The following is a 55,704-nucleotide window of genomic DNA, read 5'->3' as shown; positions in this document are numbered from 1 at the left end:
GATGGGCCAGGCGTGCCGCGACCGACCCGGTGAAGAACTCCCGGATCGACTCCCCCAGGCCGCGCTTGCGCGTACCCACCACGATCAGCTGCGCATCGAGCCGCTCCGCGAGCTGCTTGATCGCCAGGGCCGGGTCACCCACCAGCTGGCGTGCGGTCCAGACGATATCGGCCTTCTTCAACAGCTGCTCGGCGGCCTGCTGCACCTCTTCGAACTCGGCGATGCCCGAGTCGATGTTCAGGTCGATAGGCGCCGAATGCACATAGCCGTCGGGGTCTTCATACGTCACGAACCGCGTGACGTCGACGTGCACGACAACGAGCGGCGAACCGAGCAGCTTCGCGTACTTCACTGCCTCATCGAGAACGTGCCCGGGTTGGCCGGGTTGCAGGCCGACGATGACCGCCTTCTGCAGGGCGGCGTTCTGTGCTGCCTCGTCGGATGCTGCGGGCGTGGAATCCGTCATGTCGATCCTTCCGCTCGAAGGCCGCAGGACGGCCTGGTGGTCTGGCGTGCGTGCTATCCTGAATGCTACTCTTACCGGCCTCGAGCCGGTGCCGTGAATATCATCGGGCATGCACCGCCCGCTGCTGAACTCGTAAAAGGGGGTCTCGCGCATGGGCCGTGGCCGTCAGAAGGCGAAGCACACAAAGATTGCTCGCGAACTCAAGTCGTACAGTCCGGATGTGAATTTCTCCGCCTTGGAGAGTGAACTCGGGCATCCCTCGTCCGAGGACCAGTACGTCGACAAGTGGGCCGACATGTACGAAGACGAAGACGAGGACGAGCTCGAGCGAGCCTGATCCGCTTCTCCGCACGACAGACACCCTGGCGACCAGCATCCGCTGAGTCGACCAGGGTTTCGTCGTTGCCACTCGGTGGAATTCAGAGGCCTGCCTGCCGCGCACGAGAACAGGACGGTTGACGAGAACAGGCTGAATCGCTCCGAATCATCCTGTGCTGGGTAAAGAGCCTGTTGCGGATGACGTCTGCGCGCCCAGGTCTGACCCTGCCCGCATCGCCCTCACCACTTCCCGTGCCGGCGCTCCCATTCGTCCTCGACCGTGACACGCCTGCCGGCGATCATCCCCGCCGGGAACGTCACGACGAGCACACCGGCCACGATCAGCAGCGGCACCGTCCACGCATGCGTCAGGTCGTGCAGCACGCCGATCAGCAGCGGAAAGACCGCGGCGAACGTGTAGCCGACGCTCTGCACGAAACTCGACAGCACGACGGCGCTCTCGGGCGTGCGCGACCGGATGCTGATGAGCACCAGCGACAACGGGAACAGCACACCGACCAGGCCGAACAGCACCATCCACAGCGGCAGCAGCCCCGGCAGCGGGGCCAGGAGCAGTCCGATCAGACCGATCAGACCCCCGATCGACCCGAACGCGAACAACGGACGCGTCGCCTGGAACCGCACCACGAGCACCGGCACCAGCAGGGATGCCGGTAACGACACGGTGGCGAACAGCGACAGCAGGAACCCGGCGGTCGCCGCGCTCACTCCCGCCAGATCGACGAGGATCACCGGCATCCACGCGAAGGTGACGTACGCCATCGTCGATGACGTACCGAAGGTGAACGCCAGCGCCCACACCAGCGGAATCCGCCGCAGCCGCCCGAAGATGCGCCGTGTCGCCGGCGCCGTCGCGATCGGGCCGGTCAGCGCCGGCTCGTCGCCGCCCGAGGACGGCCGGGTCACCGGCGCCGTGCGCGGCGCCTCCTGCGGCGCGGAGTGGCGGATGCTGTCATCCGCCGGGCGCAGCAGCATCAGCATCCACGGAATGGCCCCGGCCAGAGCGAACGCACCCCACATCGCCAACGAGAACCGCCAGTCGGTCGCCTCGGCCACCGGCACAGCCACCATCGGCGGCAGGAACGTCGAGAACGACATCGCCGTGGTGTACAACGTCATCATCAGCCCGATGCGATCGGGGAAGTACTTCTTCACCAACGGGGGCAGCAGAATGTTGCCCATCCCGACGCCGGCGAACGTCAGTGCCGTCGCCGCGAGCAGCCCGACCGAGTCGCCCACCAGCCCACGCGAGACGATACCGGCCGTGATCGTCAGCAGAGCGATGACGGCGACCCGTTCGATGCCCAAGCGCTGCTCGAGCATCGGAGTGATCAGACCGAACAGCGCGAAACAGACCGGCGGAATCGTGCCGATGATGCCGAGCACCGTGGGCGACACGGTGAAGTCGGCACCGATCAGTTCGATGACCGGCGACAGCGATGCCACGGCCGAGCGCAGAGAGAACGCGCACAGCACAATGCCCAGCATGGCGAGCGCGCGGCCCCGCCAGAGCGGGCGCGCACTCGCCCGGGTCATGACGTCTGGGACTTCTCGACCCAGTCGAGGTACTCGTCGGTGACGGTTCCGGTGACGTAGCGCCCGTCGAAGCAGCTGAGGTCGAGGTCGGTCAGATCGGTGCCCTCGATGATCGCCGCCTTGAGGTCTTCGACCTCTTGGTAGACCATGCGATCGGCACCGAGTTCCTCGGCGATCTCGGGGATGGTGCGCCCGTGAGCAATCAGCTCGTGCTTGGAGGGCATGTTGATGCCGTACACGTGCGGGTAGCGCACCGGCGGCGCGGCCGAGGCGAAGATCACCGACTTGGCGCCGGCGTCGCGCGCCATCTGGATGATCTGCTGGCTGGTGGTGCCGCGCACGATCGAGTCGTCGATGAGCAGCACGTTCTTGCCGCGGAACTCGGTCGACATCGCGTTCAGCTTCTGCCGCACGCTCTTCTTGCGCACCGCTTGCCCGGGCATGATGAAGGTGCGACCGACGTAGCGGTTCTTGTAGAAGCCCTCGCGGTACTCCTTGCCGAGCTTGCGGGCCACCTCCATCGCCGCGGGACGCGACGAGTCGGGGATCGGCATGACCACGTCGATCTCGTCGAGCGGCACGTGCTTGGCGATCGTGTCGGCCAGCTTGTCGCCCATCCGCAGGCGCGACTCGTAGACCGAGACGCCGTTCATGACCGAGTCGGGACGGGCGAGATAGACGTACTCGAACGCGCACGGCGTGAGCTGCGTCTGCTTCGCGCACTGGCGGGTCGACAGCTCACCGTCGTTCGAGATGAACACGGCCTCGCCGGGGGCGACCTCGCGCACGATCTCGTAGTCGGCATTCTCGAGCACCAGCGACTCGCTGGTGACGACCCACTCATCGGCATCGCCCGGTGCCGCGCTCGTGCGGCGGCCGAGGATGAGCGGGCGGATGCCGAACGGATCGCGGAACGCGAGCAGACCGTAGCCGGCGATGATCGCGATGACCGCGTACGCGCCCTCGATGCGCGCGTGCGTGCGCTCGACGGCGTCGAAGATGCGATCCGGGTCGAGGTCGACGGTCGAGGTCGAGGTCTGCAGTTCGCCGGCGAGCACGTTCAGCAGCAGCTCGGTGTCGCTGGACGAATTCAGGTGCCGACGGTCGCGGTAGGCCATGTCGGCGGTCAGCTCACGCGTGTTCGTGAGGTTGCCGTTGTGGATGAGCACGATGCCGTACGGCGCGTTCACGTAGAACGGCTGCATCTCTTCTTCGTTGGAGGCCGTGCCCTTGGTGGCATAGCGCACGTGCCCGAGGCCGACGTTACCGAGCAGCGCGCGCATATCGCGCGTGCGGAAGGCCTCGCGCACCATGCCCGAGGCCTTCGCCATGTGCATGACGCCGCTCGACTCGACGGTCGCGATGCCGGTGGCGTCCTGACCGCGATGCTGCAGTAGCAGCAGGGCGTCGTAGATGTCCTGGTTGACGGGGCCGTTTCCGACCATTCCGACGATGCCGCACATGGAGTGTTACTTCATCCGTTCTGTCAGTGAGCGGTCTCGGCGTATGCACCCACGAGGCGCACCGCTCCACCGTCGACGCCCTTGGCGCCTTCTTCGTACTCGCCCTCGGGGCGCGCGCCGGTGTGCACCGTCGCGACCTGCCAGGCGGGGATGCCCTGGGCCTCGATGTTCGCGATCGCGGCGTCCTTGTGCTCAGCCGCGACGACGGCGAGGAACCCGATGCCCAGGTTCCAGGTGCCCTCGGTGTCGACGATCGGCGTGCCGGCGATGTCGGCGAGCACGCGGAACACCGGGCTCGGCGACCAGGTCGACCGGTCGACGTCGGCCCAGCTGCCCTGCGGGAGCACACGGGCGAGGTTGGCCGCGATGCCGCCGCCGGTCACGTGGCTCAGCGAGTGGATGCTACCCGCCGGAAGGTTCTCGATGAGCTTCAGCAGCGGTGTCGTGTACAGGCGCGTCGGCTCGAGCAGGGCCTCGCCCCAGGTCGTGCCGAAGTCGGCGGCGGTGTCGCCGTAACCGATGCCGGCGTTCGCGACGATGTGACGCACCAGCGAGTACCCGTTGGAGTGCAGACCGCTCGAGGCGAGCGCGATGACGGCGTCACCGTCGCGCACCAGGTCGGCCCCGAGCACAGCATCCGCCTCGACGACTCCCGTCGCGGCGCCCGCGACGTCGTAGTCGCGCGGTCCGAGCAGACCCGGGTGCTCTGCCGTCTCTCCCCCGACCAACGCGGTACCGGTCGCCGAGCAGGCCTCGGCGATACCGCGGACGATGTCGGCGATGCGCTCGGGCACGACCTTGCCGCACGCGATGTAGTCGGTCATGAACAGCGGCTTCGCACCCACCACGACGATGTCGTCGACGACCATGCCGACCAGGTCTTGCCCGATCGTGTCGTGCTTGTCGATGGCCTGCGCGATCGCGACCTTCGTGCCGACACCGTCGGTGCTGGATGCCAGCAGCGGGCGGCGGTAGCCGAGCAGGGCGCTGGCGTCGAACATGCCGGCGAAGCCGCCGACACCACCGAGCACCTCGGGCCCGTGGGTGGCGCGCACCGAGGCCTTCATGAGTTCGACGGCGAGGTCACCGGCAGCGGTGTCGACACCGGCTTGGGCGTAGGGATTGGTGGAGGATTCTGCCACGGCAACAGCCTACCGGCCCGCAGGGACATCTCAGGTCGGAAGTCACCCGGCGTTCACCGGCAGCATCCGACGCCGCGCCGAGATCTGCTAAAGTAGACGGTTGCGCAATGTTTCGCCGAATCTCACCGGCGCAGCGCACACCCCGGCCAGGGCCGTGAAGGCCGGAACCGCACCGAAGCGGATCCGCTCGCCCAGGCCGCATGACGGTGGCAAGCTGCCGCCCGCACACGAATCAAGAGACATGAGCAGTACCGACACTTCCGCGCGCTCCGGCGCGCCCATCGAAAGCAACCCCATCCCCGCATCCGCAGAACTGGCATGGCGCCAGGCAGACCACGACGTGTTCGTGGCGACGAACAGCGGCGAGTTCGCCGGCTTCGTCACCGTCGACAACAGCACCCACGTGGTGCACGACCGTCACAGCCGCCGCATCGGCAGCTACCCGACGCTCGCCGCCGCCCGGCAGGCGCTGGTGGATGCCACCCGTCCGCCATCGCGCGGCAGAGAGCGTCTGCGCCGCCGCATCCTCTCCCGTCGCCGCTGACCCGCACCCCTGACGAGTCGTTCTGCGAGCCCTTTGACCGATCGACCCCCATATGCGAGGGGTGATCACCCTACGATGGGGCCATGGTGGACAAGCCGCAGTGGCTGATTCGCGAAGACGCCGGCACATCGGTGCTCGTCGCGCTCGCACTGCGCCAGCTGATCGGCATCCGCGAACCGTCCGACCTACCGGCCCTGCGCGGACTCGCCGTACGCCCTCCCGAGGCCGCTGACGTCGACGATGCGCTCGAGGCGCAGTGGCGCGACTACTGGGATATGACCGTCGAACCGCGCGCACATCGATCCGAGGTGCCGCTCGACCTCGTCGACGGTTTCGACACACTCGTCGCGCTGCCCACCACCGGAGCCGAAGAACTGCGCCGCGCCATCGCCCCGCACGCCGACACGGCCCTGCGGTACGCGCAGAGCACCCACAACCGGTATGTCGACTCAGTGAGCTCCTCGGGCGGCGCCTACCGCGCCTACGCCAGTGCGATCGCAGAGTTCGAACGCGAAGTCGGGCGCCGCGCCCACTCGTTCGAACTGAACGTGCAGGTGCTGCCGTTCACGCAGCGCGGGATCTGGTGGATCGGCGCTCTGAGCGTGGCCGTCACCGACGGGCTGCGACGCGACGTGGTCGCATTCGACGCGGCGATGCGCCCGGTGATCAGCGAGCTTGCCTGACCGGTGGGTCAGGCCGCGTCGTCGTCCACTTCGGCGATCCGCTCGTGCTCGACCCGCACGACACGGGCGTGACGACGCGCAACCCGATCCAGGATGAGGGCGACGGCCCCGCCGAGAGCGATACCGATCGGCACCATCCACAGCAGCGCGAACCCGAAGACCTGACCCGGAGGGTAGACGACATCGAGCGTCCGCGAGGGCTCGTAGCTGCCCATCGCCGTCAGGACGCCTGCGGCGATGATGCCGAGCACGACCCCGATGCCGATGAACACGCCGTAGCGCGGGACGGGACGAACCGTGGCCTCGACGGTCTCAGGCGTGGAATGGCGGGACATACCCTCATTCTCCCACGGCGACGCTATGGGCGGGGTGTTCAGCGGACAGTCAGCGACCAGGCCCCGGCGCCGTCGGCGCTGAAGGCCGAGGCGGTCACGGCATGCACAGCGGCATCGCCAATGCCGGGATTCAACGTCTTCGGGCCATCACTGCAGAGCACGTCGACCGCCGCTGTACCGACGATTCCGGCTTCCGTGTGCATATACACGCTCACGTCCATGGTCTCGGCCCCGAAACAGGAGAACTCGAACTCCGTGAGTTGCTCGGGCTCCTCGAAATCGACGCGGAACTGTTCGCCGAGGTCATCGAGCGTGGAGTCGGCACTAGGCACGAGAGCCAAGGCCGTCACGCGCGCCTTCGCGTCATCGGATGCTGCATGCTGGTCATCCATCCATTGCTGCAGCTCGTCCGGTGTCGCCGTCGCGCTCGAGCATCCCGCTAGCGCCATTGCTCCGATGATGGCGAGCACGCCGCCGATGATCCGCTTCATGCCTCACACCATAGGGGCACTCAGGGCCGCAGCGGCAGCAGTGCAGAGATGTCGGCGCGGGTGCCCGAGGCGACGATGCGACCCGCGGCGATAGCATCCGCCCACTGTTGTGCCCCGGTGGCGACGCCGATCCAGGTGGACGCGTCCATCTCGACCACGTTCGGGGGTGTGCCGCGCGTGTGGCGCGGCCCCTGCACGACTTGCACCGCACCGAACGGCGGAACCCGCACCTCGACGCTGTTGCCGGGCGCCTTCTCGTCAAGAAGCTGCAACAGGTACCGCACAGCGGTCGCAAGCTGCGGCCGCGCCGCGGCACCAGAGCTCACGGCGGCCAGCGCGTCGCGCCCCGCCCCGACGTCGATCTTTCGCCCGGCCATGTCTTCAGGCTACGCCGTTCGCAACTCCGGAGATTTCTGGCTGCGGCCGGGCCAACAGCCCGGTTCTGCACCCTGCTGGCAGGTTTCTCCGGAGTTCCGTGCACCGCCGCGCGTGCCAGGCATAGGCTCGACCTCGATGAGTGCTTCCGCCGAGACGATCCGCAGCGCCAGGGACGACCTGCTCGCCGTGACGCGTCGCGCGGACTGGCTGCCGTCCTTCCCCTTCGACACCGTGAATCCGCTCCCGGCGTCGGTGCTGGTGCTGTTCGGCCGGCTCGACAGTATCCCCGCACGCAGCGACGAGCTGACGGTCCCCGCCGATCTCGACGTGCTGCTGCAACGGCGCGCGGCGACACTGTCGTCACATCCGGGGCAGGTGTCCTTTCCCGGTGGCCGGCAGGACGACGGCGATGCCGATGTCGTAGCCACTGCGCTGCGCGAGGCCGAGGAAGAGACCGGCCTCGACCCGAACGGCGTCGAGGTGCTGGGGGCGCTTCCCGAGATCCCCCTCGCGGTGAGCAACTACCTGGTGACGCCGGTGCTGGGCTGGTGGCGGCGCCCGTCTCGGGTCGCCGCGGTCGATCACGCCGAGACCGTGGATGTCTTCCGGGTGCCGGTGGCGCAGATGCTCGATCCCGCCAGCCGGTACACCGCCACGCTCACCCGCGGCGGACAGACCTATCGCGGGCCGGCGTTCGACATTGACGGCACCGTGGTGTGGGGGTTCACGGCGGGCATCCTCGACGCCCTGTTCGATGCGACCGGCTGGGCATTGCCCTGGGACCGGGCGCACGAGCGCCCCGTCTCGCCGTCCGACGTCGGCTGACGCGCCGGGGCGGCCCCGCGCCGGGCATCCGTGCGCCGTGTTCCGGTCGCAATTTCTCCCGCATCACCCGGATTGATACGGGAGAAATTGCGACCGGAATGACGACGCCGCGCCGCGACGCGTGCAGAACTGCGACCGGAACACGGCGGATGCCCGCACGCGCCCGCCGGTAGGCTGGCCGCATGAAGATCCTGGTCCTCGGTTCCGGCGCGCGCGAGCACGCGATCATCCTGTCCCTGCGGTCGGAAGAGGCCGAGCACGAGATCTTCGCCGCCCCCGGCAACGCCGGGATCGCGCAGGACGCGACGCTCGTCGACGTGGATGCCCTCGACGGTTCGGCTGTGGCGTCGTTCGCCAACGAGCACGGCATCGACCTGGTCGTCGTCGGCCCCGAGGCACCGCTCGTCGCGGGCGTGGCCGATGTGCTGCGCGAGCGCGGCATCCCGGTCTTCGGCCCGGGCAAGGCGGCCGCACAGCTCGAGGGATCGAAGGCGTTCGCGAAGCGGATCATGGATGCCGCCGGCGTGCCGACCGGGCGCGCGGTGCGCGCAGCATCCGCCGCCGAGGTCGAAGCCGCATTCGACGAGTTCGGCGCACCGTACGTGGTGAAGGCCGACGGCCTTGCCGCGGGCAAGGGTGTGATCGTCACCGCCGACCGTGCCGCGGCGCTCGCCCACGCCGAGCAGTACCTGCCGAGCGGTCCAGTGCTGGTCGAGGAGTTCCTGACGGGCCCCGAGGTGTCGCTGTTCTTCCTCAGCGACGGCGACACCGTGCGCCCGCTCAGCCCCGCGCAGGACTTCAAGCGCGCACTCGACGGCGACGGCGGCCCGAACACCGGCGGCATGGGTGCGTACTCGCCGCTGCCGTGGCTGTCCGAGGACTTCGGCGGCGTCGACGAGTTCGTCGCGCAGGTGACCGAGACCGTCGCAATGCCGGTGATCCGCCAGCTCGACGCCGAGGGCACACCCTTCATCGGCCTGCTCTACGCCGGCCTGATCCTGACTCCCGCCGGTGTGCGCGTGATCGAGTTCAACGCCCGTTTCGGCGACCCCGAGACGCAGGTCGTGCTGCCGCGGCTGCGCACGCCGCTCTCGCGCCTTCTGCTCGCGGCGGCATCCGGCCACCTCGAGGACGAGCCGATGCCGGAGTTCTCCGACGACGTGGCGATCACGGTCGTGCTCGCCAGCGAGGGCTACCCCGAGGCACCGCAGACGGGGCGCCTGATCGAGGGCCTCGCCGAGGCGGCAGCCGTCGAGGGCGTCACGCTCGTGCACGCCGCGACCGGCGCGCCGGACGCGCCGGGTGGCTCGCTGGTCGCGACGGGTGGACGTGTGCTGAACGTCGTCGCCACCGGGTCGGACTTTGCGGATGCCCGCGCGCGGGCGTACGAGGCCATCGGCCGCATCGCACTGGACGGCGCCCACTACCGGCACGACATCGCCGCGCGGGTCGCCGGCTGACAGCATCCGATCCAGCGGCTTTCCCGGCCCTGCACCGCACCTGGCGCCGCACCCTCGCCTGCGCCCGCTCCCGAGAACAGGCTCGTTGCCGAGAGCAGGCTCTTTTCTCGGAAACCAGCCTGTTCTCGGCAACGAGCCTGTTCTCAGTGACGCGTGCCGACCCCCGGCACTCGGGTGACGGCCCCCGACACCCGATGCCTACGGCGCCGCGACCGGCCGTGGAGTGGCGATCGCCGCGACGGAGGCCCGGCGTTTCGGGCCGGTGAGGGCGCGCAACGCGTAGAGGATCGTCGCGAGATCGACGAACTCCTGGATGAATGCGCCGGCGACGGCCGGGATCACGCCGGCCGTCGCGATCAGCATGAGTCCGACGCTGAGGACGATGCCGATCCAGATCGCCGCATAAGCGACGTTCAGGGTGTGCCGACCGACCTCGGCCGCACGCAGCACCGGCTCGAGCGAGTCCTTCAGCACGACGGCATCCGCCGCCTCACCCGCGGCCGTCGAACCGCGCGCGCCCATCGCGATGCCGACGTCCGCCGCCGCCAGTACGGGCGCGTCGTTGACCCCGTCGCCGACCATGAGCATGGGTCGCGGCGCCATGTCGGCGGCGAGCGCCACCTTCTGCGCTGGCAGCAGCTCGGCGTGCACCTCGGTCACGCCCAGGGGCGCAGCGATCGCGGATGCCGTCGCCTCGGCGTCGCCGGTGAGCATGGCGATGCGCTGCACGCCGTGCTCGCGCAATCCGGCGACGACGTCACCGGCCTCGGGGCGCACGGCATCGGCGAGCACGAGCGCGCCAGCGAACCGACCGTCGACGGCGACGTAGGCGGCGAGCTGGCCCGAGACCAGCGGGGTACGCACGGTGTCGGGGGCGAGTGAGGCGACGTAGGCCGGCTTGCCGACGACGACGGTGCGCTGCTCGATGACGGCGGTCACGCCGTTGGTCGCGACCTCCTCGGCGTGCTCGGCCGGCGCGAGCGCCAGCCCCCGCTCGGCTGCAGCCCGGCGCACACCTTCGGCGAGGACGTGGCTGGAGTACTGCTCGGCGGATGCTGACAATCGCAGCAGTTCGTCGGCATCCATGCCCCCGGCCGGACGGACCTCGATCAGCTCGGGGCGGCCCTGCGTGAGCGTGCCGGTCTTGTCGAAGGCCACCGAGCGCACGCGGGCGAGCTGTTCGAGCACCGCACCGCCCTTGACGATCACGCCCTCCTTCGCGGTGCGCGAGAGTCCGCCGAGGAAGGCGACCGGCGCGGCGATCAGCAGGGGGCACGGTGTGGCGAGCACCAGCACCTGCGCGAAGCGCAGCGGGTCGCCCGAGAGCGCCCAGGCGACACCGGCGATCGCGAGTGAGACGAGCGTGAACGGGATGGCGAAGCGGTCGGCCAGGCGCACGGTCGGGGCCTTGCTCTGCTGCGCCTCGTGCACGAGGGCGATGATCTGCTGGTACTGGCTGTCACCGCTGCGGCGCAGCGCGCGGATGCGTACGGCGCTGGACCCGTTCACCGAGCCCGAGAGCACCTCCTCGCCCGCCTGACGCGTCACCGGGACGCTCTCTCCGGTGAGCGACGACTCATCGAAGCTCGACTCGGCGCTCAGCAGCACCCCATCGACGGGCACGATCTCGGAGGGCCGCACCAGCAGCTCCATTCCGGGCTCGACCTCGTCAACCGGGACGTCGCGCGGGTCGGACTGCGCAGCATCCAGCACGTGCGCGATCTGCGGCGAACGATCGAGCAGCGCCGTGAGGTCACGCGCCGCGCGTCGCTGAGCGTAGTCCTCGAGCGCCTCGCCACCAGAGAGCATCAGCACGATCACCAGTGAGGCGATGTACTCGCCGACCACCAGGGTCGCGATCATGGCGATGAGGGCGAGCACGTCGAGGCCGAAGTGTCCGCGCAGGATGTCCTTCAGCATCCCCCACGCCGTCCAGACGATCACCGCGATGACGACGATCGTCGCGATCCAGCGCGCCGGCTCGGGCAGAGCGGCCAGCGACAGCACGATGACGGCGATAGTGGCGATCAGTCCGCCGGTGAGGATCGGATACCGCTTCGCGAGACGCAGCAGGGTCATGGCTCCACTCTGCCCCACGCGGCGCGTCTGCGTGCGGCCGGCGGTCGCGGGAATGCCGCCTACAGCGTGATCCAGTACTGGCGCATGGGCCCGTGTCCGGCATCCGATCCGTCGATCGTGTCGACGTGCTCGCCGCCGGCGCCCTCGATGGTGCGCGCCGAACCGACGTTGTCGTCGTCGCAGGTGAGCATGACGCGGTCGTAGCCCTGTTCGCGCGCGCGATCGAGGACGAGGCCGAGCGCGGCGCCGGCGACGCCCTCGCGACGCCGGGACGGCCGCACCGAGTACCCGATGTGGCCGGCGTAGGTGCGCAGCCAGTCGTTCAGCTCACGACGGAAGGCGATGAAGCCGATGACGTCGGGGCCATCAGTGATCCAGAAGTACTCGCAGGGCACATGCCCCTCGGGGAGCTCTGCGCCCGGGCGCGCGTACAGCTCGGCCTTGGCCACGAAGGCCTCGCAGGCCTGCTGATCGGGCACGGTGCCGCGCTCGAGACCCGCGCCGTGGATGTGCACGTCGCCGTACTCGGTGACGGCGTCGGCCCAGGGGTCGAAGAGTGACAGCGACGGGGCGGCGAGTGTGATCGGCATCCGTCGATTAGATCACGATCTGCGCGGGCTCATCCGCGGCGCACGAAGTACCAGTTGGCGAACAGCCACCCGAACGAGAGCGCGAGAACCAGCCCGGCACTGAGCAGACGGGGCAGCGGATCGGCTTCGATGATGACCAGCACGATCAGCTGCACCAGCGCAAGCACCAGGGCGAGCACGCCCACGGCGGCGAGGGCCTTGGTGGCTGCCGCACGGTCTCTCTCGTCGGCGTATTCCAGGGCGTTGATGCGTTCGAGGTCGCCGGCGCGACCTCGACGTGCGAACACGGCCCCGACACCGGCGGCGATGGCCGCCAGCGTCACCACGACGCCGATGTACGTCTGCCCCAGAATGAAGCACACCACCGCGGCGATCAGGCAGCCCGCCACCAGGATCGTGTTTTGCGGCGAGAGCGGCCAGCGTCGGCTTTTCCTGGCAGACGTCGCCTGAGTCGAGCCGGGGTCATCCATCGACATCGAAGACCTCTTCCACGGTCGATCCGAAATGGCGGGCGAGGTGCACGGCGAGCGTCAGCGACGGGTCGTAGCGCCCCGTCTCGATGGCATTGATCGTCTGCCGCGAGACGCCGACGGCGCTCGCGAGCGCCTGCTGAGACAGCCCCTGCTGGGTTCTGAGCTCTTTGACACGGCTGCGCACGTGTCAACCGTAGGACAGGAGACACACCTGTGTAAAGCGAGCTTGACAGGGCCCACTCGTGTCAAGCACACTTGTCACGTCAAGTACGCTTTACACTTCCGGAGGCCGTCATGAGCGAAGCGCTCGTCGATTTCACCCAGTCCCTTCCCACCTGGCTGCAGTGGGCGGGTGTGATGCTCGCCGCGGCGATTCCGTTCATCGAGTCGTACTTCGGCACGCTGATCGGTGTCGTCGCCGGCGTACCCCTGCCCATCGCGGTCGCCGCCGCGGTCATCGGCAACACCCTCTCGATGCTCGCCTTCGTGTTCGTCGCCGCGACCGCACGGCAGAAGGTCTTGGCCCGCAGGGCGCAGGGCGAGGAACTGCCCGAACCCTCAGCGCGCCGCCAGAAGGTCAAGCGCATGTTCGACCGGTTCGGAGTACCCGGGGTCAGCCTGCTGGGGCAGACCGTGCTGCCCAGCCAGATCACCTCGGGGATGATGGTCTCGTTCGGTGCCAACCGCAACGCGGTCATCTTCTGGCAGATCGTCTCGATCATCATGTGGGCGCTGATCTTCGCCGGCATCGGCCAGGCGGGCATCGCGCTGCTGCGCTGAGGCTGAACGAGCGTCAGACCTCGGCGGGTCCGAGACCAGCGCGTTCGAAGATCACCCCGACCTGCACACGGTTGCGCACACCGAGTTTGGCGAACACCTGCTCAAGGTGCGTCTTGACCGTTCCTGCAGAGATGTGCAGCGCGGCCCCGATCTGCTGATTCGTCGCTCCGCCTGCCACCGCCTGCGCCACGTCGCGTTCACGCCCCGTCAGCACGGCGACGCGCTCCGCAGCCGCGCGGCGACCCTCGCCGCCCTCGTTCGCCACCGCGCTGCGCACGAGCTGCGCCGTACTGCGGCCCGAGATGACCGTCTCTCCGGCCGCAGTACGGCGAACACCATCGACGATCCGATCCGGCGCCTCGTCCTTGAGCAGATACCCGCTGGCCCCGGCCGTGAGCATGCGCAACAGCTGCCCCTCGGAGTCGAAGCTGGTCATCGCCAGAACGTACGCATCGGACTGAGCGACGATCGCAGCCGTCGCCTCGGGTCCACCGACGCCGGGCATCCGCACATCCATCAGCACGACATCGGGGCGATGCAGGCGGGTGAGTTCGATCGCCGCGGCCCCATCAGCGGCCTCACCGATCACGTCGATCGACGGGTCGACGCCCAGCACGAAGCGGAAGCCGCTACGGATCAACGGTTCGTCGTCAACAACCAGCACGCGCACGGGGGAAGGGACGTCGGGCGGGGACACGCCCCTGAGCCTAGCCGCGGCTTCAGACGCTCTCGTGCCACGGCAAGGTCACATCGACGATGAACAGACCCTCGTGCGCGCCGATCCAGGCCGTGCCGTCGAGCGCCTGGGCGCGTTCGCGAATGCCCAACGTGCCGTTGCCGCCCCCCGGCACCGGGTAAGCAGGCGCCGCATACGCTGGCACCGTTGCCCCGTTCATCCCCGAGATCAGCGGATTCTCGATGCGGATGCGGGCACCATCGGCGGGCCGCACCTGAACGAACACATCGATCCGCGCACCGGGCGCATGCTTGAGCGCGTTCGTCAGAGATTCCTGCACGATACGGAACACCGCGCCATCGAGCAGAGCGCCAGCACGCTCGGGCGACTCGAGGACGACGTACGGCACGACCGGGGCTCCGCCGGCACGCAGATCGGCAAGCAGCATCCCGATCGCGCGCATCGAGGCGGGAAGGGCCGGCGGTGCCTCGTCGCCGCGTCGCAGGTCTCCGATCAGTCCCCGCATGTCTTGCAGCGCGGCGTGCGTCTGTTCCCGCACGGTGCGGGCGATATCGCCGGTACCACCGCCATCGCCTTGCCCGGCCGCCGCGGCAGCCTCCAGCGCGCCCGCATGCAACGAGACGACCGAGAGCCGGTGCGCCAGGGCGTCATGCATATCGCGCGCGATGCGTTCGCGCTCAGCCTGCCGCACCACCTGCTCGGTCGCGGCATCCGCACGCCGGTGCTCGCGATCGGCGCGGATCTCGCTCTGCGCGGCGCGCGCCTTCACCCGCGACTGGGCCACAACCGCGGCTGCCACGCCCAGCGCGAGCAACGCCCACACGAATGACATCACGATCCATGCGGGTTCGTACTGCGCGCCGAGGCTGCGGCCGAAGTACCAGGGCAACGCCGACCCCCAGTCCGTCACAGCCTCACGCACAGCGAACAGGAGCACGGCCCCCGCGGTGACAAGCGCGATCGGTCGGAGCCGATCGGGACGCCGACGAGCCAGCGACACCGCTCCGATGAGCAGCAGCACATACGAGATGCCGACCACGGCGAGCAGGGCCCCGGCGATTACCGTGACCCAGGGCGCCGTCCGGCGCCATCGCACCGTGATCCACGCCGCAACTACCAGGAGCGCCAACCCGGTGCCGAAGTCGGTGACGCTGATCTCGCCCTCAGCCTCGGCGACCTCCCATGCTCCGGGAACGTTCACGAGCGCGGCGATATCGAACAACGTTCCCGCGACGATCAGCCCGACGTCGCCGCCCCATGACAGCGCACGGCGGCGCGGGGGTACAGGAGTGTTCACGGTGGCCACGGTCCGAGCGTAGGCCCGACGTACGACGTTGCGCGTCCTCCGAGCGACGTCCGTCGCCTCTGCCGAACGGCAGAGACGACTGTGCCCGCTCGGCCGATCCCGCGAACCGCGCGCAGTCGCCATGCTGAGACGACGGTGCGGATGCCGGTGGCCGGTTCCTCCGGTCGCTGGGGACCGGCATCCGCACCCTGTCCCGAACCCGCACCTGCGTCATCCAACGAACGAGAGGGCTCCATCATGAGCTTCCAGAACGACACCCCCGTCCCTCCCCCGCCGCCCGGAGCCGGCAGCCCACTCGGCGCCCCCACCGCGGCACCGGTCGCGCCGCCCGCCATGGCCTCCACCGCCCCCGTGGGCGAGAAGTCCTTCCTGCTCACCTGGCTGTTCGCACTTCTGCTCGGGTTCTTCGGCGTAGACCGTTTCTACCTCGGCAAAGTCGGCACCGGCCTGCTCAAGCTGATCACGCTGGGCGGCATCGGCATCTGGGTGCTGGTCGACCTCGTCGTCGTGCTTACCGGCGGCACCAGGGATTCCCAGGGCAGGGCGTTGAACGGCTACCAGGAGCAGCGCAAGATCGCCTGGATCGTCACCGGTGCCGTCGTCGCGATCAGCCTGATCAGCGGGGCCATTGGCGGAGGCGCCGACAGCCCCGCATCCGACGCGCCCGCACCGGTCGTCGCGCAGACCGACGACGCGTCCGAACCGGAGCAGGCCGCCGAGCCCGCGGCATCCGAGGAACCCGCCGAAGAAGAGGAACCCGCCGAAGAAGAGCCCGCCGAACCGGCGGAACCGGCCGTGCCCGTCGAGCACATGTCAGCGCTGAAGAAGGCCCAGACGTACTCCGATCTCATGCACATGAGCAAGGCGGGGCTGTACGACCAGCTCACCAGCGAGTACGGCGAGCAGTTCACCGCCGAGGCCGCGCAGTACGCGGTGGATAACGTCGACGCCGACTGGAACGCGAATGCACTCGCCAAGGCGAAGACCTATCAGGAGACGATGTCGATGTCGCCGGCGGCGATCCATGACCAACTCACCAGCGAATACGGCGAGCAGTTCACCACTGCCGAGGCGGACTACGCCATCGCGCATCTGAACGACTGACAGCCGGGGCCGGGCTCAGCGAGCACCGAACCGGCTCGGTGGGCGGTGCGTCCTCGAACGCGCCGCCCACCGCTTCATGTGCGCCCGCACGTGCCGACGGGGATGGGATGATGTCGTGGTGAGCGAAGCACAGAGCATCCCCGGCTGGCGGCACATCTACTCGGGCAAGGTCCGCGACCTGTACGCGTCGGATGACCCGGCCGACACCCGCATCCTCGTCGTCGCATCCGACCGGGTCAGCGCCTTCGACTCGGTGCTCTCGCCCGGCATCCCGCACAAGGGCGAGCTGCTCACGTCCCTGAGCATGTGGTGGTTCGACCAGCTCGACGATGTGCCGAACCACATCGCCGAAGGCGAGATCCCGGATGCTGTCGCCGGCCGTTCGATGCTGGCGATGGCCCTGCAGATGCTGCCGATCGAGTGCGTCGTGCGCGGCTACCTGACCGGATCGGGCTGGGCCGAGTACGTCGAGCGGGGCACGGTGTGCGGCATCCCGCTACCGGCGGGCCTGAAGAACGGCGACCGCCTTCCGGAACCGCTGTTCACCCCGGCGTACAAGGCGCCGATGGGCGAGCACGACGAGAACATCACCTTCGAGCGGGCGGTCGAGCTCGTCGGCGCTGAGCGTGCCGCGCAGCTACGCGACACCTCGCTGACGATCTACCGGCGTGCAGCCGAGATCGCCGAGTCGAAGGGGCTGATCCTCGCCGATACGAAGTTCGAGTTCGGTGTCGACGCCGATGGCGTGCTGCGCCTGGCCGACGAGGCACTCACCAGCGACTCGTCCCGCTACTGGGACGCCGAGGTCTGGCGCACGGGCAGCACCCCCGACGAGCGCATGGCCAGCTTCGACAAGCAGATCGTGCGCGACTGGATGGCTGCCAACTGGGACCGCCAGGGCGAGCCGCCGGCGCTGCCGGAGGACGTGATCGAGCGCACCGCCGACCGCTACCGCGCACTGATCGAGCGTCTGCGCGGCTGACCCGCGCCGGTGACCGCGCGCGGTCGCGCCCCGCGCGCCGCAGTCTCCTCGGATGCTCGGGCTGATGAACCGATAGTGTTTCGTCAGCCCTGACCCCGATCCTGACCCGAGGAGCCATCATGCCGCTGTGGAAGATCCATGGCAATGGACGCACCGTCGCGCCCGACGCCGTCGTCCGTCCCGAGGAACGCCTCAACTGGCCCGCCACCATCGCCATCGGCGTGCAGCACGTCGTCGCCATGTTCGGCGCGACGTTCCTTGTGCCGATCCTCACCGGCTTCCCGGTGCCGACCACGCTGCTGTTCAGCGGTATCGGCACGATCCTGTTCCTGCTGATCACCCGCAACAAGCTGCCGAGCTACCTGGGTTCGTCGTTCGCGTTCATCGCCCCGGTGACCGCCGCGACCGCCACGGCCGGTACAGGGTCGGCTCTGGCCGGCATCGTCGCCGTCGGTCTGCTGCTGGCGATCATCGGTGTGGTCGTGCACATCGCCGGTGTGAAGTGGGTCGACCGCTTTCTGCCGCCCGTGCTCGCCGGCACGATCGTCGCGCTGATCGGGTTCAACCTGGCCGGCGCCGCACGCGGCAACTACGAACTGGCTCCGATCACCGCGACGTTCACCCTGGCCGTGACCATCCTGTTCGCGGTGGTCTTCCGCGGATTCCTGGGCCGCATCTCGATCTTCCTCGGTGTGATCGCGGGGTACATCTTCGCCGGGTTCCGCGGCGAACTCGACTTCACCGCTGTCGAGAAGGCCGCCTGGCTCGGCTTCCCAACCTTCGAGATGCCCGACTTCGTCAACCCGAACACCTGGTCGGCAATGGCGATGTTCCTGCCCGTGGTGCTGGTGCTCATCGCCGAGAACGTCGGTCACGTGCGCGGCGTGGCGACCATGGTCGAAGACCCGGCGATCAACAAGCAGACCGGCAAGGCTCTGATCGCCGACGGCATCTCGACGTCGCTGGCCGGATTCTTCGGCGGGTCGGGTACGACCACCTACGGCGAGAACATCGGCGTGATGGCATCCACCCGCGTCTACTCCACCGCCGCCTATTGGGTCGCCGGATTCACGGCCATCCTGCTGAGCATGTCGCCGAAGTTCGGTGCCGTCATCAACTCGGTGCCCGCCGGTGTGCTCGGTGGCGTCACGACGGCCCTGTACGGTCTGATCGGTGTCATCGGCATCAAGATCTGGGTCGACAACAAGGTCGACTTCTCGCGCCCGGTGAACCAGTACACCGCCGCGGTGGGCCTGATCGTCGCCGTGGGCGGCTTCCAGATCATCGACCCCGACTCGGGCTTCCAGCTCGGCGGCATCGTGCTCGCCACGGTCGGCGCGATCCTGATCTACCACCTCGGAAACCTCATCGCGCGTCTGCGCAAGACCGGCGCCGACGACCCCAAGCCGCTCGCGGCCGTCGGACCGCTCGGTGGCGACCCGGCCTGACCGCCGATCTGATCACGCTGTGAGGGCGGCGCTTCCTGCGGGAGGCGTCGCCCTCTCGGCATTCATCCGAAACCGCACCCGCGCGCCCGGCGGAAGCTGCCCGGCCAGGTCAAGGCTCGCTTCGGTGAGCGCCGCGATGATGGGATAGCCGCCGGTGACCGGGTGGTCGGCCAGGAACAGCACCGGCTGACCGTCGGACGGCACCTGGATCGCACCCGTCACGACCCCTTCGCTGGGCAGTTCGCCGGCACGCGCACGTTCGAGAGGCACGTCGCCCTGCAGGCGCATGCCGACGCGATCCGATTGCGACGTCACGCGCCATTCCTGCGCGGTGAGCACGCGCAGCGCATCATCCGTGAACCAGTCGTCGCGCGGCCCCACAGTGATGTCGAGGTCGACGAGATCACCGGGTGCGGGCAGCATCCGCTCCCAGGGGAAGACGTCGACCGCGTCGATGGCATCCGCACCGACCGCGACGACATCGCCCGCGGTGAGCGGCGCGGGTCCCACCCCGCCCAGGGTGTCGCTCGATCGACTGCCGAGCACCGCCGGCACCGCGAGTCCGCCGCGCACGGCGATCGTGTAGCGCAGTCCCCGTGCCGGGCTTCCGAGTACGAGCTCGTCGCCGTCGCGGGTCGCGAACGGGATGCCGTGCGCGATGGGACGCTCATCGCCGCGGGCATCCGTCATCGAGAGTTCACCGATCGCGCCGGTGACGGCCGCGACGCCCTCGCCGCGGAACCGCAGCGCGACGGCCCCGACGCTCTCGAGGGCAGCGGCGCCCGGTGGGTTTCCGACGGCGCGGTTCGCATCGCGCAGGGCGGTGCGGTCGGCGGCGCCGGATGCCGAGACGCCCTGCGCCGCATATCCCGGACGCCCCAGGTCTTGCACGAGCAGTTGCAGACCGGGCCGCACGACCTCGATCGCGCGCCCCGCTGCGGGCGCTACTCCAGCGTCGGATGCTGTCGGAACCGCCAGACCGTCGGCGCCGGCATCCGCGTGTCGGGCCGCGACATGCCGCTCGACGGGCGCTTCGTCTGGGATTTCCGACGCTGAGATCTCCAACGCTGGGCCTTCCGACGCTGGGCTTTCGGACGCACCGACGACGTGATCACGCCCGGATGCCCGTACGAAACGCACCCGGGTGCCCGGCGCCAGCAGGGCCGGCGGGTCGCGCTGCAGATCCCACAGCACGGCATCGGTGCGTCCGATCAGCTGCCAGCCGCCGGGACTCTCGCGCGGATACACCCCGGTGAATCCCCCGGCGAGCGCCACCGAGCCGGCCGGCACGCGCGTGCGGGGCGACAGCCGGCGCGGCACATCGAACAGCGGGTCGTCGCACACCAGGTATCCGAACCCCGGGGCGAAGCCCGTGAAGGCCACCTGCCAACCGGCGGCCAGGTGACGACCGACGAGCTCATCGGCCGAGATGTTCAGCGCACGGGCGACGTCATCGAGGTCGTCGCCGTCGTAGCGCACCGGGATGGTCACCTCTGCTCCGGGCGGCACGTCACGGGCATCCGACGCCGTCGCTCGCAGGGTCTCGGCCAACCTCTCGGCCGTCACCTGTCGCGGGTCGAACCGCACCAGCACGGTGCGAGCGCCCGGCACCCGTTCGATCACGCCCGGCACGCCGGCCCACGCGGCGTTCAGCCGCACGGCCTCGTCGAGGTCGGCGGTCTCGACCAGCAGGGCGGCCTGCGACGCGGTGAGAATGCGCACGTCAGGCTCCGCGGCCGGCGAACGGGGCGATCGTCACACCGGACACCTCGAGGCGACGGCGGATGCCGGATGCCATCGCCACGGCATCCGCGGTGTCGCCGTGCACGCAGATCGACTGCGCGTCGATGCGCACATCGGTTCCGTCGAGGGAGCGAATGGTGCCGGTCTCCAGGAAGCGCAGCATGCGCTCGGCGACGTCGCCGGCATCATGCAGCACCGCACCGGGCTGCGTGCGGGGCACAAGGCGGCCGTCGGGCAGGTAGGCGCGATCGGCGAACGCCTCGGATGCTACCGCCAGCCCGGCACGCGATGCGACGTCGAGCACGACGCCGCCGGCGAGTCCCAGCAGCACCAGCCGCGGGTCGACCGCGCGGACGGCCGCGACGACAGCGCCGGCCTGCCCCGAGTCGCGCGCGATGGTGTTGTACAGCGCACCGTGCGGCTTGACGTAGGCAATGCGTCCGCCGGCATCCGCGGCCTGCGCGGCGAGCGCGACGAGCTGCCGCTCGACCAGCGCCTGCAGCACCGCCGGTTCGAGGTCCATCGGCCGGCGCCCGAAGGTGTCGGGGTCGTCGTACGAGGGGTGCGCGCCGATGATGACGCCGCGTTCGACCGCGGCGGCGAGGGTCTCGCGGATGCCCTCCGGGCTCCCGGCGTGCACCCCGCACGAGACGTTCGCGCTGGTGACGATGCCCAGCATCGCGGCGTCATCGCTGACGACGCGCTCGGCGGTGTTCTCGCCCAGATCCGAGTTCAGATCGATGACCGGCATGAACCCACCGTAGGCGGTCGGATGCGGCTATCCGGCCAATCCGGTGATCATCGACACCAGCTCGTTGTGGGTGGTGTCGGCCGTGCGCATCGTGCCCACCTGGGTGCCTCGACGCAGCACCGTGACCCGATCCGCCACCCGGAACACCTGCTCCATGTTGTGACTGACGACCACCACCGCCGTCCCTCGCTCACGCAGCCGCATCATCAGCGACTCGACCTTCGCGGTCTCGGCCACGCCGAGTGCTGCCGTCGGCTCGTCCATGAGCACCAGGTTGCTGGCCCAGTGCGTGGCCCGAGAGATGGCGATGGCCTGCCGCTGCCCACCCGACAGGTCAGAGAGCGTCGCCTTCGCACTCGGGATGCGCACATCGAGCTCGTCGACCAGTTCCTGCGTCTGCCGCGCCATCTCGGCACGATCGAGGATCTGGAACGGCCAGACGCCCCGCACCAGCTCGCGCCCGAGAAAGAGGTTCATGTACACGGGCTGCTGGTCGACGAGAGCAAGGTCCTGATAGACCACTTCGATGCCCTGCGCGCGCGCCGCCGAAGCATCCGTCAGCGATGCCTTGCGTCCGCGCAGCAGAATCTCGCCGCCCGTGGGTTGGTACACACCCGCGATGATCTTCATCAGCGTGGACTTGCCCGCGCCGTTATCGCCGACGAGGGCCACGATCTCGCCCGGCTCGACGCGCAGGTCGAAGTTCTTGATCGCCGTGACCGCGCCAAAGCTCTTCGTGATGCCCCGCAGTTCGAGAGGCGCGTCGGTGAGGGCCGCCGCAGCGCCTTCGGCGCCGCTCGTGTTGGTCGTCATGCGTTCTGCTCCTCTGCGCGCCGTGCGGTCTGCACCGTCGCCTGCAGCGGCGCCGCACCGTTCGATGCCCAGATCCCCTCGACCCTCGGCGTGCCGGCGGAGAGCCCTCGGATGCCCGCGGTCAGCCCCCTGCTGACGAAGACCTGCGGGCGGAACCCGAAGACGACCGTGTCGCCCTCAGCCGCATCGGCACGACCGTCGAGCGGGATGCGCGCGTAGTAGTCGATCGCCTCGGGTGCGGGCATCTCGACCGGGCGGGCGGTGACCGTCGCCGGGTCGTCGCCGTCGCGCACGATCAGCGCCGAGGTCTCGGGGATGCCGTGCACGGGGTCGACGTAGAGTCCGCCGCCGAAGACGTAGGCGCGGTCGTCCCAGACGTGGGAGACCTCGGTGACGTAGGCGATGGCGGGATCCTCGGGCAGATCGATCCGCGCATGCAGCGGCGTCGTACCGGTCAGCCCGTGACCGGGTTCGACCTGTGTCGCCCCGGCCTCGGCCAGGCGCTCGAGCGTCACGGTCGAGGTCGTGCCGGGGGCGTTCATCTGCACGTCGTCGAACCCGGCGCTCTGCAACGCGCGCTTGGCGGCCGCGAGCGTCTGCAGGTTGGGGGTCGTCTGCGCCTCGCCGCTCTCACCGTCGACGAGCGTGGCCGGGAACGTCGTCACACCGGCCACGCGCACGCCGGGCAGGGCGTCCACGACGCGTGCGTGCTCGACGATGCGGTCGGCGGTGAAGCCGCCCTCGTGGCCTGTGTAGAAGCGGTCGCCCGGTGCGACCACACGCAGCAGCACGTCCTGCACACGTCCCTGCGCGAGGGCAGCGGCTCCCGCCTCGCGCGCCTTCTGCTCCGAGAAGACGGTCCAGTACCGCGGATGCAACGCGGCCGCCTCGGCGGCGCGGTGGCGAGGGATCTGCACCAGGTGGCCGAGGTGCCCCGTGGCAAGCCCACCGGTCGCAGCGGCGACAGCGCATTCGAGGTCGACGCCGACCGCCTCAGTGATGCCGCCGCGGTGGATCGCACGCGACGCGTCGGGGTTGCGGCCGATCTGCTTGGTCATGGCGAAGGGCCTCAGCCCCAGCCGGCTCGCCTCAGCCGCAATCGTGCGCGCGTTGCGCTCGACAGCATCAAGGTCGATGACGAAGGTGTTGGCGGGGATCTCACCGCGCCGGTGGAACTGCGCCGCGGCCTGCAGCAGAGGGGCGTTGCGACGCTGAAGGATGGAGAGGAACATCGGTCATTGACCTTTCTTGCCGCGCAGCGACAGGGTGACGGCGAGCAGGATGATGACACCGCGCACGATCATCTGCTGCGCGACGGTCAGGCCGCCCAGCAGCAGGCCGTAGTTGATCATGCTCATGAACAGGCTGCCCACGACCGCGCCGATGATCGATCCGCGACCACCGGTGAGGGCGGTGCCCCCGACGATCACGGCGGCCAGCACACTCATGAGGTCGGCGGTGCCGAGCGTGTACGTGGCGCCCGCCAGGCGACCGGCGTACAGGATGCCCGCGAGCGCGGCCGCGGCGCCGGATGCGGTGAACACGAGAAGGCGCACGCGGGCGACGTTGATGCCGCTCACACGGGCCGCCTGGGCGTGGTTGCCGACCGCGAGCACGTGGGCGCCCGCACGGCGCTGCCTCAGCACGTGCCACCCCAGCACGGCGATCGCAAGCGACCACCAGATGAGGATCGGCACGCCCGCCAGAGTTCCGCCGCCGAAGATCCAGACGAATGCCGGATCGGTGACGGGGACCGACTGCAGGTTGGTGATCTGCTGGGCGAGCCCGGCGACGAGCCCCATCGTGGCGAGCGTGACGAGGAACGACGGCAGACGGAACGCGGTGATGAACACCCCGTTGATGAAGCCGACGAGAGCCCCGACCAGCAGTCCGGCGAGCGCGCCGGCCCACCACCAGCCGGTGACCTGAAGGGCCACGGCGGCAGAGAGGGCGGAGAGCGCGACGGTCGAACCGATCGAGAGGTCGATCTCGCCCAGGCTCAGTACGAACACGGTGGCGACGGCCATGATCGTGATCGGTGCCGCCTGCGTGGCGATGTTCACCAGCGTGGTGACGTTGAGGAAGTTGCTGCCCTGGGTGATCGCGAAGAAGCAGAACACGAGCACGAAGCCGATGTAGACGACGTACTTGCGCCAATCGTGGCGGATCTGCTGCAGCGCCGGGGCGGGGGTGATGACCGCGGTCATTGATGTGCTCCTGTCGGCATTGACACTGAGGGTGAGCGTCGAGCGAGCTCGATCGCTCCGAGAACGGCTCCGGCCGAGCCCAGCGTGGAGATCCGCACGGGCACGTCGGGGTGGCCCAAGCGCTCCAGCCAGTGCTGGATCGGCGCGCGCAGCTCTTCACGCGAGCCGATGCCACCACCGAGCACGAAGGCGCCCGGATCGACGACGGCGATCACCGTCGCGAGGGCGTACGCGACCCAGCGTGCCTGCGCGTCGAGCGCCTCACGCGCTTCGGGCACGCCGGCCGCTGCCCGTTCGAAGACTTCGCGCACGGTGGACGCCCCGGGGTCGCGGGCGGCCAGTACATCGCCGGCCACCGCCTCTTCCAAGGCTCCGCGGCGGTGGTTGGCAGTATCCAACGGGTCTGCTCCCACGGGGATGTAGCCGATCTCACCGGCGGCGAGCGAGGCGCCTCGGATGAGCCGGCCTTCGAGGATGAGCCCCATGCCGATGCCCGTGCCGACGGCGACGTAGCCGAAGGAGGCCTGCTCATCGCCAAGGGCCACCAGCTCACCCAGCGCGGCGACGTTGGCGTCGTTGTCGATCTCGACCGGGGCTTCGAAGCGGCTGCTGAGAGCCGAGCCGAAGTCGAATGCGGTATCGCCCAGGTTGGGCGCGGCGGTGAACCCGCCGTCGGCCTGAGGAACCCCGGCACCGCCGATGCCGATGCCGATGAGCCGGTCGGTCTGTGTCTGCCGCATCAGCTCGTCGATGGTGGCGCCGATCACCTCGCACAGTGCGGCGCCGCCGGCGCGCGGCGTCGGCACGACGCGCTCCGCGGTCAGGGAGAGCGGCGCATGACCGCCGTCATCCAGAGGCGCGATGCCGATGTGCGTCTTGGTGCCGCCGAGGTCGATTCCGATCCATGACCGTGTCATGCGGCCACCTCCAGCATGCGCACCGGCGTCGCCGCCGTCATCATCTCAATCGCCTGCTCGCCGACGCCGCGTTCGCTCAGCATCGGCAGGAAGACCTCCGACAGATACGAGTAGCCCTGCACGCCGTGCGTGCCGGGGTTCATCCAGACCTCGGCGCCGGTCAGATCCTGTGCCAGCAGGATGCGTTCCGCATAGCCCTCGGCGACCAGTGCCGCGACCAGGTCTGCCCGCCCCACATCGCTGCGGGCGAAGGAGTGTTTCACGAACTCGCCGTCGGGCCGATGCGGGGGTGCCGGTTCCAGGAAGAAGTCCCAGGTCTCCTTGCCGATGGTGTCCACGGCGATGAGAGCGCCGCGATCGAGCACGGCCCGCACGACGTCGATGCTGAGCTGGGTGTCCATGTGCCCGATCACGACCCGGTCGAGGTCGGCACCCTCGGATTCGAGGATGTCGAGTTGTTCCTGCGCCATCGTGCCGTGGGTGGTGTGGGTGAACACGGCCAACCCGTTGGTCGCGTGTGCGCGGGCGACGGCCCGCAGCATCCGCTCTTCGAACGGCGTGATCTCGCCCAGGCTCGTGGCCTGCTCACCGTAGACGCCGGCGCGCACGTCTGTGTCGCCGATGCCGGTCGCCGCGTCGGCGATCAGGCGTGCGACGAGCTCGTCGAGCGTCGCCTCGCGCGCCCACGCGGGCGCATAGGCCTCGAGGTAGATCGACGTGCCCGCGATGATGTCGATGCCACTGCGGTGCGAGATCTCCTTCAGCCGCGCGACGTTCGACCCGTCGGCACTGCGGCCGACGACGCCATAGGGCGAAAGATCGACCACGGTGCCGAAGCCGGCGGCGTGCAGCCCGCCGAGTGCGTCGACGGCGAGGTCGACCTGGGTGTCGGCGCGGCCGCCGGTGAGCCACGGACCGGGCACCAGAGACAGCAGGTGCTCATGCGGCATCACCCGGCCGAGGTCGGCTGAGGGCACGGGCCCGAAGACCGTCATCACAGAGGACATGGACTCTCTTTCAGGGAGTGGGCGGGCGGCAGGGGGCGGAGTAGCGCCCCCTGCCTTCGAGGATCACTTTCCGGTGACGCTGGCGGGCGGTTCGACTCCGTAGTCAGCGAGCCACCCGTCCTCGAGGTTGTCGGCGCTGACCTTGGTGGGGTCACTCGCCACGAGAGCGGGTGCCGGCTTGTCGAGAACCCCGTAGGCACCGGCCCGGGCAAGGCCGACACCGATGTCGATCGAACCGTTGCCCACCATCCCCGCGACGTTGTCGCCGGTGAGCATGGCGGCCGCAATCGTCGTGTCGAGATCGTTGGTGACGACCTGGATGTCGGAGCGGCCCGAGGCCTTGATGGCGGCGAGCACACCCTGCGCCGCCGTGGCCCACGAGACGTAGATGCCGGTGAGGTTCGGGTTCTTCGCGATCATCGCCGACGCGATCGCCTGAGTATCGGTCTCCTGCGCGAAGCCCTGTTCCTCGACGATGGAGATGTCGGGGTAGGAATAAGCCATCCAGTCCTTGAACGACTGGTCGCGCTGGTTGGTGAACCAGAAGTTCGCGTTGTAGCTGAGGTAGCCGATCTCTCCGGCGCCGCCGAGGGCATCGCCCAGGATCTCGGCGTTCGCGCGGCCGGCCTTGGCGAGATCCTCGGTCACGATCGAGACGAAGTCGGTGCCGGCCTCCCAACCCGCGGGCGGCGTGGTCATGATCACCAGCTGAGCACCGGCGTCCTTGATCGGCTGGAACGACGTGGCTGCCGAGGTCGGGTCGACCGCGATCGCAACGACGATGTCGGGGTCGAGCGCCATCACCGTCTGCACATTGTTCGCCTGGGTGGCCGCGTCGAACCCGGCCTGGGTGCTCGCGACGACGTCGACGCCGAGGCGTTCGAACTCCTGGCGTGCACCCTGCTCGACCGCGGCAACGAAGTCTCCGGACGTGTGCCAGATGAAGGCCGCGGTGAGCTCGCCGTCGGCGATCTGCTTCTCTTCGTCGGCGGTCAGGGTGACCTCGGCGAGCGCGCCGGGCTTCTCACCGTTCGGGCCGACGAACTCGAGGCTCGGTTCGGCAGCCGGGGCGGAGGACTCGGTGGCCTGCGTGTTCGTCTGCGCGGGAGCAGAGCATCCCGTGAGCAGCAGTGCACCGGCGGCGATGCCGGCGAGAGTGGCGTGAACGCCCCGACGGGCGATTCGTGAGGTCATGAGGGGTGCCTTTCGTATCTGCGATGCGAGGGAGGGCTGATCCCGAGGTGGGCGTCGCCGTTGACTCCCCCTATTTGATTGCACGACAAAACCAAAGTCAAGAGAAATCTCAAGAATCCGCCGAGGCGTAGTGGTGATAACCCGGCTCACCCACGGATTCGCCTCTTTTTTGAACTCTTCATGATGCGAATATGGAAGTATGGTCGGTGCAGGCGACAGCCCATGCCCGAGGAGACCCGTGGTTCACGACACACGCGACATCAACCGCACCACCGTGCTCGCCGAACTGCTGCGCCACCGGCCCATCACTCGCAAGCAGCTTGCCGATCTGACCGGCATCTCGGCCGCCACGGTCACTCGCACCATCGACCAGCTGATCGCCGACGGGATCGTGCACGAAGTTTCCGAGCTCGTGTCCGAGCAGCGAGGACGCCGTGCCGTGCTGCTCGACGTCGTCGCCCCCCGCAGCGTCGTCACCGGCATTGACCTGGGCGCCTCGAACACCCGCATCGTCACGGCAGACCTCGTCGGTGGCATCCGCGCGCAGGTCAGCCTGCCCACGCCCCAGGATGCCGGCCCCGATGCCCTCGCCGCCTGGGTCGCCGACGAGGTCGCGCGACTCGCGGGCCCCGACCGCCCCCATCTGCGCAGCGCCTACGTCGGGTTGCCCGGCGCCGTGAGCAGCGACGGCCGCACGATCACGAACGCCCCCAACATGCCGCAGCTCGAGCGCTCGGAATTCATCGCCACGCTCTCGGATGCCCTCGGCTTTCCGGTCGCCGGTGACAACGACGCCAACCTCGCCCTGCTCGGCGAGCAGCACTTCGGCGCCGCACGGGGCGTACCGACCGCGGTCATGATCACGATCGGGGCGGGCCTCGGCGCCGGCGTTGCCGTGGACGGACGCATCCTCCGTGGCAAGCGCGGCGTCGTCGGTGAATTCGGCCAACTGCCCGCCGGCCCCCTCGGCACCCGCCTGGAGCTCATGGTCACCGGCCCCGGACTCACGCATCTCGCCGCCGAATCGGGCATCCGCATCGACTCCCCCGCCGAGGTCTTCGCGCACGACGCCCCCCAACCGCTGCGCGCACTGCGCGCGCACTTCGATCAGGCGCTGCTCATCGTGCTCACCGCCGCGACCGTGTCGTGCGAACCCGAGCTGATCGTGCTCGGCGGTGGCGTCTCGGCCTCACTCGCCGATGACCTCGAACGCTACGACACCATGCTGACCCACCACCTGGGCGTCGCCCCGCGGCTGGTCTTCTCGACCCTGGGCGAGTACGCCGGGGCGCACGGCGCAGCCGTCGCCGCACTGCACGACCGGTACCGCGCGCTGGGCGTCCGCGAAACCGAACTCGCCACCCTTCCCGCCTGAACGCTCAGGCCGAAGCGCGCACCACCAACTCGGTCGCCAGCGTCGTCGTGCGGTTCGGCGTCTCGCCCCCCAGACGCGCCAGCAGCACATCGGCCATCGCCACGCCCTGCGCGTGCATCGGCTGGCGGATCGTCGTGAGCTGCGGATCGGTGCTCTGCGCCACCGGCGAGTCGTCGAAACCGACGATCGCGACATCGTCGGGAACGCGGATGCCCGCGGCCTGCAGTACCGTCAACGCGCCGCGAGCCATCAGATCGCTGGCCACGAAGATCGCGTCGGGTCGACCTCCCGCCAGGATGCGACGTGCGGATGCCGCCCCACCGGCCTCACTGTAGTCACCCTCCTCCTCGGCGAAGGGCTCGAGTCCGGCATCCGCCAGCGCGGCACGGAAGCCCTCGCGGCGGTCCATGCCCGACCCCATCATCAGCGGCCCCGTGATCGTGGCGATCCGCGTGCGCCCGCGCTCGATCAGGTGCTGCGTCGCCCGACGCGCGGCGGCGACGTTGTCGACGTCGACGACGTAATCGCCGTCGCGGCGCTGCAGAGGCCGGCCGCCGTAGACCACCGGCACGGCATCGGCGATGCGATCGACGAACGCGTCGCCCGCATGATGCGAGACGATGATCGCGGCGTCGACACCGCCGTTGCGCACGAAGCGGGTCATCTTGCCACCCGGATCGGCACTGGCGATCAACAGCGTCAGCACATAGTCGGACTCGGCCAGCCGTTCGCCGATCCCCGCGACCACCGAGGCCAGGAACGGGTCGCCGAAGAAACGCGTGGTGTCTTCGGGGATGACCAGGCCGATCGCATGAGTGCGCCTGCTCGCCAGAGAACGCGCCGCACGACTGGGCGCGTAGTTGAGGTCAGCGATCGCGCGCTGCACAGCCGCGAGCGCCGCGGGGCTGACAGCCGTCGAACCGTTGACCACCCGCGACACGGTGGAACGCGAGACGCCGGCGCGCGCGGCGACCTCTTCGATGGTCGAACGTGGCATCCGTTCCTCCCGCCGATCAGACGGCGCGCGCCGCGATGATGCGCGCGTACTCGCGACCGCTCTGCTTCACCGTGCGCTGCTGCGTCTCGTAGTCGACGCGCACGATGCCGAACCGCTTGGCATATCCCCACGACCATTCGAAGTTGTCCATCAGCGACCAGTAGAAGTAGCCGCGCACATCGACGCCCTGCGCGACGGCATCCACCACCGCCGCGAGGTGCGCGCGCACGAACTCGGCCCGATCCACGTCGGGCACCTGGCCCTCGGCATCCACGGTGTCGTCGTAGGCGACGCCGTTCTCGGTGACGTACAGCGTCACCCCCGGCGCGTACTCCTCGGCCACCCGCACGAGCAGGCGGGTGAGCCCCTCGGGCTGCACCTCCCAGCCCATCGCAGTGCGCGGCAGGCCGCGCTCAACCCAGTGCACGTCGGCGTCGGCGGGGAACGGCGACGCCGTCTCACGAAGGTCGAGTCCGTCGGTCTGGTGCGGGTCGCCACCGCCCGGCTGCGGATGCCCCGAGAGCAGCTCACCGTGGTAGTAGTTCACACCGAGCGCATCGAGCGGCGTCGAGATCGCCTCGAGGTCGCCGTCGTGCACGGCCTCCTGCCAGGCGCTGACCGCGTCAGCATCCACCTCGCGCAGGTCGCGCACGATGTCGGCGGGGTACGCGCCGCGGAAGAGCGGATCGAGGAACCAGCGGTTGAACTGCCCGTCGATGCGCCGCGCGGCATCGACGTCGCGCGGGTCGGTCGGATCGGCAGGGTCGGCGACGGTGAGGTTGAGAGTGATGCCGAGATCGAGGCCGGCATCGCGCTCGCGCAGCGCCTGCACCGCGCGACCGTGCGCGAGCAGCAGGTGGTGCGAGGCGAGCAGGCCATCGCGGATGCTCGTGCGTCCCGGCGCGTGCACACCGGCCGTGTACGACAGGAACGACGAGCACCAGGGCTCGTTGAGCGTGGTCCAGTGCTGCACGCGGTCGCCGAGGGCGTCGTGCATCGTCAGCGCGTACTCGGTGAAGCGGTCGACGACCTCGCGGCTGGCCCAACCGCCGCGTTCTTCGAGCGCCTGCGGCATATCCCAGTGATGCAGCGTCAACCAGGGCACGATGTCGGCGGCGAGCAGTTCGTCGACGAGCCGGCTGTAGAAATCGACGCCCTTCGGGTTGACCGGCCCGGCGTCGGGTCGCACCCGCGACCACGACGTCGAGAAGCGGTACGCCTTAAGCCCGAGGTCCTTCATGAGTGCGACGTCATCGGCGTAGCGGTGGTAGTGGTCGCAGGCGACATCGCCGTTCTCGGCGTTGATGACGGCGCCGGGCACGCGCGCGAAGGCGTCCCAGATGGATGCGGTGCGGCCGTCCTCGAAGGCCGCGCCCTCGATCTGGTAGGCGGCCGTCGCCGCGCCGAACAGGAAGCCATCAGGGAAGGACCGGGTCATGCGCTCCATTCTCACATGATCCGGGGGTCTGGTGGGAGCGCTCCCACGCTGGGCCGGCTTCCGTCTATTTGTCACGAACCCGCGCTATTCAGAGCCGATAGCTCGGGTTTGTGACGCATAGACGGGTGGAGCTCCGGGTAAGGGTGGGCGCAGGGGCGAGCGGTAGCCTGAACGGGTGAACCCCGAACTGGCCCGCGCCGAGTCACTGATCCGCTCCATCCCGGACTACCCGGAACCCGGCATCCTCTTCCGTGACATCACCCCGCTGCTGGCCGACCACGACGCGCTGCACGCGACCACGCGCGCACTCATCGAACCGTTCGAGGGGACCTTCGACGTCGTCGCCGGCATCGAAGCCCGCGGATTCATCCTTGCGGGCGCGGCCGCCATCGCCGCAGGCGTCGGCCTGGCCCCGATCCGTAAAGCCGGAAAGCTGCCCCAGCCCGCCGCGTCGATCGACTACGCCCTCGAGTACGGCACGGCGACCGTCGAGATGCACGACGACCTGCCCGCCGGTACGCGCGTACTGCTGATCGACGACGTGCTGGCCACCGGTGGCACCCTGGCGGCCGGACGCGAACTGGTCGAGACCCTCGGCTACGCCGTCGCCGGAATCAGCGTGCTGTTCGAGATCGACGGCCTCGGCGGACGCGACCTGATCGGCGATCTGCACACCGTCTTCCACTCCGCGTGAGCCCGATCACGCTCGGACGATGACCCCCGTCGCTCACGGGCGCTGAGCCCGCGCGCGATCACCTAGAATCATGGGTATGCCCACCATCGTCGTCGACGTCATGCCCAAGGCCGAACTGCTCGACCCGCAGGGAAAGGCCGTTGCCGGCGCTTTCTCGCGCATGGGTGTTGAGAGCTTCAGCGGTGTCCGCATCGGCAAGCGGTTCGAGCTCACCGTCGACGGTGAGGTCACCGAAGAGGTGCTCGCCGAGGCGCGACGCCTCGCCGAGGACGTGCTCTCGAACTCGGTGATCGAAGACGTCGTGGGCGTCGAGGTCGCACCGTGACCGTACGCGTCGGGGTCATCACTTTTCCGGGCTCCCTGGACGACCGCGACGCGCAGCGCGCCGTGCGGATGGCCGGCGCCGAGCCCGTCGCCCTGTGGCACGGCTCGCACGACCTGCAGGGCGTCGACGCACTCGTGCTGCCCGGCGGGTTCAGCTACGGCGACTACCTGCGCTCGGGCGCGATCGCGGCTCTGTCGCCGATCATGGCCGAGGTGAAGGATGCCGCCGCCAAGGGCATGCCCGTGTTGGGCATCTGCAACGGCTTCCAGATGCTCGTCGAGGCGCACCTGCTGCCCGGCGGGCTGATCCGCAATGACCACCAGCATTTCGTGCGTCGCGATCAGCGCCTGACCGTCGAGAACGCCGACACCGCGTGGACGAGTGCGTTCGACGCGGGCCAAGAGATCGTCATCCCGCTGAAGAACGGCGAGGGCGGCTACATCGCCTCGGAAGACACCCTCGACCGCCTGGAGGGCGAAGGCCTGGTGGCGTTCCGCTACGCGGGCGTCAACCCGAACGGCTCGCTGCGCGACATCGCCGGCCTGACGAACGCCGCGGGCAACGTGGTGGGCCTCATGCCGCACCCCGAGCACGCCATCGAGGCCGGTTTCGGCCCCGACACGAATGCCGCGATGCGCTCGGGCGTCGACGGCCTCGACTTCTTCACCAGCGCCGTCGCCGCGGTCACTCGCGCAGCCGCGTAACCGGTCGCGCCTCGCGCGGTAGCGCGGTGTGTGCTGGGCGGTGTTTGCTGCGCGGCACGCGCGTTGCATTCGGTGCGCGCTAAGTGCGGCGCTTCGTCGACACCCCTAGTTCGCGTCGACACCCCCAGCTGGCTGCGCCCGTAGCACGGGGTGTGGACGCCACGCAGGGGTCTCGGCGGGGACTCTCGGATGCCCGATGCCGACGCTTCGCCGACACCCGGGCCCGCTTACGCCCGCGCACCCGCCCAATCCCGCGCACGCACGCCTTCCGCACGCACGCACCCCTCACCCACGAGGGGTCAAATTCTGCGGCATCCGAGTGCGCGAACGCGACGTTTCTTGACCCCTCGTGCTTGGGGAAGGCGCCAACGCGCCCCGCTCAGATGCCGGCGGGCGGCCAGACGCCGATGATCACGGCCATCACGACGACCGTCACCAGTTCGTGCGCGATGTTCAGCGTCGTGAGCTTGGTCGAGCGCCCCTCGAACGCATCGTGGGTGATGAAGCGCGCGGCCGTGAACCCCGCCCACAGCGCGACCGCGGTCACCACCGCAGCCCAGAAGTACGACCCCTCATAGAAGTGCCATGCGATCGATGATGCGCCGGCCAGCACCCACGCCGTGATGAAGCTGACGATGACCGTGGTGATGATCGGCACGATCGCCGTGGCGCCGGGGCGGTTCATGTCGACGCCGGCCAGTTTCGACCACCGCGTGCCGAAGACCTTCGGGGCGTACCAGATCGACCCGACCACCATGCTCGACGCGGTGGCGATCAGCACCGCCCAGTAGTTGATCTCAGGAACCATCATGTGTCCTCCTAGGTCGGCTAGACCTGACGCTACTCCTCCACCCCGTGCGGGTCGATAGGCTCGGCGAGTGAGCCTTCTCGTGACCGTCCCCACCGAACGCCTGGCCCAGAACCTCGGACCTCTGCCCGAGGGCGTCTCCGTGAAGATCTGGGACATGCGTACGCCCGCGCCCGCCGAGCGCATCGACATCGTCGTGCCGCCGTACATGGACGGCACCGGCGCCCTGCGGGCGCTGACCGGCATCGATGTCACCCTGGTGCAGGGGCAGTCGATCGGATACGACGGGGTGGCGGATGCCCTTCCGCCGGGCATCCCATTCGCCAACGCCGCGAGCGTGCATGAGGCGTCCACTGCGGAACTCGCCGTGGGGCTCACGATCGCCGCGCAGCGCGCACTCCCCCGTTTCGCGCTCGCGCAGGAGCGCGGCGAGTGGTCTCCCGCGTTCGCCGAGAGCCTTGCCGATCGGCGCGTGCTGCTGGTCGGCTTCGGCGGTGTCGGCAAGGCCATCGCGCAGCGCCTGGCACCGTTCGAGGTGACGATGTCGGCCGTGGCGCGCAGCGCCCGCACGGCCGAGCTCGACGGCGTCGGCGAGGTCACCGTGCACGCCCTCGACGAGCTGCCCGAGGTGCTGCCCGATGCCGAGATCGTGATCCTGAGCCTGCCGGCGAGCGCCGAGACCCGGCACCTGTTCGATGCAGCGTTGATCGCGCGTCTGGCGCCGGGTGCGCTGCTGGTCAACGTCGGGCGGGGGGCGCTGGTCGAGACCGAGGCGATGCTGGCGGCGCTGCGCGAGAACCGTATCCGGGTAGCATCCGATGTCTTCGAAGAGGAGCCACTGCCGACCGGGCATCCGCTCTGGGAGGCACCGAATCTGCTGATCAGCCCGCACTGCGGCGGCGCTTCGACGGCGATGAATCCGCGCATCGCCCGCCTCGTCCGCGCCCAGATCGATCGGATGCTGAACAGCGAGCCACCACTGAACCTCGTGCTGCAGAACTGAGCCGAAATCCTCACTCTTCCAAAACTGTAAGCGCTTGCAGTAGCCTGGGTCGCATGGCACAGGTCGAACAGTTCGCAGCCCCCGGTTCCGAGTGGTGGCGCACAGCAGTCATCTACCAGATCTACCCGCGCTCGTTCGCCGACGCATCGGGTGACGGGATCGGTGACCTGCCCGGCATCACCGCCCGACTCGACGATCTGCACGCGCTCGGCGTCGACGCCATCTGGCTGAGCCCGTTCATGACGAGCCCGCAGAAGGATGCCGGCTACGACGTGGCCGACTACCGCGACGTCGACCCGATCTTCGGCACCCTGGCCGACTTCGACGAGATGCTGGCCCAGGCGCACGCCCGTGGCATCCGCGTCATCGTCGACCTCGTTCCGAACCACTCCAGCGATCAGCACGTCTGGTTCCAGCAGGCGCTGAAGGCCGCCCCGGGCAGCCCCGAGCGCGCCCGCTACATCTTCCGCGACGGCCGGGGCGAGAACGGCGACCTGCCGCCGAACAACTGGGAGAGCGTCTTCGGTGGCGGCCAGTGGACCCGCACCACCAACCCCGACGGCACGCCCGGCCAGTGGTACCTGCACATCTTCGACCCCACCCAGCCCGACTTCGACTGGACCAACGAAGAGGTGCGCGAGGAGTTCCGCAGCATCCTGCGTTTCTGGCTCGACCGCGGTGTCGACGGCTTCCGGGTCGATGTGGCGCACGGGATGGTCAAGGCCGAGGGCCTTCCCGACTACACCCCGCCGATCGAGGCCGACTCGATGGGCGGCGGTGAGGAGAACGTGCCGTACTGGGGCCAGGACGGCGTGCACGACATCTACCGCGACTGGCACAAGCTGCTCGCCGAGTACGACGGCGACCGCGCCCTGTGCGGTGAGGCCTGGCTGCCCACGCTCGCCAAGACGGCGCTGTGGGTGCGCCCCGGCGAGATGCACCAGACCTTCAACTTCCCGTACCTGATGACCGCGTGGGACGCCGAGGCGCTGCGCGGGGTCATCCGCGACTCGCTCGACGCGTTCGGCGACGTCGGCGCTCCGAGCACCTGGGTGCTGTCGAACCACGATGTGGTGCGCCACGCCTCGCGCCTGGCACTGACCGCCGACAACCCGCAGGGTGAGGGCATCGGTCCGCTCTCGCCCGGCAAGCCCGACCAGACGATCGGTCTGGCGCGTGGCCGTGCGGCCACGACGCTGATGCTCGCGCTGCCCGGCTCGTCGTACCTGTACCAGGGCGAGGAGCTCGGCCTGCCCGAGGCGATGGAGATTCCCGACGAGTTCCGCCAGGACCCGACGTGGTTCCGCACGAACGGCGAGCGGTACGGACGTGACGGATGCCGCGTGCCGCTGCCCTGGTCGGCGGATGCTCCGGCGTACGGCTTCAACACGACCGGCGCCTCGTGGCTGCCGCAGCCGGCGGAGTGGGCGGGCTTCGCCCGCGATGTCGAAGAGGCGGACGCGGAGTCGACGCTGAACCTCTACAAGCGCCTGCTCGCCGAGCGCCGCGAGCGCGGTCTCGGCGGCGGCTCGCTGGTGTGGGAGGACGCCGGATCGGATGCTGTCGCCTTCCGCCGCGGTGACCTTCACGTCGTCGCCAACCTGGGCGAGACGCCGATCGAGCTCGGTGGGAACGTGTCGTTCGTGGTCCAGAGCCAGCGCTTCAGCGGCACGGCCCTGCCCCCGAACACCGCGGCCTGGTTCACGCGCGCATAGCATCCACCTCCCCGTGAGAAACCACGTGCTGTATGAGACACCACGAACGACGTGGTTTCTCACGCGGGATATGGTTTCTCGCGGGGTGTGAACGGTGTGAACCGCCACAGAACGGTTGCAGAACAACAGAGGGCGAGTGAGATGACGAGCATTGACGAGGTCGCGAAGCTCGCCGGGGTATCGACGGCGACCGTCTCACGTGCGCTCAGTGGGCGCGGGCACGTATCACCGGCCTCGCGCGAGCGTGTGCGCATCGCGGCCGAGACGCTGGGCTACGTCGTCTCGTCGCGGGCGTCGAGCCTCGCGTCGGGGCGCACGCAGAACGTCGGCGTGATCGTGCCGTTCCTCGACCGCTGGTTCTTCAGCACGGTGCTGTCCGGGGCGTCGAGCGCGCTGATGCGCGCCGGCTACGACATCACCCTGTACAACATCACCGCCGACGCCGACGTGCGCAAGGACGTCTTCTCGACGTTCCTGCGACGCAAGCGGGTGGATGCCGTCATCGCCGTCTCGATCGAGCTCGACGACGATGAGACGGGACGGTTGCAGGCGCTCGGCCTGCCCGTGATCGCGATCGGCGGTCCGAACCCGCAACTGCGCACCCTCACGGTGGACGACACGGCGGTGGCGCGCCTGGCGACCGAGCACCTGATCGGGCTCGGCCATCGGGCGATCGCGCACATCGGCGCGAACCCCGAGTTCGACATCGACTTCCACATCCCCACGCGTCGCAGGCTCGGCTTCGAGCAGGCGCTGGCGGATGCCGGCATCACCCCCAACCCCGATTTTCTCGAACCGGCCGACTTCACCGTCGATGGCGGTTTCCGCGCCGCCAAGCAGCTGCTCGGCCGGCCCGGTCCGCGCCCGACGGCGATCTTCGCGGCATCCGATGAGATGGCGATCGGGGCGATCCTCGCCGCGCGCGATCTCGGATTCCGGGTGCCCGAAGACCTGTCGATCGTCGGCATCGACGGTCACGAGCTGGGCGAGTTCTTCCAGTTGACGACGGTCGACCAGTTCCCGCTCGGGCAGGGTGAGCGCGCCGCGGGCGCGGTGCTCGCTCAGTTGGAGGGCGACACCGAGGCGGCTGTGGGCGGCGAACTGCCGTTCGAGCTGATCGTGCGCGGCACGACCGCGCGCGTCTGAGCGGCGCGTCAGGCCGCGGCGCGCACGCCGCCACGGGTCGCGCGCGAGACGATCAGGTGCAGCAGCATGGTCGCGGCGAGGACGACGGCGGATGCCGGCACGAGCCCGTCCGGTTCGACACCGGATGCCAGCAGTGCACCACCCAGAATGCCTCCGAGCGCCGAGCCGAGCTGCATGCCGCTGCCGTTGAGCGCCAGCACCAGTGACATCGAGTCGGGTGCCAGGTCGCCCAGGCGGGACTGCAGGGCGACGCCGGAGCCGCCGTTGAAGAACGCGCAGGCGAAGAACCACACGAAGGCGGCCACCGCCCCGGCGAGACCGGGCAGCATCAGACCGAACGTGCCGAGCACGGCGACAGCGATCAGGATCCCGATGATCAGCGTGATGACGTGCACCGGGTTGAAGCGGTCGGTGGCGCGTCCCGAGATGATGTTGCCGATCAGGCTGACCACGCCGTAGCCGAACATCGCGGCGATGATCGGCAGCCCCTCACCGACGCGGGGGCCGAAGATCAGGGTCGCGTAGGTGAAGCACAGGTAGCTGGCGCACATGATGCCGGTGGCGACGAGGATCGCCCCGATCAGCGCGGGCTGCGTGAGTGGCTTGAGCGTCGCGCGCAGCGACAGGGCGGGCAGGTGCAGCCGGGGCACCTTGATGAGGATGCCGACGAGGGCAACCGCGCCGACGCCGGTGACGAGGAACAGCGGCATGCGCCAGTCGTCCTGGCCGATCACCAGTCCCACCGGCACACCGAGGGCGGTGGCGGCGAGGAATCCGCCCAGCACGAACGACAGCGCGCGCCCGCGCCGTTCGGGTGCGGTCTTGGCGAGCACGTAGGCGCTGACAACGGCGCTGAGCAGGGCACCGCCGACGGCCGAGACGATGCGACCGGTCATCGCCATCGCGTAGTCCACGGCCAGAGCGATGATCAGGTTGCCGACCAGGAACACCGCCAGCGAGAGCGAGATCACCAGTTTGCGCTCCCAGCGCCCGGTGAAGGCGCTGAGCACCGGACCGGCGATCGCGGCGGTGAGGGCGAACACCGCCACCAACTGCCCGGCTGCCGCGTTCGACACGTCGAGGTCTTCGGAGATCTGCGGCAGCAGCCCGGCCAGCACATATCCGTCGATACCCATCGAGAAAGTCGCCAGGGCGAGCCACAGCAGGGCGCCGAATCCGGCGGGACGAGCCTCGTCGCTTTTGTTCACCGCACTATCCAATCAGACATCCGACCTGTGGTCGCCTGTTTGCGTCAAGCGATCGGCACGGCACCGTGTTTCCGGGCATCCGCGGCGTTACTGTTTCCCAATGGAAGCCCTCAACGACATCGTGCTCTTCCTCGGTGACCGCCTGTGGACGTGGGCCGTGCTGCCCGTCGTCGTGCTGCTCGGCGTGTACTTCACGGTGCGTTCCGGGGTGGTGCAGTTCCGCCTCATCCCTGAGATGTTCCGCACGCTGACGAACCGCACGCCCACCGACGCGGACGGTCGCCCGCAGTCGGTGTCGGCCTTCCAGGCGTTCACGATCTCGGCGGCCTCCCGCGTCGGCGTCGGCAACATCGCCGGTGTCGGCACGGCGATCGCCATCGGCGGCCCGGGGGCCGTGTTCTGGATGTGGACGATGGCGTTCATCGGCGGCGCCTCGAGCTTCATCGAGTCAACGCTCGGCCAGCTTTTCAAGGTGCGCGACGCCGATGGCTTCCGCGGTGGTCCGGCGTACTACATGCAGCACGGCTTGAAGGCCCGCTGGATGGGCATCGTCTTCGCCGTGATCCTGATCGTGTGCTTCCCCTTCGCGTTCAGCTCGTTGCAGGCCAACACGATCAGCGCGACGGTGTCGTCGAGCTTCGGCGGCGACGTGGGCTGGATCCCCTGGGTGGTCGGCATCGCCCTGGCGGTGCTGACGGGCCTGGTGATCTTCGGTGGCGTGCGCCGCATCGCCCACGTCACGCAGGCGGTGGTGCCGTCGATGGCGCTGCTGTACCTGCTGGTCGGGCTCGTGATCGTCGCCCTGAACATCGAACAGCTCCCGGCGGTGTTCGCGTCGATCTACACGCAGGCGTTCGGGTTCAACGAGGTTGTCGGCGCGGCGCTGGGCACGATCATCATGACCGGTGTGAAGCGCGGCATGTTCTCGAACGAGGCCGGCCTCGGTTCGGCCCCGAACGCGGGCGCGAGCGCCGCCGTCACGCACCCCGTCAAACAGGGACTGGTGCAGACGCTGGGCGTCTACTTCGACACGTTCCTGGTGTGCACCATCACGGCGTTCATCATTCTGGTGGCGACCCCCGACCTGGCCGGCGCCGAGCGCGGCATCGTGCTGACCCAGGCCGCGATCGTGAACAGCCTCGGCGAATGGTCGAACGTGCTGCTGAGCATCATCATCTTCCTGCTCGCGTTCAGCTCGATCCTCGGCAACTACTACTACGGCGAGTCGAACATCGAGTTCATCACCACGCGCCGCAGCGTGCTGACCACCTACCGGTCACTGGCGGTCGTGGCGATCTTCGTCGGCTCGATCGCTTCGGCCGACCTCATCTGGAACACGGCCGACGGTGTGATGGGCATCATGGCACTGGTGAACCTCATCGCGATCGCGCTGCTCTCGGGCGTCGCGTTCCGTCTGTTGCGTGACTTTCTCGATCAGCGGCGCGCCGGGCTCGATCCGGTGTTCACCCGGGAGCGGATGCCGGATGTCACGGGCATCCAGTGCTGGGAGGACGAACTCAGCGTCACCGGCCCGATCCCGGTGCAGCGCCGGCGCTGACAGCATCCGCCGCCCGCGCGTCGCTCAGAGGCGGCGCGCGGTGATCGCTTCGCGATCGTTGTTGCGGCGCAGGGTGCGCAGGCAGCGCGAGCACAGGATCTCGACGACCCTCGGATGCCCTTCACCGCACTGGCAGTCGATGCTCACCCGCCAGCGGGCGCGGCGCCCGCACGGGATGTACTCGGTCTCGGTACCGTGATCGCATTCGCACCGCGGAGCGTCGCCGCCGTCGAGCGAGGGCATCTCGCTGAGGTCGACGTTCTGCGCCGTGTCGGTGTGCTCGGCGGATTCGATCTCGGTGTCGACGGGGGTCACGGTGGCATGCATCACCGCTATCTTCCCATCCTGCGCCTGGGCGACGGGATCAGGCCTCGATCACCCGCTGGTTGACCTCATGCGCCTCACGGTGCAGCCGCTCCATGCGGTCATCGAGCTCGCCGGCGGCATCCGCGGCCTCGGTCAGACTCTGCACGAGGTGACCGGGCACGCGTCCCGAGAACTTGTAGTGGATCTTGTGCTCGAGGCTGGCCCAGAAGTCCATCGCGATGGTACGGAACTGCACTTCGACCGGCACCGAGACCGTGCCCGTCGACAGGAACACCGGCACCTCGACGATCGCATGCAGGCTGCGGTAGCCGTTCGGCTTAGGGCCCGCGATGTAGTCCTTGACGATGCGGACGGTCACGTCGTCCTGCGCGGTGAGCAGGTCGAACAGACGGTAGACGTCGCTGACGAAGCTGCACGTGACGCGGACGCCGGCGATGTCGGTGATCTCACGTCGGATGCTGGGAAAGTCGGCCTCGATGCCTCGGCGGGCGACCTTCTCGACGATGCTGTCGGGCGACTTCAGGCGGCTCTTGACGTGCTCGATCGGGTTGTACGCGTGCATGTGTGTGAACTCGTCCTGCAGGATCGAGATCTTCGTCTCGATCTCGCGCATGCCGAATTCGTACTCGCGCAGGAACCGCTGGAACTCGTCGCGCAGCTGCCGGGCCTCGGCGATCGCCGCGTCGTCGACGGGGAGCGTTGTCATGTCTCGACGCTACCTCTCCGGGTTCGGAAACGGCTGGGTGATTCACCTGCTCTGCCTGTCACACCGCGATCGACAGCGCGGCGGCGTATCCGTCGTCGACGCTGCCGGTGACGGTGGCGACCTGCAGCACGCCGCCGTCGTCGCCGAAGACGTTGTCGCCGGTCAGAGTCACCTGTGAGGCGTTGCGGATGCTGGCCTCGTACCCGGCGGTCGCGTACACCTTGGCGTTGATCTCATCGGGCAGGGCGATCTGCGAGGTCTTCACGATCGGGCCGGTGGCGACCGCGTTGGCCACGTCTTCGTAGACCTCGAAGTGGATGTGCGGCCAACGCCCCGAGTAGCAAGCCGGGTAGATCGAGGTGAAGCGCACGGTGCCGGTGTCATCGGTGGGCTGCACCCCGCGCAGGTAGTTCTCGTCTTCCACCCCGTCGGAGTACAGCGAGTAGCGGCCCTCGCGGTCGCAGTGCCACAGGTAGACACCCGCCCCGACCAGCGCGGCGCCCGTTGCAGCATCCCGCACGGTCAGCACGATCTCGAGCGGCACGCCCTCGGCGGTCGTGGATGACGAGCCGAAGCTCGAGCGGATGTCACGGCGCACGATGCCGGAGTCGTCGAGCACATTGATGCCGTTGGACCCGTCGGCCGGGTACGGCCCGGCGGTTTCATTGGGCACCTCACCGTCGAGCAGGTCGCTGTTGTCCTGCTCGGGCGCGGCGCCGCCCGGTGCGCCCGGGCCGCCGGTTCCCGGCTGAGCCGGGGCCGTCGACGCGTCGGTCTGAGTGATCGGCGAGCACGCGGCGAGCAGCGTCGTCGCGGCGATCCCGCCGAAGATGCCGAGCGCGCGTCGACGATTGATCAGGGTACGGATGTCGTAGGTCAGACCCCGGTGGTCCTCGTCGATCTCCGTTCCGTTCGCGTCCAGCCAGCGGGGGTCGGTTCCGGTGCTCATGTCTGTCTTCCTCTCGCGGGCTCGACGGCCCAGAATCACACGACACCAGGTGAGACTGGCGAGGCCATAGGTGCCGCCCGCGCAAAACGTGTGGGTATCCTCTGCGACGCCTATGAGCGCCGGGGTCGGCACGCAGCGTCGACGTGGTGCATGGATTCGCGCCCCGGGCGTGAGGATCTCGTGAGGATCGGCCATCGGGCATGCCTCCGGCGGTGAAATCGGTGAGTGCTCGATCTCATCTACCTCGCGCTGACCGCGCTGATCTTCGTCTTCGTCTCTCTCATCGCGAAGGGGGCTGAGCAGCGATGATCGTCTTCGAGATCGCGGCCGCCGTGCTCGGTGTCGCCGCGATCGCCTACCTGTTCGTGACGCTCGTGCGACCGGAGAAGTTCTGATGGGCGCCGTGGGACTGGGCGTGCTGCAGGCCGCCACCGTCGTCCTCATGCTGGTGCTGCTGTACCGCCCGCTGGGTGACTACATCGCCCGAATCTACTCCAGTGCGAAGCATCTGCGCGTCGAACGCGGGCTGTACCGTCTGATCGGGGTCGACGCGGCCTCGGAGCAGACCTGGCGATCGTACGCACGCAGCGTGCTGCTCTTCTCGGCGGCGGGCATGCTGCTGGTCTACCTGCTGCAGCGCACGCAGCACCTGCTGCCCCTGTCGCTCGGTCTGCCGCCCGTGCCAGAGGGGCTCGCGTTCAACACCGCCGCCTCGTTCGTGGCCAACACCAACTGGCAGTCGTACTCGCCCGAGCAGACCATGGGTCACCTCGTGCAGGCCGCCGGGCTCGCCGTGCAGAACTTCCTGTCGGCGGCGGTCGGCATCGCCATCGCCATCACGCTCGTGCGGGGTTTCGCCCGCCACGGCTCGACCACCATCGGCAACTTCTGGGTCGACATGACCCGCGGTGTGCTGCGGCTGCTACTGCCGATCTCGGTGGTCGGCGCGCTCGTGCTCATCGCCGGCGGTGTGGCGCAGAACCTCGCCGGGTTCACCGAGGTGCAGACCCTCAGCGGCGCGACCCAGCAGATCCCGGGCGGCCCGGTGGCCTCACAGGAGGTCATCAAGCTGCTCGGCACCAACGGCGGTGGCTTCTACAACGCCAACTCGGCGCACCCGTTCGAGAACCCGACGCCGTGGACCAGCCTGTTCGAGATCCTGCTGATCCTCGCGATCCCGTTCTCGCTTCCCCGCGCCTTCGGTCGGATGGTCGGCGACGACCGCCAGGGGTACGCCATCGTGTCGGTGATGGGCGTGCTGTTCCTCGCCTCGACGACGATCCTCTCGATCGTCGAGTACGCCGGCCGCGGACCTGCTCCCGAACTGGCCGGTGCGGCGTTGGAGGGCAAGGAGGTGCGCTTCGGCATCCTCGGTTCCACCCTGTTCGGCAGCGCCTCGACGCTCACCTCGACCGGTGCCGTGAACTCGATGCACGACTCGTACACGGCCCTGGGCGGGATGATCCCGATGCTCAACATGATGCTCGGTGAGGTCGCCCCCGGCGGCGTCGGCTCGGGCCTGTACGGCATGCTCGTGCTCGCCGTGATCACCGTCTTCGTCGGTGGCCTGTTGGTCGGCCGCACCCCCGAGTACGTCGGCAAGCGGATCGGCCCGCGCGAGATGACCCTCGCCAGCCTGTACATCCTCGTCGTTCCCGCGCTCGTGCTGGGCGGCACCGCGCTCAGCTTCGCGATCCCCGCGATCCGCGACGACGTCGTCTCGACCAGCATCCTCAACCCGGGTCCGCATGGGCTCAGCGAGGTGCTGTACGCCTTCACCTCGGCGGCGAACAACAACGGCTCGGCGTTCGCAGGGCTCACGGCCAGCACCCCCTGGTTCGCCACCGCACTCGGTGTGGCGATGCTGCTCGGCCGGTTCATCCCGATCGTGCTCGTGCTGGCTCTGGCCGGATCGCTCGCGGCGCAGCGCCCGGTGCCCCAGACGGCCGGCACCCTGCCCACGCACCGGCCGCTGTTCGTCGGGATGCTCTCGACGATCGCCGTCGTCATCACTGCTCTCACGTACTTCCCCGTGCTCACGCTCGGGCCTCTCGCAGAAGGACTGGTCTGACATGACCCTCACGCACCCCCGCCCGGACACCCGGGCATCCGAACCGGCCCCGGCCCCGTCACGGGCGTTCAGCGGCGCGCAGCTCGCGGCCGCCGTGCCCGGCGCTCTGCGCCGGCTCAACCCGGCACGCCTGCTGCGCAATCCGGTGATCCTGCTGGTGTGGGCAGGCGCCGCGTTCACCAGCGTGCTCGCGATCGCCGAGCCGCTGCTCGGCGGTGCCGATCCGGACGTCCCGGCGGGCTTCACGTGGGCGATCGCCGGCTGGTTGTGGCTGACCGTGCTGTTCGCCAACCTGTCGGAGGCGGTCGCCGAGGGGCGCGGAAAGGCCCAGGCGGCCAGCCTGCGCAAGACCCGCACCACGACGACCGCACGGCTCGTGCTCGGCTACAACTCGTCCGACCCGCTGGCTGAGCGCACGCCGCTGACCGAGACCGCATCGTCGGCCCTCGCGGTCGGCGACCTGGTGGTTGTCGCGGCCGGTGAGGCGATCCCCGGCGACGGCGACATCGTGGCCGGCATCGCGACGGTCGACGAGTCGGCCATCACCGGCGAGAGCGCCCCGGTGATCCGCGAGTCCGGAGGCGACCGCAGCGCCGTCACCGGCGGCACGCGCGTGCTCTCGGACCGCATCGTGGTACGCATCACCTCCCGCCCCGGCGAGACGTTCGTCGACCGCATGATCGCCCTCGTCGAGGGAGCGAACCGTCAGCGCACGCCCAACGAGATCGCGTTGAACATCCTGCTGTCGAGCCTGTCGATCGTCTTCGTGGTGGCCGTGCTGGTGCTCAACCCGCTCGCCGCGTACGTCGCGTCGCCCGTCGGCATCCCCGTGCTCATCGCCCTGCTGGTGTGCCTGATCCCCACCACGATCGGTGCGCTGCTGAGCGCGATCGGCATCGCCGGGATGGACCGCCTCGTGCAGCGCAACGTGCTGGCGATGTCGGGGCGCGCCGTCGAAGCTGCCGGCGATGTGTCGACGCTGCTGCTCGACAAGACCGGCACCATCACCTACGGCAACCGCCGCGCCGACGACGTGCGGCCGGTCGTCGGCGTCGACGCCGACGAGCTGCTGCGTGCCGCCGCGCTGTCCTCGCTCGCCGACCCCACCCCCGAGGGTGCGTCGATCGTCGACCTCGCCGTCACCCGTGGCATCCACGTCGCCTCGCCCGAAGGTGCGGTGACCGTGCCGTTCACCGCCCAGACCCGCATGAGCGGCATCGATCTGCCCGATGGCACCATGATCCGCAAGGGTGCCGGGTCGGCGATTCGCGCCTGGCTCGCGACGCAGGGAGCGGATGCCGGTGATGCCGCCGCCGAGGCGGCCCGCCACGCCGACGAGATCGCGGCGGCCGGCGGTACGCCGCTCGTCGTCGCGGTGAACACGCGCATCCTCGGTGTCGTGCACCTGAAGGACATCGTCAAGGACGGGCTGCGCGAGCGGTTCGACGAACTGCGTGCGATGGGCATCCGCACGGTGATGATCACGGGAGACAACCCGCTCACCGCGGCCGCCATCGCGAAAGAGGCCGGCGTCGACGATGTGCTCGCCGAAGCGACGCCCGAAGACAAGCTGGCGCTGATCCGTCGCGAACAGCAGGGCGGACGCATGGTCGCGATGACCGGCGACGGCACCAACGACGCCCCCGCGCTCGCCCAGGCCGACGTCGGCGTCGCGATGAACACCGGTACGTCGGCCGCGAAAGAGGCCGGCAACATGGTCGACCTCGACTCCGACCCGACCAAGCTGATCGACATCGTGCGCATCGGCAAGCAGTTGCTGATCACACGCGGCGCGCTGACCACGTTCTCGCTCGCGAACGACATCGCGAAGTACTTCGCGATCATCCCCGCCCTGTTCATGACCGCATTCCCCGGCCTGAGTGCCCTGAACATCATGCACCTGCACTCGCCGGCATCCGCCGTGCTCAGCGCCGTGATCTTCAACGCGATCGTCATCGTCTTCCTGATCCCGCTCGCCCTGCGCGGCGTGAAGTACCGTCCGGCGAGCGCGGAGCGGATGCTGCAGCGCAACCTGCTGATCTACGGCCTCGGCGGCGTGATCGCCCCCTTCATCGGCATCAAGCTGATCGACCTGGTCATCAGCCTGATTCCCGGCTTCTGATTCCCGGCTTCTGAACCTCGCAAAGGAACGACCATGTCGAAGACCCGCACCACCACCCGGACCGCCGGGGTCGCCATCCGCGCCGTCCTCGTGATGACGGCCCTGCTCGGACTCGCCTATCCGCTCGCCATGACGGGCGTCGGCCAGCTCGCCTTCCCGTGGCAGGCGAACGGCTCGGTCGTCGCCCACGACGGCGAACCGGTCGGCAGCGCCCTGCTGGGCCAGACGTTCGCCGACGCGGATGGCAACGCCCTGCCGCAGTACTTCCAGCCCCGACCGTCTGCATCCGACTACGAAGGCGCCTCCTCAGGAGGCAGCAACCTCGGACCTTCGCACCCCGACCTGGTCGCCGCGATCGACGCGGGCCGCCAGCGGATCGCGGCCCGCGAGGGCGTCTCGCCCGATGAGGTGCCCGCGGATGCCGTCACCGCCTCGTCATCGGGACTCGACCCGCACATCAGCCCGCAGTACGCCCTGCTGCAGGTGTCGCGAGTGGCCGCGGAGCGCGGCATGAGCGAAGATGACGTGCGGGCGATCGTCACCGCGCGCATCGAGACGCCGGACCTCGGCTTCATCGGCGCGGAGCGCGTCAACGTGCTCGACCTCAACGTCGCCCTCGATACCGCACAGGAAGAGATCCGATGACCCGAGGGCGTCTGCGAGTACTGCTCGGCGCGGCTCCCGGCGTCGGCAAGACGTACGAGATGCTCGCCGACGCCCATCGGCTTCAGGCAGAGGGGTACGACGTCGTGATCGCCGTCGTCGAGGATCACGGGCGAGCGGCGACGGCCGCGCAGGTGGTCGGACTGGAACGGGTGCCACTGCGTACGGTGATGCACCGCGGCGTCACCCTCGGCGAACTCGACCTCGAGGCCGTGATCGCGCGGGCGCCGCAGATCGCCCTGGTCGACGAGCTCGCCCATACCAACGCCCCCGGATCGACGAACGAGAAGCGCTGGCAAGACGTCGAAGCGCTGCTCGACGCCGGGATCGACGTGATCACAACCGTCAACGTGCAGCACATCGAGTCGCTCGGCGGGGTCGTCGAGCAGATCACCGGTATCGCTCAGCAAGAGACGGTGCCCGACGCCGCGGTGCGCGCCGCGGACGACATCGAGGTGGTCGACCTGGCCCCGCAGTCGCTGCGCGACCGTCTCTCGGCCGGGTCGGTGTATCCCGCCGAGCGGGTGGATGCCGCGCTGTCGAACTACTTCCGCCTCGGCAACCTGACCGCGCTACGCGAGCTGGCGCTGCTGTGGCTCGCCGACGAGGTCGACTCGGCACTGCGCCGCTACCGAGACGAGCACGGCATCGCGAGCACCTGGCAGGCGAGAGAGCGCGTCGTCGTCGCCCTCACCGGTGGCCCCGAGGGCGAAACGCTGCTGCGCCGCGGTGCGCGAATCGCCGCCCGCTCGGCCGGCGGAGAGCTGCTCGCGGTGCACGTGCTGACCCAGGACGGCCTGCGGGGCAGCCCGCCCGGGGCGCTGTCGGCCCAGCAACGGCTGGTGTCCGCGCTCGGCGGCAGCTACCACCAGATCGTGGGCGACGACGTGGCCGAATCGCTCGTCGAGTTCGCCCAGACCTCGGATGCCACCCAGCTCGTCATCGGCGTCAGCCGACGCAGCCGCCTGGCCGCCGTGTTCACCGGCCCCGGTATCGGGGCCGAGGTGATCCGGCGCTCAGGTGACATCGACGTGCACACCGTCAGTCACTCAGCCGCGGGAGCGCACGCCGCGCTGCCGCGCATCACCGGCGGCCCCCTGGGCTGGCGCCGGCAGGCTCTCGGCTTCGCCATCGCCCTGGTGGGGGGCCCGCTGCTGTCGTGGCTGCTGTACTCGTTCCGCTCCCCCGCGTCGATCACCTCGGATGTCCTGGCCTACCAGCTGCTCGTCGTGGTCGTGGCGCTGGTCGGGGGCATCCGCCCTGCCCTGTTCGCCGCCGTGCTCTCAGGCCTCACCCTCGACTTCCTGTTCGTCGAACCACTCTTCACGGTCACCATCGCCGACCCGCTGCACACGCTGGCGCTGGTCATGTACGTCGTGAGTGCCGTGCTGGTCAGCATCGTCGTCGATCAGGCCGCCCGCCGCGCCCGCACCGCCCGTCGCGCCTCGGCCGAGGCCGAGCTGCTGGCCGCCGTGGCCAGCAGCGTACTGCGCGGTGACAGCGCACCCCTGGCGCTGGTCAGCAGAGCACGCGAGGCCTTCGGTTTCAGCGGTGTACGACTGCTCGACCATGACGGGCGCGTGCTCGCGACCGACGGCGAACCGCTGCCAGACACCGCGCCCGAACTCGTGCCGGTCGGCGCCCGCGCCGTGCTCGAACTGCACGGATCGGCCCTCGACGCACCTGCCCGGCGACTGCTCGACGCGATCGTCGCCCAGCTGGCGGCCGCGATCGAACACACCGACCTGACCGCTACCGCCCGACGCGCCGACGTGCTCGCCGAAACCGACCGCGTGCGCAGCGCCCTGCTCTCGGCCATCAGCCACGACCTGCGCCGGCCCCTCGCGGCGGCCATGGCCGCCGTCGGCGGGCTGCGAGGCTCGACCCGGCTGTCACCGACCGACCGCGCCGAGCTGCTCGAGACCGCCGACGAGAGCCTGGGCACCCTGTCGAAACTCGTCACCGACCTGCTCGACGCCAGCCGCGTCGAAGCCGGCGTGCTCGCCGTATCGCTCACCGACGTCGACGCGGGGGCGGCCGTCGTCAGCGCGCTCGATGAACTCGGCTTCGGCCCCGATGACGTCGAGCTCGGCCTCGATCCCGCTCTGCCCGCGCTGCGCGCCGACCCGGTGCTGCTGCAGCGGGTGCTCGTCAATGTGCTCGCCAACGCCCACCGGCACACCCCGCCCGGCAGCCGGGTGCTCGTGACGACCAGCCGCCTGGGCGAGACCGCCGAGATCCGCATCGTCGACCGCGGCGAAGGCGTGCCCCTCGAACGGCAGCAGAGCATGTTCGCCCCGTTCCAGCGCGAAGGCGACCACGACAACACCGTCGGCCTCGGCCTTGGGCTGGCCCTGTCGCGCGGGTTCACCGAGGGCATGGGCGGTAGCCTGAGCCCCGAGGACACACCAGGAGGGGGCCTGACGATGGTGATCGCCCTGCCGGTGGCATCCGACACCACCCACCCGACCGGTGCCGACGCATGAAACTGCTGATCGCCGATGACGACCCGCAACTGGTGCGGGCGCTGCGCATCACCCTCGCCGCGCACGGCTACGACGTCGTGGCGGCGCCCGACGGGGCCGCGGCCATCCAGCTCGCCGCACAGGAGCACCCCGACATCGTGCTGCTCGACCTGGGCATGCCGCAGCTCGACGGCGTGCAGGTGATCCACGCGCTGCGCGGATGGACGACCGTGCCGATCATCGTCGTGTCGGGCCGCACCGGCTCGGCCGACAAGGTCGACGCCCTCGATGCCGGCGCCGATGACTACGTCACCAAGCCCTTTCAGATCGACGAGCTGCTGGCCCGTCTGCGGGCGCTGTCACGCCGTGCGGGCGCCGCCTCGGGCGAGGCGACCGTGGCGTTCGGCGACGTCGTCGTCGACCTGGCCGCGAAAGCCGTCGCACGCGCGGGTGCGCACGTGCACCTCACCCCCACCGAATGGCGGATGCTCGAGCACCTGGTGCGGCACCCCGGCGCCCTGGTGACCCGGCAGGAGCTGCTGCGCGAGCTGTGGGGCACCGAGCAGGCCACCGACACCGGCTACCTGCGCCTGTACATGTCGCAGCTGCGCAAGAAGCTCGAGGCAGACCCGTCGGCGCCCGTACACCTGCTCACCGAACAGGGCATGGGCTACCGACTGGTGCTCTGACGCTCAGGCATCGCGACCGATGACGGCCTCGGGGCGCAGGTCGAGGCGTCGCAGCGCCTGGGCGTTCAACGCCACCACGATCGTCGACAGGCTCATCAGAATCGCACCCACCGACATCGGCAGCACGAACCCGACCGGCGCCAGCACACCGGCCGCCAACGGCACCGACATCAGGTTGTACCCCGCCGCCCACCACAGATTCTGCTTCATCTTGCGGTAGCTGGCGCTCGACAGCTCGATCACCGAGATCACCGCACGCGGGTCGTCAGAGGCCAGGATCACCCCGGCCGAGGCGATCGCCACATCGGTGCCCGCGCCGATCGCGATGCCGACGTCGGCCTGGGCGAGCGCCGGCGCATCGTTGACGCCGTCGCCGACCATCGCGACCTTCTTGCCCTCACGCTGCAGTTCAGCGACCTTCGCGGCCTTGTCCTCGGGGCGCACCCCGGCGAACACCCGATCGATGCCGAGTTCGCGTCCGACCGCATTCGCCACAGCCTCGGCATCACCGGTGATCATCACCACCTCGACGCCGCGCGCATGCAACGCCTCGACCGCCTGCCGCGACTCCGCCCGGATCTCATCGGCCAGCTTCAGCCCGCCGATCACCGCCCCGTCGCGCACGACGTGCAGAATGATGGCGCCCTCAGAACGCCAGCCATCGGCATCCGAGATCTCTTCCGCCCCCACCTCGGTGAGCATGTACGGGCCACCCACGCGCACCTCGGCGCCGTCGACGGTGGCCGTCACGCCGACAGCCGGCGACGAGCTGAAGCCCGTCGCCGTGGCGACGGTCAGGTCGCGATCGGCGGCGGCGCGCACGATCGCCCTGGCCAGCGGATGCTCGCTGTCGGCCTCGGCGGCCGCGGCGAGCGCGAGCACCTCCTCGGCGCTCCAGCCGCCCGCGGGAGCGATCGCCGAGACCGTCGGCTCGCCCTTCGTGAGCGTGCCCGTCTTGTCGAACAGCACCGCGTCGACCGTGCGCATGCTCTCCAGGGCCAGGCGGTCCTTCACCAGCACACCCGCACGGGCCGCCCGCTCGGTCGCGATCGAGACGACCAGCGGAATCGCCAGCCCCAGCGCATGAGGACACGCGATAACCAGCACCGTGATGGTGCGCACGACCGCGGCATCCGGATCGCCGACCGCGGTCCACACGACCGCGGTGAGCGCCGCGGCGCCGAGCGCGAACCAGAACAGCCACGCGGCCGCCCGGTCGGCGAGGCGCTGCGCGTGCGAACTCGACGCCTGCGCGTCGGAGACCAGCTTGCGGATGCCCGCGATCGCCGTGTCGTCGCCGATGGCATCCACCTCGACGCGCAACCCCGAGTCGGTGGCCACGGTTCCCGCGGTCACGCGTTCGCCGACACCGCGGCCGACCGTGCGCGACTCCCCCGTGAGCATCGACTCGTCCATGCTCGCGCGGCCGTCCACGATCACCCCGTCGGCAGGAACACTGCCCCCGGGACGTACGATGACGACATCGCCGACGCGCAGATCGTCGGGACTCACCGTCTCGACACCATCACCGGCAACGCGCTCCGCCTCATCGGGCAGCAGCGCGGCTAACGAGTCGAGCGCCGAGGTGGTCTGCGCGAGCGATCTCATCTCGAGCCAGTGCCCCAGCAGCATGATGACGATCAGCAGCGCGAGCTCCCACCAGAACTCCAGCTCGTGATGCAGCAGCCCCAGGCTCGCGCCCCACGAGGCGAGGAAGGCGACCGTGATCGCCAACCCGATCAGCAGCATCATGCCGGGCTTGCGGGCCTTCAGCTCACTGACGGCCCCGGTGAGGAACGGCCGGCCGCCCCACACGTACATCACGGTGCCCAGCACAGGGGCGACCCAGGCCGCCCCCGGCAGATCGGGGATCTCGTAGCCGAGCAGCATGGCGAACATCGGCGAGAGGGCCACCACCGGCACGGCGATCAGCAGGTTGATCCAGAACAACCTGCGGAACTGGCCGACATGATCGCCGTGGGCCGCATGGTTGCTGTGGTCGGCGTGGTTGCTGTGGGCCGCGTGGTTGGCATCCGCTCCCGTTCGGGAGGAGTTCTCGCCCTCGGGAGGATGCCCGTGCGCGTGACCTCCTCCCGAGCCCGGGTTCTCCTCCCGAGCGGATGCCGCGGGCGCATGCCCGCGGTGCGCAGCGTGCTGCTCGTGGCCCTCGTGTGCGTGCGGATCGGTCATGATGCTCCTCCGTCTACTTGATCAGCGAGCGGAAGCGGCGCAGCCGCAGGCTGTTGCCCACCACGAAGACGCTAGAGAACGCCATCGCCGCCCCGGCGAGCATGGGGTTGAGCAGCCCGAGCGCTGCCAGGGGGATCGCGGCCGTGTTGTACGCGAACGCCCAGAACAGGTTGCCCTTGATGGTGCCGAGGGTACGGCGTGAGAGGCGGATCGCGTCGGAGGCCGCGCGCAGGTCTCCCCGCACGAGGGTGATGTCGGATGCCTCGATCGCGACGTCCGTGCCGGTGCCCATGGCCATGCCGAGATCAGCCTGTGCGAGCGCCGGGGCGTCGTTGACTCCGTCGCCGACCATCGCGACGACGCGCCCCTCGGACTGCAGTCGGGTGACGACGTCGACCTTCTCAGCGGGCAGCACCTCGGCGATGACCTCATCGATGCCGACCTGCGCGGCGATGTGCTCTGCGGCAGCGCGGTTGTCGCCGGTGAGCAGCACGGGTCGCAGCCCGAGAGCCTTCAGCGACGCGATGGCCTCGGCGCTGGTGGGCTTGACCTCGTCGGCGACGACGATCATTCCGCGTGCCTCGCCGTCCCAGGCTACGAGCACGGCGGTCTGTCCCGAGGCCTCTGCCGCGGCCTTGCGATCGAGCAGGTGCCTGGACGGCTGGATCGACCAGTCCTCCAGCAGCGACACCCGCCCGACGAGCAGCGCGTGCCCCTCGACGACACCGCTGACCCCGCGCCCCTCGATGTTCTGGAACGACTCGACCGCCGGCAGCGCCCCCGCCCCACCCCACGAGGGGTCAATTTCTGTCGTGTTGAGACCCTCCGACACGACGTTTCTTGACCCCTCGTGGGAGGAGAGGTGAGGGTCGGAGGGGCGGATGCTCGCGGCCTTGGCGATCGCGCGGGCGATGGGGTGCTCACTGGCATCCTCGATCGCACCGGCCAGGCGCAGCAGCTCGCCAGCATCCGTTCCGGCCTCGGGAACCACCTCGACGACGCTCATGCGCCCCTCGGTGACCGTGCCTGTCTTGTCGAGCACGATCGTGTCGACGCGTCGCGTCGACTCCAGGATCTCGGGGCCCTTGATGAGGATGCCCAGTTGCGCCCCGCGACCCGTGCCCACCAGCAGCGCGGTCGGCGTCGCCAGACCCAGCGCGCACGGGCACGCGATGATCAGCACCGCGACGGCCGCGGTGAAGGCGGCGGATGCCGGGAAACCGAGCGCCAACCAGACGCCGAGCGTCGCCACCGCGATCACGATCACGATGGGCACGAAGATGCCCGAGACTCGGTCGGCGAGGCGCTGCACCTCGGCCTTGCCGGTCTGCGCCTCCTCGACCAGCTTCGCCATCTGGGCGAGCTGTGTATCGGCGCCCACGCGGGTCGCGCGCACCACGAGCCGGCCGCCCGCGTTGACCGTGGCACCGGTGACGGTGTCACCCGCGGTCACCTCGACGGGAACGGACTCTCCGGTGATCATCGACTGGTCCACGGCGGATGCCCCCGACACGACGACGCCGTCGGTGGCGATCTTCTCGCCGGGGCGCACGACGAACTCGTCACCCACGTGCAGGTCATCGGTCGAGATGAGCACCTCGACGCCGTCGCGCAGGACCGCGACCTCTTTCGCTCCGAGTTCGAGCAGGGCGCGCAGCGCGGCGCCGGCCCGGCGCTTGGCGCGCTTCTCGAAGTAGCGGCCTGCGAGGATGAACATCGTCACCCCGGCGGCGACTTCGAGATAGATGTTGCCCGCACCGTCGGACGGCTCGATCGTGAAGCTGAACCCGTGCGTCATGCCGGGCATGCCCGCCGTTCCGAAGAACAGCGCGTACAGCGACCAGAGCAGCGCGGCGCTCGTTCCCAGGCTCACCAGGGTGTCCATGGTGGCGGCGCCGTGTCGCAGGTTGATCCACGCGGCGCGGTGGAACGGCCAGGCAGCCCACACGACCACCGGCGCGGCGAGCACGAGCGACAGCCACTGCCAGTAGGGGAACTGCAGGGGCGGGATCATCGCCATCAGGATCACCGGCACCGACAGCACGATCGAGCCGATCAGTCGCTGACGCAGGGTGCGCAACTCGGGGTCGTCGGGTTCACCCTGATCGGATGCTGTCGCTCCGACGGCATCCGGAGCCGGCGGCGCCGGCAGCGTGGCGGTGTACCCGGCGTTCTCGACCTCGGTGATCAGCCGCGCCGTGTCGAGGTCTCCGTCGACGGTCACCTGCGCCTTCTCGGTGGCGTAGTTGACCGTCGCGGTGACGCCGTCGATCCTGTTGAGCTTCTTCTCGATGCGCATCGCGCACGAGGCGCAGGTCATCCCGCCGATCTCGAGATCGATGCTGCTCTGCGCGGGGGTGGTCATGATGCTCCTGACGGTGGGGGTGGGCAGATGCTGCGGGTCAGGCCGAGACGGCCCGATAGCCCGCTTCGTCGACGGCGGCGATGACGGCGGCTTCGTCGACGGGGGCTGCGGAGGTGACGACGAGGCGACCGGTGGTGTGGCTGACGTCGACGCTGTCGATGCCGGCAACCTGGGTGACTTCCTCGCGCACGGACATCTCGCAGTGGCCGCAGGTCATCCCGGTGATCTGGAACTCGGTGGTGGTCATGTTCTCTCCTTCGATTCGAGTACCCCCTGGGGGTACCTCCACCACGGTACTACAAGATACCCCCCTGGGGTATTCCCAGAGGGGTGCGGATCCGAAAATCGGATGCTAACTGTACTTCCCCGTGAGGTTGTGTACACGGGCTGATGGGGTTTGGCCGCTGATGCCGGTGTGGGGTCTGTGGTGGTT

The 55,704-nt window shown here is 69.3% G+C and carries 54 protein-coding genes (1 of these 54 only partly in view); 23 read left to right on the top strand and 31 right to left on the bottom strand.

The genetic code is table 11. From position 1 onward, the window contains the following. Positions 1-466, bottom strand: partial view of a universal stress protein gene (locus ACLD0U_RS00270; RefSeq protein WP_206550650.1) — the 5' portion only. The gene continues 77 nt to the left of window position 1, outside the view; the window shows 466 of its 543 coding nt (coding positions 1-466); its start codon is at positions 464-466; the stop codon falls past the left edge of the window. A gap of 151 nt (positions 467-617) precedes the next feature. Here ACLD0U_RS00270 and ACLD0U_RS00265 point away from each other — a divergent pair, with 151 nt between their 5' ends. Further along, entirely contained in the window at positions 618-803 is a 186-nt protein-coding gene (locus ACLD0U_RS00265; protein ID WP_179411688.1) for a DUF3073 domain-containing protein, read from the top strand. A gap of 221 nt (positions 804-1,024) precedes the next feature. On the opposite strand, the gene ACLD0U_RS00260 is transcribed toward ACLD0U_RS00265, so the two are convergent. The 3 genes from ACLD0U_RS00260 to purM are packed head-to-tail and all read right to left on the bottom strand — an operon-like array spanning position 1,025 to position 4,946. Next, positions 1,025-2,341 carry a CynX/NimT family MFS transporter gene (locus tag ACLD0U_RS00260; RefSeq protein ID WP_410339484.1) on the bottom strand — a complete coding sequence of 439 codons (1,317 nt, stop codon included), beginning with the start codon at positions 2,339-2,341 and terminating at the stop codon, positions 1,025-1,027. After that, positions 2,338-3,804, bottom strand: a complete 1,467-nt coding sequence (gene purF, locus ACLD0U_RS00255) for an amidophosphoribosyltransferase (protein ID WP_179409269.1) — start codon at positions 3,802-3,804, stop codon at positions 2,338-2,340. The genes ACLD0U_RS00260 and purF overlap by 4 nt, the downstream gene beginning before the upstream one ends. Before the next feature lie 23 nt (positions 3,805-3,827). Next, positions 3,828-4,946 carry a phosphoribosylformylglycinamidine cyclo-ligase gene (gene purM, locus ACLD0U_RS00250; RefSeq protein WP_274368195.1) on the bottom strand — a complete coding sequence of 373 codons (1,119 nt, stop codon included), beginning with the start codon at positions 4,944-4,946 and terminating at the stop codon, positions 3,828-3,830. A gap of 241 nt (positions 4,947-5,187) precedes the next feature. Between purM and ACLD0U_RS00245 the strand changes: the two genes are divergently transcribed. Both ACLD0U_RS00245 and ACLD0U_RS00240 read left to right on the top strand, forming a co-directional pair. After that, positions 5,188-5,490 (top strand): hypothetical protein, encoded by a 303-nt coding sequence (locus tag ACLD0U_RS00245; protein WP_179409271.1) that lies wholly within the window; start codon positions 5,188-5,190, stop codon positions 5,488-5,490. A gap of 83 nt (positions 5,491-5,573) precedes the next feature. Beyond that, positions 5,574-6,173 (top strand): zinc-binding alcohol dehydrogenase, encoded by a 600-nt coding sequence (locus ACLD0U_RS00240; protein WP_179409272.1) that lies wholly within the window; start codon positions 5,574-5,576, stop codon positions 6,171-6,173. A gap of 8 nt (positions 6,174-6,181) precedes the next feature. Here the strand turns inward: ACLD0U_RS00240 and ACLD0U_RS00235 are convergent, their stop codons facing one another. From ACLD0U_RS00235 to ACLD0U_RS00225, 3 genes are read right to left on the bottom strand one after another with little or no spacing between them, the layout of a single operon-like run. Continuing rightward, a complete protein-coding gene (locus tag ACLD0U_RS00235) occupies positions 6,182-6,508 on the bottom strand; it encodes a potassium transporter Trk (protein ID WP_206550654.1) in 327 nt (108 codons plus the stop codon). Positions 6,509-6,546: 38 nt separating this feature from the next. Next, positions 6,547-6,999 (bottom strand): hypothetical protein, encoded by a 453-nt coding sequence (locus ACLD0U_RS00230; RefSeq protein WP_179409274.1) that lies wholly within the window; start codon positions 6,997-6,999, stop codon positions 6,547-6,549. A gap of 20 nt (positions 7,000-7,019) precedes the next feature. Beyond that, complete coding sequence (locus tag ACLD0U_RS00225) at positions 7,020-7,376, bottom strand: sterol carrier family protein (protein ID WP_179409275.1); 357 nt, start codon at positions 7,374-7,376, stop codon at positions 7,020-7,022. Positions 7,377-7,512: 136 nt separating this feature from the next. Here ACLD0U_RS00225 and ACLD0U_RS00220 point away from each other — a divergent pair, with 136 nt between their 5' ends. Together ACLD0U_RS00220 and purD are read left to right on the top strand one after the other, a co-directional pair. After that, positions 7,513-8,202 carry an NUDIX hydrolase gene (locus ACLD0U_RS00220; RefSeq protein ID WP_179409276.1) on the top strand — a complete coding sequence of 230 codons (690 nt, stop codon included), beginning with the start codon at positions 7,513-7,515 and terminating at the stop codon, positions 8,200-8,202. Positions 8,203-8,384: 182 nt separating this feature from the next. After that, positions 8,385-9,662: a phosphoribosylamine--glycine ligase gene (purD, locus tag ACLD0U_RS00215; RefSeq protein ID WP_274368189.1), complete on the top strand. Its 1,278-nt coding sequence runs from the start codon at positions 8,385-8,387 to the stop codon at positions 9,660-9,662. A gap of 198 nt (positions 9,663-9,860) precedes the next feature. Here the strand turns inward: purD and ACLD0U_RS00210 are convergent, their stop codons facing one another. The 4 genes from ACLD0U_RS00210 to ACLD0U_RS00195 are packed head-to-tail and all read right to left on the bottom strand — an operon-like array spanning position 9,861 to position 12,988. Beyond that, positions 9,861-11,741 (bottom strand): heavy metal translocating P-type ATPase, encoded by a 1,881-nt coding sequence (locus ACLD0U_RS00210; protein WP_410339483.1) that lies wholly within the window; start codon positions 11,739-11,741, stop codon positions 9,861-9,863. Positions 11,742-11,800: 59 nt separating this feature from the next. Then, the gene (locus tag ACLD0U_RS00205) at positions 11,801-12,331 is read right to left on the bottom strand and encodes a GNAT family N-acetyltransferase (RefSeq protein WP_179409279.1); all 531 of its coding nucleotides are present in this window, start codon (positions 12,329-12,331) and stop codon (positions 11,801-11,803) included. Between the two features lie 29 nt (positions 12,332-12,360). After that, complete coding sequence (locus tag ACLD0U_RS00200; RefSeq protein ID WP_410339482.1) at positions 12,361-12,807, bottom strand: hypothetical protein; 447 nt, start codon at positions 12,805-12,807, stop codon at positions 12,361-12,363. Further along, positions 12,794-12,988 carry a helix-turn-helix transcriptional regulator gene (locus ACLD0U_RS00195; protein ID WP_179409281.1) on the bottom strand — a complete coding sequence of 65 codons (195 nt, stop codon included), beginning with the start codon at positions 12,986-12,988 and terminating at the stop codon, positions 12,794-12,796. Before ACLD0U_RS00195 ends, ACLD0U_RS00200 begins: the two co-directional genes overlap by 14 nt. A gap of 110 nt (positions 12,989-13,098) precedes the next feature. Between ACLD0U_RS00195 and ACLD0U_RS00190 the strand changes: the two genes are divergently transcribed. Further along, positions 13,099-13,584: a hypothetical protein gene (locus ACLD0U_RS00190; RefSeq protein WP_179409282.1), complete on the top strand. Its 486-nt coding sequence runs from the start codon at positions 13,099-13,101 to the stop codon at positions 13,582-13,584. 13 nt (positions 13,585-13,597) lie between these two features. Here ACLD0U_RS00190 and ACLD0U_RS00185 read toward each other — a convergent pair whose 3' ends face one another. Then, entirely contained in the window at positions 13,598-14,281 is a 684-nt protein-coding gene (locus tag ACLD0U_RS00185; protein ID WP_224818312.1) for a response regulator, read from the bottom strand. Between the two features lie 22 nt (positions 14,282-14,303). Further along, on the bottom strand, positions 14,304-15,587 hold the full coding sequence (locus tag ACLD0U_RS00180; protein ID WP_206550662.1) for a sensor histidine kinase: 1,284 nt from the start codon (positions 15,585-15,587) through the stop codon (positions 14,304-14,306). 237 nt (positions 15,588-15,824) lie between these two features. On the opposite strand from ACLD0U_RS00180, the gene ACLD0U_RS00175 reads away from it, so the two are divergent. The 3 genes from ACLD0U_RS00175 to ACLD0U_RS00165 all read left to right on the top strand — a co-directional run bounded on the left by ACLD0U_RS00175 (position 15,825) and on the right by ACLD0U_RS00165 (position 19,121). Then, positions 15,825-16,691: an Ltp family lipoprotein gene (locus ACLD0U_RS00175; RefSeq protein ID WP_410339481.1), complete on the top strand. Its 867-nt coding sequence runs from the start codon at positions 15,825-15,827 to the stop codon at positions 16,689-16,691. A 76-nt stretch (positions 16,692-16,767) separates the two neighbouring features. Then, positions 16,768-17,673, top strand: a complete 906-nt coding sequence (locus ACLD0U_RS00170) for a phosphoribosylaminoimidazolesuccinocarboxamide synthase (protein ID WP_410339480.1) — start codon at positions 16,768-16,770, stop codon at positions 17,671-17,673. A 119-nt stretch (positions 17,674-17,792) separates the two neighbouring features. Beyond that, positions 17,793-19,121, top strand: a complete 1,329-nt coding sequence (locus ACLD0U_RS00165) for a uracil-xanthine permease family protein (protein ID WP_206822746.1) — start codon at positions 17,793-17,795, stop codon at positions 19,119-19,121. A 12-nt stretch (positions 19,122-19,133) separates the two neighbouring features. On the opposite strand, the gene ACLD0U_RS00160 is transcribed toward ACLD0U_RS00165, so the two are convergent. The 8 genes from ACLD0U_RS00160 to ACLD0U_RS00125 all read right to left on the bottom strand — a co-directional run bounded on the left by ACLD0U_RS00160 (position 19,134) and on the right by ACLD0U_RS00125 (position 27,753). Continuing rightward, a complete protein-coding gene (locus ACLD0U_RS00160; RefSeq protein ID WP_410339479.1) occupies positions 19,134-20,843 on the bottom strand; it encodes a 5-oxoprolinase/urea amidolyase family protein in 1,710 nt (569 codons plus the stop codon). Between the two features lies 1 nt (position 20,844). After that, positions 20,845-21,615 (bottom strand): LamB/YcsF family protein, encoded by a 771-nt coding sequence (locus ACLD0U_RS00155; RefSeq protein ID WP_179409287.1) that lies wholly within the window; start codon positions 21,613-21,615, stop codon positions 20,845-20,847. Positions 21,616-21,642: 27 nt separating this feature from the next. Beyond that, positions 21,643-22,428 (bottom strand): ATP-binding cassette domain-containing protein, encoded by a 786-nt coding sequence (locus tag ACLD0U_RS00150; protein WP_410339478.1) that lies wholly within the window; start codon positions 22,426-22,428, stop codon positions 21,643-21,645. Further along, positions 22,425-23,660, bottom strand: coding sequence for an alanine racemase (locus tag ACLD0U_RS00145; RefSeq protein WP_410339477.1), 1,236 nt, complete (start codon positions 23,658-23,660; stop codon positions 22,425-22,427). The genes ACLD0U_RS00150 and ACLD0U_RS00145 overlap by 4 nt, the downstream gene beginning before the upstream one ends. A gap of 3 nt (positions 23,661-23,663) precedes the next feature. Then, positions 23,664-24,635, bottom strand: a complete 972-nt coding sequence (locus tag ACLD0U_RS00140; RefSeq protein WP_179409290.1) for an ABC transporter permease — start codon at positions 24,633-24,635, stop codon at positions 23,664-23,666. Beyond that, positions 24,632-25,552: an ROK family protein gene (locus ACLD0U_RS00135; protein WP_410339476.1), complete on the bottom strand. Its 921-nt coding sequence runs from the start codon at positions 25,550-25,552 to the stop codon at positions 24,632-24,634. Before ACLD0U_RS00135 ends, ACLD0U_RS00140 begins: the two co-directional genes overlap by 4 nt. Continuing rightward, positions 25,549-26,559: a phosphotriesterase gene (locus ACLD0U_RS00130; RefSeq protein WP_179409292.1), complete on the bottom strand. Its 1,011-nt coding sequence runs from the start codon at positions 26,557-26,559 to the stop codon at positions 25,549-25,551. Before ACLD0U_RS00130 ends, ACLD0U_RS00135 begins: the two co-directional genes overlap by 4 nt. A 63-nt stretch (positions 26,560-26,622) precedes the next feature. Then, complete coding sequence (locus ACLD0U_RS00125) at positions 26,623-27,753, bottom strand: substrate-binding domain-containing protein (RefSeq protein WP_410339475.1); 1,131 nt, start codon at positions 27,751-27,753, stop codon at positions 26,623-26,625. A 238-nt stretch (positions 27,754-27,991) separates the two neighbouring features. Between ACLD0U_RS00125 and ACLD0U_RS00120 the strand changes: the two genes are divergently transcribed. Beyond that, a complete protein-coding gene (locus ACLD0U_RS00120; RefSeq protein ID WP_410339474.1) occupies positions 27,992-29,128 on the top strand; it encodes an ROK family protein in 1,137 nt (378 codons plus the stop codon). A gap of 4 nt (positions 29,129-29,132) precedes the next feature. Here ACLD0U_RS00120 and ACLD0U_RS00115 read toward each other — a convergent pair whose 3' ends face one another. After that, positions 29,133-30,125: a LacI family DNA-binding transcriptional regulator gene (locus ACLD0U_RS00115; protein ID WP_179409295.1), complete on the bottom strand. Its 993-nt coding sequence runs from the start codon at positions 30,123-30,125 to the stop codon at positions 29,133-29,135. 16 nt (positions 30,126-30,141) lie between these two features. Continuing rightward, positions 30,142-31,563 (bottom strand): glycoside hydrolase family 1 protein, encoded by a 1,422-nt coding sequence (locus ACLD0U_RS00110; RefSeq protein WP_410339473.1) that lies wholly within the window; start codon positions 31,561-31,563, stop codon positions 30,142-30,144. Between the two features lie 175 nt (positions 31,564-31,738). Between ACLD0U_RS00110 and ACLD0U_RS00105 the strand changes: the two genes are divergently transcribed. The 3 genes from ACLD0U_RS00105 to purQ all read left to right on the top strand — a co-directional run bounded on the left by ACLD0U_RS00105 (position 31,739) and on the right by purQ (position 33,286). After that, positions 31,739-32,257 carry an adenine phosphoribosyltransferase gene (locus tag ACLD0U_RS00105; RefSeq protein ID WP_179409297.1) on the top strand — a complete coding sequence of 173 codons (519 nt, stop codon included), beginning with the start codon at positions 31,739-31,741 and terminating at the stop codon, positions 32,255-32,257. A gap of 76 nt (positions 32,258-32,333) precedes the next feature. Next, complete coding sequence (gene purS, locus ACLD0U_RS00100; RefSeq protein WP_179409298.1) at positions 32,334-32,582, top strand: phosphoribosylformylglycinamidine synthase subunit PurS; 249 nt, start codon at positions 32,334-32,336, stop codon at positions 32,580-32,582. Then, the gene (gene purQ / locus ACLD0U_RS00095) at positions 32,579-33,286 is read left to right on the top strand and encodes a phosphoribosylformylglycinamidine synthase subunit PurQ (RefSeq protein ID WP_179409299.1); all 708 of its coding nucleotides are present in this window, start codon (positions 32,579-32,581) and stop codon (positions 33,284-33,286) included. The genes purS and purQ overlap by 4 nt, the downstream gene beginning before the upstream one ends. Before the next feature lie 379 nt (positions 33,287-33,665). On the opposite strand, the gene ACLD0U_RS00090 is transcribed toward purQ, so the two are convergent. Then, the gene (locus ACLD0U_RS00090; protein WP_179411689.1) at positions 33,666-34,094 is read right to left on the bottom strand and encodes a DUF1761 domain-containing protein; all 429 of its coding nucleotides are present in this window, start codon (positions 34,092-34,094) and stop codon (positions 33,666-33,668) included. A gap of 70 nt (positions 34,095-34,164) precedes the next feature. Between ACLD0U_RS00090 and ACLD0U_RS00085 the strand changes: the two genes are divergently transcribed. From ACLD0U_RS00085 to ACLD0U_RS00075, 3 genes are all read left to right on the top strand, one after another. Continuing rightward, positions 34,165-35,097, top strand: coding sequence for a 2-hydroxyacid dehydrogenase (locus ACLD0U_RS00085; RefSeq protein ID WP_410339472.1), 933 nt, complete (start codon positions 34,165-34,167; stop codon positions 35,095-35,097). 53 nt (positions 35,098-35,150) lie between these two features. Then, positions 35,151-36,812 (top strand): glycoside hydrolase family 13 protein, encoded by a 1,662-nt coding sequence (locus ACLD0U_RS00080; protein ID WP_410339471.1) that lies wholly within the window; start codon positions 35,151-35,153, stop codon positions 36,810-36,812. Between the two features lie 141 nt (positions 36,813-36,953). Next, positions 36,954-37,958, top strand: a complete 1,005-nt coding sequence (locus ACLD0U_RS00075; protein WP_179409301.1) for a LacI family DNA-binding transcriptional regulator — start codon at positions 36,954-36,956, stop codon at positions 37,956-37,958. A gap of 8 nt (positions 37,959-37,966) precedes the next feature. On the opposite strand, the gene ACLD0U_RS00070 is transcribed toward ACLD0U_RS00075, so the two are convergent. Next, entirely contained in the window at positions 37,967-39,166 is a 1,200-nt protein-coding gene (locus tag ACLD0U_RS00070) for an MFS transporter (protein ID WP_274368170.1), read from the bottom strand. 100 nt (positions 39,167-39,266) lie between these two features. Between ACLD0U_RS00070 and ACLD0U_RS00065 the strand changes: the two genes are divergently transcribed. Continuing rightward, positions 39,267-40,724 carry an alanine/glycine:cation symporter family protein gene (locus tag ACLD0U_RS00065; protein ID WP_179409302.1) on the top strand — a complete coding sequence of 486 codons (1,458 nt, stop codon included), beginning with the start codon at positions 39,267-39,269 and terminating at the stop codon, positions 40,722-40,724. A 24-nt stretch (positions 40,725-40,748) separates the two neighbouring features. On the opposite strand, the gene ACLD0U_RS00060 is transcribed toward ACLD0U_RS00065, so the two are convergent. The 3 genes from ACLD0U_RS00060 to ACLD0U_RS00050 are packed head-to-tail and all read right to left on the bottom strand — an operon-like array spanning position 40,749 to position 42,706. Then, a complete protein-coding gene (locus ACLD0U_RS00060) occupies positions 40,749-41,051 on the bottom strand; it encodes a hypothetical protein (RefSeq protein ID WP_179409303.1) in 303 nt (100 codons plus the stop codon). Between the two features lie 37 nt (positions 41,052-41,088). Continuing rightward, on the bottom strand, positions 41,089-41,757 hold the full coding sequence (locus tag ACLD0U_RS00055) for a GTP pyrophosphokinase family protein (protein WP_179409304.1): 669 nt from the start codon (positions 41,755-41,757) through the stop codon (positions 41,089-41,091). 58 nt (positions 41,758-41,815) lie between these two features. Beyond that, a complete protein-coding gene (locus ACLD0U_RS00050; RefSeq protein ID WP_179409305.1) occupies positions 41,816-42,706 on the bottom strand; it encodes an intradiol ring-cleavage dioxygenase in 891 nt (296 codons plus the stop codon). A gap of 305 nt (positions 42,707-43,011) precedes the next feature. Here ACLD0U_RS00050 and ACLD0U_RS00045 point away from each other — a divergent pair, with 305 nt between their 5' ends. Genes ACLD0U_RS00045 through ACLD0U_RS00020 form a run of 6 tightly spaced genes read left to right on the top strand, consistent with a single transcriptional unit; the run spans position 43,012 to position 50,716 of the window. Further along, positions 43,012-43,101: a potassium-transporting ATPase subunit F gene (locus tag ACLD0U_RS00045; protein ID WP_206550680.1), complete on the top strand. Its 90-nt coding sequence runs from the start codon at positions 43,012-43,014 to the stop codon at positions 43,099-43,101. Next, positions 43,101-44,777, top strand: a complete 1,677-nt coding sequence (gene kdpA / locus ACLD0U_RS00040; protein WP_410339470.1) for a potassium-transporting ATPase subunit KdpA — start codon at positions 43,101-43,103, stop codon at positions 44,775-44,777. Before ACLD0U_RS00045 ends, kdpA begins: the two co-directional genes overlap by 1 nt. Position 44,778: 1 nt before the next feature. After that, positions 44,779-46,899 (top strand): potassium-transporting ATPase subunit KdpB, encoded by a 2,121-nt coding sequence (gene kdpB, locus ACLD0U_RS00035; protein ID WP_410339469.1) that lies wholly within the window; start codon positions 44,779-44,781, stop codon positions 46,897-46,899. 33 nt (positions 46,900-46,932) lie between these two features. Then, a complete protein-coding gene (kdpC, locus tag ACLD0U_RS00030) occupies positions 46,933-47,544 on the top strand; it encodes a potassium-transporting ATPase subunit KdpC (RefSeq protein ID WP_206822733.1) in 612 nt (203 codons plus the stop codon). Then, the gene (locus tag ACLD0U_RS00025; protein WP_410339468.1) at positions 47,541-50,048 is read left to right on the top strand and encodes a DUF4118 domain-containing protein; all 2,508 of its coding nucleotides are present in this window, start codon (positions 47,541-47,543) and stop codon (positions 50,046-50,048) included. The genes kdpC and ACLD0U_RS00025 overlap by 4 nt, the downstream gene beginning before the upstream one ends. Next, entirely contained in the window at positions 50,045-50,716 is a 672-nt protein-coding gene (locus ACLD0U_RS00020; protein ID WP_410339467.1) for a response regulator, read from the top strand. The genes ACLD0U_RS00025 and ACLD0U_RS00020 overlap by 4 nt, the downstream gene beginning before the upstream one ends. 3 nt (positions 50,717-50,719) lie before the next feature. Here ACLD0U_RS00020 and ACLD0U_RS00015 read toward each other — a convergent pair whose 3' ends face one another. Genes ACLD0U_RS00015 through ACLD0U_RS00005 form a run of 3 tightly spaced genes read right to left on the bottom strand, consistent with a single transcriptional unit; the run spans position 50,720 to position 55,518 of the window. Next, positions 50,720-52,906, bottom strand: coding sequence for a heavy metal translocating P-type ATPase (locus tag ACLD0U_RS00015; protein WP_410339466.1), 2,187 nt, complete (start codon positions 52,904-52,906; stop codon positions 50,720-50,722). Positions 52,907-52,919: 13 nt separating this feature from the next. Further along, positions 52,920-55,271, bottom strand: a complete 2,352-nt coding sequence (locus tag ACLD0U_RS00010; protein ID WP_410339465.1) for a heavy metal translocating P-type ATPase — start codon at positions 55,269-55,271, stop codon at positions 52,920-52,922. A gap of 37 nt (positions 55,272-55,308) precedes the next feature. Beyond that, positions 55,309-55,518 carry a heavy-metal-associated domain-containing protein gene (locus ACLD0U_RS00005; RefSeq protein ID WP_179409314.1) on the bottom strand — a complete coding sequence of 70 codons (210 nt, stop codon included), beginning with the start codon at positions 55,516-55,518 and terminating at the stop codon, positions 55,309-55,311. Positions 55,519-55,704: the final 186 nt, after the last annotated feature.

This window comes from Microbacterium sp. 2216-1 (assembly GCF_046507855.1).
Taxonomy (GTDB): domain Bacteria; phylum Actinomycetota; class Actinomycetes; order Actinomycetales; family Microbacteriaceae; genus Microbacterium; species Microbacterium esteraromaticum_C.
The sequence above is the reverse complement of the archived record's forward strand: the minus strand, read 5'-3'. Positions and strand labels throughout refer to the sequence as shown.

Coding starts and splice junctions, on each gene's coding strand:
- ACLD0U_RS00265 (WP_179411688.1), top strand. CDS start 618: ATGGGCCGTGGCCGTCAGAAGGCGAAGCACACAAAGATTGCTCGCGAA.
- ACLD0U_RS00260 (WP_410339484.1), bottom strand. CDS start 2,341: ATGACCCGGGCGAGTGCGCGCCCGCTCTGGCGGGGCCGCGCGCTCGCC.
- purF (WP_179409269.1), bottom strand. CDS start 3,804: ATGTGCGGCATCGTCGGAATGGTCGGAAACGGCCCCGTCAACCAGGAC.
- ACLD0U_RS00245 (WP_179409271.1), top strand. CDS start 5,188: ATGAGCAGTACCGACACTTCCGCGCGCTCCGGCGCGCCCATCGAAAGC.
- ACLD0U_RS00240 (WP_179409272.1), top strand. CDS start 5,574: ATGGTGGACAAGCCGCAGTGGCTGATTCGCGAAGACGCCGGCACATCG.
- ACLD0U_RS00235 (WP_206550654.1), bottom strand. CDS start 6,508: ATGTCCCGCCATTCCACGCCTGAGACCGTCGAGGCCACGGTTCGTCCC.
- ACLD0U_RS00230 (WP_179409274.1), bottom strand. CDS start 6,999: ATGAAGCGGATCATCGGCGGCGTGCTCGCCATCATCGGAGCAATGGCG.
- ACLD0U_RS00225 (WP_179409275.1), bottom strand. CDS start 7,376: ATGGCCGGGCGAAAGATCGACGTCGGGGCGGGGCGCGACGCGCTGGCC.
- ACLD0U_RS00220 (WP_179409276.1), top strand. CDS start 7,513: ATGAGTGCTTCCGCCGAGACGATCCGCAGCGCCAGGGACGACCTGCTC.
- purD (WP_274368189.1), top strand. CDS start 8,385: ATGAAGATCCTGGTCCTCGGTTCCGGCGCGCGCGAGCACGCGATCATC.
- ACLD0U_RS00210 (WP_410339483.1), bottom strand. CDS start 11,741: ATGACCCTGCTGCGTCTCGCGAAGCGGTATCCGATCCTCACCGGCGGA.
- ACLD0U_RS00205 (WP_179409279.1), bottom strand. CDS start 12,331: ATGCCGATCACACTCGCCGCCCCGTCGCTGTCACTCTTCGACCCCTGG.
- ACLD0U_RS00200 (WP_410339482.1), bottom strand. CDS start 12,807: ATGTCGATGGATGACCCCGGCTCGACTCAGGCGACGTCTGCCAGGAAA.
- ACLD0U_RS00190 (WP_179409282.1), top strand. CDS start 13,099: ATGAGCGAAGCGCTCGTCGATTTCACCCAGTCCCTTCCCACCTGGCTG.
- ACLD0U_RS00175 (WP_410339481.1), top strand. CDS start 15,825: ATGAGCTTCCAGAACGACACCCCCGTCCCTCCCCCGCCGCCCGGAGCC.
- ACLD0U_RS00170 (WP_410339480.1), top strand. CDS start 16,768: ATGTGCGCCCGCACGTGCCGACGGGGATGGGATGATGTCGTGGTGAGC.
- ACLD0U_RS00165 (WP_206822746.1), top strand. CDS start 17,793: ATGCCGCTGTGGAAGATCCATGGCAATGGACGCACCGTCGCGCCCGAC.
- ACLD0U_RS00155 (WP_179409287.1), bottom strand. CDS start 21,615: ATGCCGGTCATCGATCTGAACTCGGATCTGGGCGAGAACACCGCCGAG.
- ACLD0U_RS00150 (WP_410339478.1), bottom strand. CDS start 22,428: ATGACGACCAACACGAGCGGCGCCGAAGGCGCTGCGGCGGCCCTCACC.
- ACLD0U_RS00145 (WP_410339477.1), bottom strand. CDS start 23,660: ATGTTCCTCTCCATCCTTCAGCGTCGCAACGCCCCTCTGCTGCAGGCC.
- ACLD0U_RS00140 (WP_179409290.1), bottom strand. CDS start 24,635: ATGACCGCGGTCATCACCCCCGCCCCGGCGCTGCAGCAGATCCGCCAC.
- ACLD0U_RS00135 (WP_410339476.1), bottom strand. CDS start 25,552: ATGACACGGTCATGGATCGGAATCGACCTCGGCGGCACCAAGACGCAC.
- ACLD0U_RS00130 (WP_179409292.1), bottom strand. CDS start 26,559: ATGTCCTCTGTGATGACGGTCTTCGGGCCCGTGCCCTCAGCCGACCTC.
- ACLD0U_RS00125 (WP_410339475.1), bottom strand. CDS start 27,753: ATGACCTCACGAATCGCCCGTCGGGGCGTTCACGCCACTCTCGCCGGC.
- ACLD0U_RS00115 (WP_179409295.1), bottom strand. CDS start 30,125: ATGCCACGTTCGACCATCGAAGAGGTCGCCGCGCGCGCCGGCGTCTCG.
- ACLD0U_RS00110 (WP_410339473.1), bottom strand. CDS start 31,563: ATGACCCGGTCCTTCCCTGATGGCTTCCTGTTCGGCGCGGCGACGGCC.
- purS (WP_179409298.1), top strand. CDS start 32,334: ATGCCCACCATCGTCGTCGACGTCATGCCCAAGGCCGAACTGCTCGAC.
- ACLD0U_RS00090 (WP_179411689.1), bottom strand. CDS start 34,094: ATGGTTCCTGAGATCAACTACTGGGCGGTGCTGATCGCCACCGCGTCG.
- ACLD0U_RS00080 (WP_410339471.1), top strand. CDS start 35,151: ATGGCACAGGTCGAACAGTTCGCAGCCCCCGGTTCCGAGTGGTGGCGC.
- ACLD0U_RS00075 (WP_179409301.1), top strand. CDS start 36,954: ATGACGAGCATTGACGAGGTCGCGAAGCTCGCCGGGGTATCGACGGCG.
- ACLD0U_RS00065 (WP_179409302.1), top strand. CDS start 39,267: ATGGAAGCCCTCAACGACATCGTGCTCTTCCTCGGTGACCGCCTGTGG.
- ACLD0U_RS00060 (WP_179409303.1), bottom strand. CDS start 41,051: ATGCATGCCACCGTGACCCCCGTCGACACCGAGATCGAATCCGCCGAG.
- ACLD0U_RS00055 (WP_179409304.1), bottom strand. CDS start 41,757: ATGACAACGCTCCCCGTCGACGACGCGGCGATCGCCGAGGCCCGGCAG.
- ACLD0U_RS00050 (WP_179409305.1), bottom strand. CDS start 42,706: ATGAGCACCGGAACCGACCCCCGCTGGCTGGACGCGAACGGAACGGAG.
- ACLD0U_RS00045 (WP_206550680.1), top strand. CDS start 43,012: ATGATCGTCTTCGAGATCGCGGCCGCCGTGCTCGGTGTCGCCGCGATC.
- kdpA (WP_410339470.1), top strand. CDS start 43,101: ATGGGCGCCGTGGGACTGGGCGTGCTGCAGGCCGCCACCGTCGTCCTC.
- kdpB (WP_410339469.1), top strand. CDS start 44,779: ATGACCCTCACGCACCCCCGCCCGGACACCCGGGCATCCGAACCGGCC.
- kdpC (WP_206822733.1), top strand. CDS start 46,933: ATGTCGAAGACCCGCACCACCACCCGGACCGCCGGGGTCGCCATCCGC.
- ACLD0U_RS00025 (WP_410339468.1), top strand. CDS start 47,541: ATGACCCGAGGGCGTCTGCGAGTACTGCTCGGCGCGGCTCCCGGCGTC.
- ACLD0U_RS00020 (WP_410339467.1), top strand. CDS start 50,045: ATGAAACTGCTGATCGCCGATGACGACCCGCAACTGGTGCGGGCGCTG.
- ACLD0U_RS00015 (WP_410339466.1), bottom strand. CDS start 52,906: ATGACCGATCCGCACGCACACGAGGGCCACGAGCAGCACGCTGCGCAC.
- ACLD0U_RS00010 (WP_410339465.1), bottom strand. CDS start 55,271: ATGACCACCCCCGCGCAGAGCAGCATCGATCTCGAGATCGGCGGGATG.
- ACLD0U_RS00005 (WP_179409314.1), bottom strand. CDS start 55,518: ATGACCACCACCGAGTTCCAGATCACCGGGATGACCTGCGGCCACTGC.